The following is a 41,666-nucleotide window of genomic DNA, read 5'->3' on the forward strand; positions in this document are numbered from 1 at the left end:
ATCACGGCAAGGTGTACGTGGCCGACCTGCCTCGGCTCTCCGACGGCCAGCTGGCCCACGTGGCCAAAGAGACGCGTGAGGTGCTCGAAAGCCTCGGTCGCCGGTTGGAGGAGCTCGATGCCCAGCCGTTCCTCTCCCAGGCCGAGCAAGACACCCGCATCCGGGCCTCCACCAAGCGGGACGTGACCGAGCGCTTCATTCGCTCGATTGAGGACGAACTGCAGCTCCGGCGTAACAACCCGGCCCTGCGGGCCGCTGCCGGGGAGTCCCTGGCCCGGGCATTTCTTGAGCTGGCCCGCCACCGGCTGCCCGGCGCCACCTTCGACTCCCTGCTGCAGGAGGCGCTCGCCGCCTGTGGACCGGAAGCGGCTGCGGCCGAAGCCGAAGCCCACGGCGACCCAGGCGCCAATCCTGTGGTGCCGCTGGTGCGCCCCCAGGCGATGCCCGTGGTGCTCACCCTCGATCCAACCGCCCAAGCCGGCTAAGCGCTCTGGAAGGGGTTGGCTGGCATGCCGACCTCCAGCCCCAGGGCCAGGTCGTCGAGGCGTTCACGCTCCTCGGCAGACAGTGACCAAGTGAGCGCAGCTGCCGCATCGTCCACCTGGTCGGGGCGGCGCAGGCCGGGGATCGGCATGGCGCCGTGGGCCCGACACCAGTTGAGGGCCACGGCAGACAAGCTGGCAGCATGGCTGGCGGCGATTCGGCCCATTTCTGCCTGGAGCTCCACCAGGGCCGGGCCGAGACGGCGAAACAGGGCGCCCCGGGGGCCAATCGGCCAGCTCTGGGCCTGCAGCGGCCGGGCCAACAACCCCAAGGCCAGGGGGCTATAGGCGATCAGGCGGATGCCCAGCTCGCGGCACAGCTCGGCCACGCCGCCGGGCCGGATCGGATCAGGGGCCAGCAACGACAGCTGCACCTGCAGGCTGCTCAGCGCCACGCCCCGCTCGGCGAGCCGGCGGTGCACAGCCCGCAGCCGCAGCGGACCCATGTTGGACACCCCCAGGGCTCCCGCCTCACCCTGCTCCACCAGATCGGCCAAGCCCTCGAGCAGGGGGGCCTCCTGCCAGGGCGCATAGCGGGCGGTGCTCCAGTGGAGCTGCACCAGGTCGATGCGACCGCCAAGGCGCTGCTTCGAGGCGGCGAAACCCCGCTGGTAGCCGCGCCGCCCGAGCCGCCAGGGGAAGGGGGCCAACTTGGTGGCCAGGCACAACCTGTCCCGCTGCTGGGGAGGCAGGGCGGCGCTGAAGCGGCCCAACAAAGCCTCGCTGCGACCGTTGAAACGGCCAGTGCCGTAGGAGTCGGCGGTGTCGAACACCTGCAGACCGCAGGCCACGGCCCGCTGGAATGTGGCCTCCAGAACGGGATCCTGGCTGGGGTCGTATCCCCAGAGCAACTGGTTCCCCCAGGCCCAGGTGCCCACACCAATCCCGGGCGCCGAGCCCTCCGCTCCGCCAACATCAGCCAACGGATGCGCCATGGTGGACTGCCGTGCCTGCGGTGCTGCCCCACGATGCCTGATGTCCCCAACCCTGGCACCACCAACCCAGGCGCCACCGACAACCGGGCCCCGGCCACAAGCGATCCAGCACCCGAGCCCATTCTTTGCCAACACTGCGGGCGCACCGCCAGCAACGGCATCAGCTGCCAGGGCAGCTGCGTGGCTGACTCGGGCTACTGAGCCACCCCCTGGGCTGATGCCTCTCCTGCTGCCGATTCACCGCCTGCCGGCCCGCCTGGCCGTGGTGCTGGTCCTGAGCCTGGACGGCGCCGTGCAGGCGGAAGGGTTCGGGCGCTGGGACACCAAACTGCGCGATTGCTCCCTGCTCCAAGGGCGGATGGAGTTGCCCCTGCAGGCCCAACAGCAAACCTGCCAACGGCTGCGGCTCGAGCAAAACATGGAGGGTCTGCTGAGCGTGCGGCTGATCCAACCGTCGGCCCACCAGCGCTTCGGCAGCCAGACCCTGGTCTTCGGTGGTGTGCTGGCCGAAGGGCAGCAGACGATGCGCTGCAACACCAATGGCGAATGCCAACCCCGCTGGCCGATCCGCCTGGAGGTGGCCACCGTGGCCAGCAGCCTGGCCGATGACCAAGGGGTAGCACCGACCCTGCCGACGGCCCAACTGGCCCGGGGGAGCTGCCTGCTGGAGCGCCGCGCCCTGCAGTGTCAGGCCCGCGACCACAACGGCCACTTCTGGGAGGCCAAGGCCCGGCACTGATCCGTCGGACGGGGTGTGCGCGCATGAACACCCTGCACGACAACGACCGTTTCTAAGCAGAAATACTCAGTATCTTTATCTTGTCGTGATGAGCGACGGGAGACCTGTCCCTGGCGGAGTCGAACACGCTAGGGATTTTTTTGTGACTAATTCTTGCGCCTGCTCACGTCAGACCCGCTGTCCTGACTTGGATTCACACGGTGGAGGAGTTCGACCCTTCATCGCTTGAGGAAGCGGGCGGAAGGTTGGTTCCCGTCGCCGCCGCCCTGCTCCTCCCTCTTGCCTAGAACCTCATTCCAATCGGCACTGGGGCGGTGTTCGCCGGGTCTCCTACTTCCTGCTGCCTTCCAGATCCGTGTCGGATCCGTTCTGGTGGCCGTTCAGGTGCTTCTCGCAAGCGTTGACGGTTGTGCCGATCAGCAGGGTCGCAGCGGTGAGAGCAAGGAGCAGCAGGCGCTTCATCGGTTCTGGGGGAGTGCCCTCAGGATATGGGCGGTTGTGCTGGGGTGCCTGGAGTGTTGCAGGGCGCTCACCGATCAAGCCAGCAAAAAATGACCAGCTCTCGCGGTCAATAAAGAGGCGGCACCCAGATTCGAACTGGGCGAACTAAATTCAAAGGCAATTGCCCCAAGCAATATGCCTTGCATCAGATACTTAATTACAAGTGCCTCACACAGGTTTTAGGGCGGAGTACTGGTTTTACCATTTTCTTGCCAACGGTTCTTGCCAACAAACTCCGATAAGATTCGTGGAGCGAGTTAAAGGGCGTCTGTTGGCAAGAAAGGAGGATCCAACAGGCGGGTCGACCACGACTTCGCCACAGACGGGAAGCACAACGGTGCGCGTCCTAGATGTGCTCGGCAGCAGATCGGGGGTGCCGTCGAACCTCGTGATCGAAATACGCCAGCAGGGAAAGCAGGGAGTCAAGAAACCACGCTGGCAAGCACGATGGATCTTGCCGAAAAGTTTGTTGCCGCCACTCCGCCCTGGAGAGAAAAGACACCAGCACACCAGGAGGAGCACTGGGTTAGATGCGACGCCCGAGAACATCAGGGACGCCTGCAAGATTGCAAAAGAGTTGTACGAGGAAGAACTGCGACTAACAGCACAGAACCCAACTGGTCAAGCAACCAGAAAGAAAGTACTACTGGAGGTTTACTGGGAAAAATACATTCTGGATCTTGAAGATAAAGTCAGGAGCGGCAGGAAGCGCGTTAAGAATCCCAAGAAGTATCTGAACGACAAGAAAACACTGTGGCGGAAGAAGGACGGGACGGGAGTTGGAGATCAGGAATTTGCCAAGAAGGACATCCGTGAAATAGGCACTCGGGACGGCGATCGCTACCAAGAGATGCTGCGGGATAAAGGATTCAGTGCCAAGCACATCGCAAACCACAAAACGCTCTTAGTAGCACTTGTTGAGTTAGCGGTTTGACTACAACCTCTATGGTTGCATCTTAGGTGGTATCTATCAAGTAGTGGCATATTGTCTGGACCACTTTTTTCTCTGAGTTCCATCGCCGTTAAATGAACTGGACAGAGCACATCTACATCTGTATCTCCTAAGTGCTCCTTCATGCGATTATCAATCCGTTTCTGTTCTCTTTCGGTGCTTGCAATTATTGTCAATGTCTTATTGTCTACTTTTAATTCTTCAATATCTGTTCTATTGATCAGTTCAATATCCGATGGTCTGAATGAAATTGTTTTGCATTTAGTTCCTGCGTAATATCCAATGCATTGCCAGAAGAAATCGCTGAATGTTGGGTTTTCAACTGTCTTGTGTTGCAACCTCATTGATCTTGCACATTGAGGGCACTTCTTCTCTAGTGTGATAAGACCTGTGTGATAGAGAAGTTTGTTCTCATTCCCTCTCTCTAGTATTGACTTTGCGAAGTTGTCTGGATTTTGTTCATATTGGTTTCTGATGCACTGCCCTTGCGCCTCTTGATATTTTTCGTATTTCTGGTTTTTCTCGTTGTTTAGGTCCTGAATTATTTGTTCGTCTGTTTTGTTCCCGCTTCTCCTGAATGAATCTTCTCTTTCCTGGATTTCTTTGTCTATTTCGGAGATTTCCTCTGCTGTTACATTGACTGTTCGTTTTGCTTGCGAATATGTCCTGCTTAATTCGGGAAATATCTCCCGTAATTCGCTTTTGATTGTCTCAACCGTGTTCCTAATGATCTTAGGCGCTACCTTGATGGCGAATGCAGCGACCCCTGTGAATATGAAGTCAAAGAATTCCATGTCAGTCTTCTCCCATTTTTCGTAGTTCTATCATTACTTCTTCTTCCTCTGTGCTTCGTATTCGGATTCTTGACCATATTATCCTTCCTAGTGCTAGGCATGTAACTGCGTGCATCCTGATCATTTCCTCGCTGCTTTGATCGTATTTCTCAACCGCAACCCGAGTACTGTTGAATAGGTGAAGCATTTGGTAAATATCGGGTTCTCCAGTGCCGCCCGATGCATAAAACTTTTCTTCCTGTGCAAACCATGTTAACTGGACTAGACCTAGTTCCCTCCTGATGTAAGACCCTCTTTTTTGTTTCTGAAATCTTGCGGCGAGTACTTCGTGAATCTCTTCATCTTCAACCTCTCTAAAACTTCTGATCTCATCTCTTATCTTATTGTGCAGTCTTTGTATCGGACTCTGGTTCGCGCCCTCCCTCAAAATTAATTCGTTGAATGCTTTGTCACTCGTAATTGAAGCGATTATTTCATGTGCTTGCAAGTGCGCGGTGGCATCGCTTTTTGTCTTGTTTCCCTCTATTTCCTTGTTGCCTAGTCCTGATTGGTTTTCTTCACCTTTAATTACGGGGTTCTCTTTGTGCTCCAGTAGTCCATCTAGTTTTTCTTCTATTCTTAGTAGTTGATTGAAAAGTAAATAGTTATCTGTTGTTGGCAGGAAACCCCAGTCCCCTTCTGCCACGCCTTCGTCGCTAATATTTGAGTCTGTCTTGCCTTCTTCGTTTTCTGCTGTCAGGTTCTTGTCTGATATGTCAAACCGTTTTGCTATCTCTTTGAATATCTTCGTCAGGTTCTCATAATTCTTTCTGTTCTTTTCCCATGTCCATCTTCTTTTCACTCCATTCCATGCTCTCCCATCAATCTCTCTCGCTAGGTGCCTGTCGTTGTAGTGAATGCCGACAAGGAAATGCGTTGCGTCCTCTTCAACGATGATCGGTCCCGACAAGTCGCTCATTGCTTTCATTGTTGCTTTTAATGCTTTATGTCTGTGTAATTAAGTCTTTGCTATGAGTCCTTAACCACTGCCTGTGCTCATTATAGTTCGTATCGTGCCTGCCCACCAACTGCCAGAAGTCCTTGGAGTGATTCGGATGGATCAGGTGGCACAACTCATGGATCACCACATAATCCACGATGCTGTGCGGTGCCTTGATGATGTTCCAGTTGAAGACCACCTGACCACGCTTGTCGCACGACCCCCAGCGAGACCTGAAGTTCCGAACCGATAACCCTGTAGGCGATACCCCGATCTGCTGGGCGTAGCGGTTGGTCTTCTCCTGCAGGCGTTCCAGGGCAGAGGTCCGATACCAGGACTGGAGGTACTGCTGGATTCGTGCCTCCCGCTGCTCACCATGCTCACTCGGTCGGATGGTCGCCTTCAGGTAACCCCCTGACAGGTACACGCCCACCTGATGCCCTTCCTGAACCTTGAGGCGATAGTGCCTTCCCAGATAGGGGAATGACTCACCGCTCACCAGTTCCTTGCTGCGGTGTGGTGGAACCCGCTTCAGTTCAGCGACCTTGCCACGGATCCAGGGTCGTTTTTGCTTGAGGATCGCTGCCACCCGCTCATCCTCCAGGTGCTCAGGGATCCGAACCTGCAGGTCACTGCCGACGATGTGGAGTGCAGCGGTCCGTCTGATGGAGCGGACCACCTCCACCCGCAGACCCAGGACCTCTTCTGGGATGGCAGTCATCGGAAGTGCCTCTTGCCCAGTTCCATGAACCGCTCAGTCACTGCATCCACCAAGTCCTTGTCGCCAAAGGGTTGATCCAGGATTGACCGCTTGATCTGCCGCTTGATGCGGGCGACCTCATCCCACTTGTCAAAGAACCCGATGATCTGGGTTGCCTCCTGGAACTCGCCCACCAGTTCCTTGGTCAGGTCCAGCACCCGCTGATGGGTCTCCTCGTCCAACGCATCCACCTCAGTGGTTGAGGTGACTGCCTTCATCAGGGACCTGTAGAAGGCACCTTCGGTTTCGCTCAGACCCAGATCCTCGTTCTGCTGGGACTTCTCACGCTCCATCCCGTCACGGAACAGCAGGAGTTGCTGGACCAGTTCCTCCCACTTGTTCTGGTACTTCTGGATGATCTCCTCCAAACGGAGCGACAGGGACTGGTAGTACTCGGGGTCATCGTCCAACTTGACCTTGAGGTGTGCCTTGATGGCGTGTTCCACCTCGGATGCCTTCGCCCTGTCATTGGTCTGGGCGGCAAGCACCTGCTCAAACTCCACATCAAAGAGTTTGGTGGGGGGCACCCGTGGATCCACTCCTGTAGCACGGACATTCTCTTCAATGAGGGCACGGACTTTCTCACCACATCCCACAAGGTTGAGTTGCTCATCCCGATAGCGGTTACGGCATCCAATCACGACCTTGCCCAGTGCCTTCAGATCAGGCAGGAATGGATTTGCAGACGGATCGGGTAGGACGATCTCCACCTGCTTGGCAAAGGTCCGAAAGTCCGCCTCAAACTGCTGGCGCTTGAGTTCGTCCTGCATTGCCTCAATGCAGGAATCAATGTCCTGGAGGTCCAGACCCTTGAGATGTTGCTTGACCCTGGTGTGCGCTGATTGAAGTTTCGGGATCTCGTCCTTCAGGTTCTTGAGGGCACCTTGGACATCGGTTGAGGAGAACACCTGAAGTGCTTCTGCCAGGTAGTCGGTCAGTCCGTAGTAATCAACGATGTACCCGCAGTGCTTGTTTGCCTTGGTGCGATTCACCCGTGCGATTGCCTGCAGCAGGGTGTGGTCGGTGAGTTTGCGGTCCAGGTACATCACCTGACAGATGGGTGCATCAAACCCCGTCAAGAGCATGTCTTTGACGATCAACAGAGAAAGAGGGTGTTCGTGAATTGGTTTTTTGAAGTTTTCAATCGCCTTCTTGTGATCCGCTGGATTGGTCCATTTCGCCAGATGAGGTGGGTCGTTGTGGTCGCCTGAGATCACCACTGCTGACTCTGGTGCTCCTGGGATGGCATCCAGTTTTTGCTTGTAGAGGACTGCGACCTCTCTACTTCCTGTCACCAGAATTCCCTTGAAACCATTTGGCAGGATTGTGGTGCGGTAGTGCTGAACCAAATCCAGTCCGACCCACTCAACTCGCTGAGGTGCTTCCAGTACTGCCTTCTCGGTGCCGTACTTTTTCTTTATCGCTGTTTTTTCTTCTGGGGTCTTGTCCTGGAAGTAGCGATCAAACAGGGCATCCAGCGAATCACCCGTGACCTTGGTCGTTGCTTCTCTGCCCTCGTAGAGAATCTGACAGGTGGCACCATCAGCAACCGCTTGCTCAATCGTGTAGGTGTCTATGTACCCACCGAACTCTTGGGTGGTCTTCTCGCTGGTGATCAGGGGAGTGCCCGTGAAGGCGATCTTGGGGGCATTTGGCAGAGCGGTATTGATGGCAGAACCCAAGGTCCCGTACTGGGTGCGGTGTGCCTCATCCGCCAGCACGATGATCCGATCTGAGTCGTTGAGGCAGGTAAACCCGAAGTCACCCTCTTGCAGTTTCTGGATCGTGGCGGTGACCAGATCAGAAGCATCCCTGGCGAGTAGTTCCTTGAGGTGACTGACCGAAGAGGCATTGAGAACGGACTCCCCTTGAGCGTTGCGGAAGGTGGCAGTCAGTTGCCCGTCCAGTTGGGTGCGATCAGTCAGGAAGACCAGTTTGTAGTCCCGTAGCAGTGGGTCTCTTCGGATCTTCTGGGTGAGGAAGACCATGGTGAGTGACTTGCCTGAACCCTGGGTGTGCCAGATGACCCCGCCTTTGCTCTTGCGATCTCCAGGTGCTCTGAGGCGTTCAATGGTTTTCTGAACTGCCCTGAACTGCTGGTAACGGGCGATTTTCTTGATCGTGCGACCGCTTTCGGTTTCGTAGAGCGTGAAGTTCTGAATGATGTCCAGGAAGTTCTGCGGTTTCAGCAGTCCCTGGATCAGGAGTTGCTGTGCGTTGGCAGGGGACCCCAGTTCCTTGGCATCGGTGGGGTATGGGTCCTTCCATTCCAGGTAGTACTCAACAGGTGAGGAGATTGTCCCAACCCGTGCTCCATCCCGATGGGTGGAGATCATGACCTGGTTGTAGTGGAAGAGTTTTTCGCACCCCTCTGTGTCGCTTGGATTTCTGAGGTTGGCGTACCGACGCAGTTGGTTGATCCCCTCTGCCATCGGATCGGTCACGAAGGGCGACTTGCACTCAATGACCCCCAGCGGCAACCCATTCACGAATAGCAGGATGTCGGGAATGATGTTCTGAGATGGTCCCTGGATCTTGAACTGATCAACGCAGAGGAACTCGTTGTTCTCCAGGTTGTCAAAGTCAATCAGTTTGAGGGTCTGACCACGACGACCACTACCAAGGTCCTGATCCACGCTGAAGTACTGGGTGAGGCGTTCCCAGAACCACTGGTTTGCCTCCATCAAAGTGGAGGTCTGAATCAGGGTGACTTCACGGACTACCTTGCGAAGGTTGTCTTCGCTGATCCATGGGTTGATGCGTTGAATTGCCTGCTCAAGGTTTGGTGTGATCACCACATCCTTGAGCGATGAGCGGTGATTTGACTTCTCAGGGACGAGGGTTGTTCCATCCAGGTGAGACCACCCCAGACCCTTGAGTTGTTCAAGGGCAGGTGCCTCTACCAGTTTCCGCTCGTCGCCTTCCATGGTTAGACTCTGACCCTCTTGCGACCTGAGAGGAGATCGCCTGAAATCGCTTTTTTAATTGCACCCAATCCAGAGATCTCAGTAGCAATCGCAAAAGACAAATCCTTCGTTGATGTGATGCGCTTTACGAATTTCTCCTGGACGCTTAATTCAGGGACTGGAATTGGGAATGACTTTAGTTGGGTGCTGTTGATTGAGGCGAGGTTTGTTGTTTGCTTTGCGCATCCAAGAAAGTAATTCTTGCTATGCGATGACTTCAAGTACAGGGACAGGAACTCAGGCATGAGTCGCTCTGAGCATCTAACGGCAAACACATGGTTCTGGTGTAGGCATTCCTTGATTTCCTCGTGCCAGATCACGCCTCTACCCACCTTGTCAAGGTCGCCTCCTTCGTTTATTAGCACATCACCCTTCTGAAGCATGTATCTTTCTATCCTTCCTCTGTCTATGCTGATCATCTTTATTTCGCTTAGGTCAAGGTATCCATCTTGCACATTGGCGACTCTCATGTAGGGCATTTCAACCATGTCCCCTTCGTTGTTGGAATTCTTTGCGACTCCAGTCCTGATCTCGGCGTTCTCCTCAAGTGCTGATGGTTCTCCTTTGTCATGCAACTCTTGAGCAAATTCTTCTGTCAGTGAGAACTGAAGCGAGTCAAGTTTTTGTGCTTTGCACTTCAGTTTTGCTATGGCGCCGTCAATCCCAGAGAGTATCTCGGCGATCTTCTTCTGCTCGGGGAGTGGGGGGACTATGAAAGGGAAAGATCGGACATTGCTTCCAGATACTTCAAGGAATGTGCTCCCCGCCGCCAATTGATATAACTCTGCCCTTCTATGTCTGATCTGGTGTAGGGCAAACCAGTTGTCAAGTTCATTGCCGCATCTGAGCGACTGAAAACCCTGATTAGTACATATCTCTATTTGGGTAATTGCAGCGAATCCAATTGATGCCCTGCTGGTCATCAGGATGGTCCCTGGAGGGTGAAGTTTTGCTCCACTGCTTTGCAGTCCTAAATCGCTAATTTGTTCCTTTGAGCGATCTGCCGTTTGTCCGTCTTTGGCAACGACTTCAGACGGGGTGATCCAGTAGTGATTATTTCCCCAGAATGCGGGCACATCCCTGGTTGGTGTTCCTCCCCCTACAACTTCAGCAACCTCCCCAAGTGGCAAAACTCTCCAATCAGATGGATACTCACTCATATCCCAACTCCTTCAGGAACCCGTGCATCACTGCTTCTGCTTCCTTGACCTCAGCATCAATCTGAGCGAGTGAGACCCCGTACTTCTCCCACCATCGCTCAAACTGCTGAATCATCGCATCAGAAGCGTCTCCTAAGTGCTGACGGATCTGGGACTTCTCCTGAATGTCATCCCTGAACTTCAAATACTCACCATCCTTGGGAACCAAGACCACACTCACATCAAATCCTTCAAGGATCTCCTGGATGTACTCGCTCTGAATCTCTTTGATCGGCACTCCACCATGAAGAATCCCACGAACATCAAAGGGTTCAGGCGGTGGTGAGGTGTCTGCGTACCGACGGATGTTCAGGTTGTGATCGTTTTCCCGTATCTCCTCAATCGGCACTACCCGTGAGAACCGCTTGATTTCGTTGTAGGCGTCAAAGCATCCCACCACCTTCTCAATGTCTTCGTCTCTCAGAAGGTTTTGGTTCTTGCCCTCCTGGTAGTCCAGTTCAGCGTTGATGAAGAGCACCTTCCCACGCCGTTCCACCTTCTTGTTCTTGTTGATGATCAGAAGTGCCGCAGGGATCCCCGTGCCATAGAACAATCCTGACGGCAGACCAATGACTGCTTCCACCAGATCGTCTTCCAGGATGCCCTTACGGATTTCGCCTTCCTGACCACCACGGAACAAGACCCCGTGAGGCACCACCACACCCATGACGCCTTCTTGATTGAGTGAAGCGATCATGTGCTGAACGAATGCCAGGTCCCCTGCATCCTTAGGGGGAATGCCGAAGCGATACCTGCCGTACCCATCGTGTTCTGCTCGTTCCCGACCCCAGTTCTTCAAGGAGAAAGGTGGATTGGCGATCACACGATCAAATCGCATCAGTTCGCCATTTTCCACATGCTGTGGATCGCCAAGAGTGTCTCCCTTGCGAATGTCTGCGTTGAAGAACCCGTGCAGGAACATATTGAGTTTGCAGATCGCCCAGGTGCTCAGGTTCATCTCCTGCCCGAACAAACTGATGTTCTGTTCGTTCTCCCCGTGCTTCGCCAGATAGTTCCGTGATTGAAGCAGCATTCCGCCTGAACCACAGGTCGGATCCAGCACTCTCATTCCCGCATGAGGTTTGATGAGTGCCACCAGCAGTTGCACTACCTCACCAGGGGTATAAAACTCACCTCCTTTCTTGCCCGCAGAGTCAGCGAACATTTTGATCAGGTATTCGTAGGCAGCACCCAGAAGGTCAGGACGCTCAAAGTCCTCTGTTCTCAATCGGAACTGCGAATAGTGAGAAAGTAGGTCCCTAAGTTTTCCGTCGTTCAGTTTGTTCTTGATGTTGAAGTCAATCGCACTCAGTACCCCTTCAAGCGTCGGATTCTGCTCCTCAATCGCTTCGGTTGCCTTGTTCAGTTCAGCACCGATGTCGTGCTTGAGGTCCTTGAGGTTTTTCCAGCGACCCTTCTCAGGCACATAGAAGGTCTTGTCGTACTCGTCTTCGTCCTCTGCCAGTGCCTCTGCTTGCTCCTGGGTCTTGCCCTTATCCAGGTAGTACTGGATCACGCCTTCCTGTGCCTCATCAAAGGCATCGGACAGACGCTTCAGGAACAGCATCCCGAAGATGTAGTCCTTGAATTCCGAGGCATCCATGCTTCCCCGCAGGATGTCGGCACTCTTCCAAAGGAACGACTCCAGTTGGGAGAGGGTCAGTTTCTGCCCGATCTGGAAGGTGGGTTCTGGTGTGACCCCATTGCCTCCACTGGAACGGCGGGGTGTGGGTGTTGAGGGTGCTTCGTAGCGACTGCCTCCAGGGATTCCTTCCTCCAGTCCAATGGCACCACCACGACCACGACCCTTACGGATCATTCCCAGGGCGAGTGCTCTCTCCTTGACTGCCTCGTACTCCTCTTCGCTGATCTGCCTCTCTGCTACCCGACTCAGTGCCTCCCGTGCCGACATGTTCCCGATGGTGGTGCCGTCACCAGGAAGCACCTCCAGCAGCAGGTCGCCCAGGTCCTCGTCGTCTGCTTCGGTTGCGCCGATGGTCGCTGAGTCGGTCACTCGGTCTGGTCACTTCCGCCCATTCTCGCCTGTGGGACTGGGTCTTGCCTGTTATGCGGTTCTCGCATAGTTCTTGGCGACTGCCTCGGCGATAAGGGACTCAATGGACTCCTTGACCCCACCACCCGACCGCGACTAGTACAGGTGTATCCGCCCGCCAGTGATGCCTGCTGTCCGCCCTGTGCCACCTGCCGCTCCCGCTGAAGAGTGGGAGTTCCTTGAGTGGAATGTCCTCAAACCTTCCCGCTCCTCAAGCGTTTGTATGACCTGTCAGCACTTCCGCTACGAGGTCGGCAGGCACTGCGTCACCCTGCTGACCTGTCCGATTCACCAAGGTCTGATTCCTCAGGGGGAGCATCTGACCAAGCGGTGCTCTCAGTGGGTGGCACGATGAACAAATGAAAACCGACTCCGTTGGCAAGAACGGGGTGGAAAAGCGAATAAGTGGCATATCAAAACTTGCCAACCGACTTGCCAACCGTTTGGCGGATGACGAATCCAACAAAATTGCCACATCCACGCCTGTTTTTTAGTGCTAGGCACTAAGAAAGAGGCGCTATACACTCTTTAGAGCAAAGGCGGCACCCAGATTCGAACTGGGGGTAAAGGATTTGCAATCCTCTGCCTTACCACTTGGCCATGCCGCCGCACAGGGAGCAAACTCCCTGCAGCGGATCGTATCAGCCATGGCATGTCCTCCCGTCTGCTGGTTCTGAGCAACGGCCACGGGGAGGATCTGATCGCCCAGCGCGTGCTGCAGGCCCTGCGGCAGCGGCGGCCCGATCTGATCGTGCGGGTGCTGCCCCTGGTCGGGCTGGGGGAGGCCTTCGCCGCCGACGAAGCCGCTGGCCATCTGCAGCGGCTCGGCCCCCAGCTGCAGCTCCCCAGCGGCGGCTTCAGCAACCAGAGCCTGCGGGGCCTGGCCCGCGACCTGGCCGCCGGCCTGCCCCTGCTGAGCTGGCGGCAGCTACGCCTGGTGCGCGTCTGGGCCCGCCAGGGCGATCCGGTGCTGGCCGTCGGCGACCTGCTGCCCCTGCTGCTGGCCTGGAGCAGCGGCGGCCGTTTCGGCTTCATCGGCACCCCCAAAAGCGACTGCACCTGGGCCTCGTCAGGGCCACCCGGCTGGCGCCCCTCGCCCCTGGCGGATGCCTACCACCGCTGCAAAGGCAGCGAATGGGATCCGTGGGAATGGGCCGTGATGGGCAGCCGGCGCTGCCGGCTCGTGGCCGTGCGCGACAGGCTCACCGCCCGCGGGCTACGCCGCCATGGGGTGGCGGCCCTGGCTCCCGGAAACCCGATGATGGATGGCTTCCCCCACGCCCCTCTGCCGGCCTGGCTGCAGAGCCAACGGCGCCTCATCCTGCTGGCCGGCAGCCGCCTGCCCGAATCCCTCGCCAACGCCCGCCGGCTGCTGGGCTGCCTGGCGCTGGGGCAGCCGCCCGATCCGGCGGTGGTGCTGGTGGCCTCAGGCTCAGCCCCCAGCGCGGCAGCCTGGGCCCAGCTCCTGAAGAGTGGGGGCTTCACCCCGATGCCCCTGAGCGCGGAAGCGGCCGCCATCGGCGCCAGCGCCAGCTGGGGAAGGGGCCGCTGGCAGCTGCTGCTGGGCCAGCACAGCTTCAGCCGCTGGGCGAGCTGGGCCGAACTGGGCCTGGCCACCGCCGGCACCGCCACCGAACAACTGGCGGGGCTGGGGGTGCCGTCGCTGTCGCTGCCGGGCCCAGGTCCGCAGTTCAAGGCGGGCTTTGCCCGCCGCCAGAGCCGGCTGCTCGGCGGCGCCGTGCAGCCCTGCCAGAGCCCGGAGCATCTGGTCCGGCGGCTGCAGGAGTTGCTCGAGGATCCCCACGAACGGGCGCGGCGCGCAGCCTGGGGCCGCCGCCGCATGGGGCCAGCCGGCGGCAGCGCTCGGCTGGCTGCGTTGGTGGAGCAGCGCCTGCTGGGATGATGCGGCCATCCTCTGCCTCTGCGCTGCCATGGCCGGCATTCCTGATCGGGCCTACAACGCCGCCTGCGGCAAGTTGGCCAGCCAGTTGGGCATCAGCCTGGCGGCCGCCCGCCGCAAGGTGGATGTGAAGGCCTCCCAGCAGGGGCTCCGGGAGACGGCCGCCAAGCTGGCCCTGGCCGAGCAGATGCTGGAGGAGGCCCAGGGCAGCGGCGCCAACCACCACGAGCTGCTCACCTCCCTGCTGGAGGCGGTGGGCAACGACGAGAACTTCATGGTTGAAGACTGACGCGCCGCCCAGGCGGGGCTCAGCGATTCCCGCCTGTGGAGTGCTCGAACAGCAGGTGGAAGCGCTGGCGATCGAGATCGGCGAACACCGGAAGACAGCCGAAGCAGCGCTGAGCCAACTCCCAGCGCTCCTCGCGCTTGAGCATGGTTTCCAGCCGGTCCCGGGCCGGCAGCAGGTAGCGCACATCCCCGGCGGCATAGGCCAACTGGGCATCGGAGAGATCTTCAACCCGGCCCCAGTCGGAGCTCTGGGCCTGCTTGTCGAGCTCAACGCCCACCAACTCCTGCACCACCTCCTTGAGACCGTGGCGAGGGCTGTAGGTGCGGCCCAGGCGGCTGGCCACCTTGGTGCAGAAGATCGGGTTCACCGTGATGCCGAGGTTTTCGGCCAGGGCGGCCACATCGAAGCGGGCGAAGTGGAACACCTTCTCGATCGCCGGGTTTTCCATCAGCGCCTGGAGCCGGGGCGCCTCGCTCTGGCCCCGGGCCAGACGGATGCAGCACACGTTGTCGTGGTCGTCGCAGATCTGCACCAGGCAGAGGCGATCGCGGCCGTGGATCAGGCCCATGGCTTCGGTGTCCACCGCGAGGGCCCGCGCACCGGCAAACAGGGCGGCCCACTCCGCGTCGAGGTCAGCATCGAACACGGCGAAGCGGGCGGGGGCCGGCAGGTTGCTGGGGGCGGATGGGGCGGCCATGCGGAGGGAACAAGTGCGCCCCCATGCTGGCAAGCCACGGCCCCCCGGCTGGCGGCACAATGGGGGGGATGGCCAACCTCGGCTCCACCCTGCTGCTCACCCTGCTCCTGGCCATTGGCCTGGTGTTCTTTTTGCGGGCTGCCAGCAAAGACCGCACCACCGTGGTGGACGTGCGCTCGTCGCGGCCGCCTCTGGAGGTGCTGACCCGGCTCACCGAGTGGCTGCAGCAGCGCGGCTGGCAGACCGAATCGAGTGATCCAGAGCGGCGTCACCTGCGCTTCCGCGCCGAAGTCGCCGCCAGCCCCTGGCTGGCTGTTCTGCTGTCGGTGCTCGGGGCCGTGGGGGCCGCCTGCCTCGGGCTGGTTCTGCGGCAATTGCTGCCCCAACTGGGCTGGTGGCCGCTGCTGCTGGCGCTGCTGGGCCCGGCGGCGGGCCTGATCTACCGCAACCGGGCGATGCGGGCCGAAACCCTGGAGCTGCGCCTGATCAGCCACGACAGCGCCACCGGCAGTGCCCTGCGGCTGCGGGCCCACCGCGACGAGCTGATCGCCCTTGAGCTGGAACTGGGCCCCCAGCTGGGTCTGTTCAGCGACGGCAAGCTGCTCAGTTCCCCCATCTAGCCCTTCCACCAGCCCAGCCATGGATCGACGTCGGTGGGTTGGTGCCGTGTTGCTTGGGGCCCTCACCCTGGGCTCCGCCGCCGCCGCCCAGGCCCCGCTGCTGGCCAACCTGGATCCCCTGACTGGCCCCCGCAGCCGACTGAGCAAAGACTGGCTGGGCCAGGTCCCCTTGCCCAGCCGCACCGAAATCCTCGTGCTGGCCGGCCATGCCGACTCCCAGGGGATCGGCGGAGCCGGCACGGCAGGCGCCGCGGTCGATCTTGCCGGGGCCGCCCCGATGCAGCCCGGCATCCGCGATGAGCTCTACTGGAACCTGCTCACCGCCAAGGCGGTGGTGGCCCTGGGGCAGCAGCGCGGCCTGGCGATCCGCTTCTACGAACCACCCCTGCGCACGATCGCCAACGCCGACGATCCCCGCACCAACTGGAGCGTGGGCAAGGCCCATGCGGAGGCCGGTGGCTATGCCCTCGAAATCCACTACGACGCCTATGGCCCCGACGGGGTGGGGTCGGGCCTGATCCCACCGCTGCATCGCCCGCCCAGCCGCCTCGACGAAAGCCTGGCGATCGCCTTTGGCCCCTACCCCCTGCTTTACCGCAACGGCCTCGGGGCCCCCAGACGTGGAATTGCCATCCTGGAGATTGGCAAGCTGGAGGGCAGCCTGGAGGCGGCCCTGCGCAATCCCCGCAGACGCGATGCGGCGATCGCCGCGATTGCCGAGCGGGTGGTGAGTGCGCTGCAGCAGGGCCTTGCATCCGGCGCTGCGGAGCCTGAGGGTGTGGCGATCAGTCCACCGCCTGATGGGGGGCGCAGCGCCCCACAAGCGAGCCGTCCTTCAACCAATCCTGGGGGCGAGTGAACAGCTCGGTGAGCAGGGCCTCGCGGCTGCCAGGTTCTGGCTGGTAGCCGTATTCCCAGCGCACCAGCGGTGGTAGCGACATCAAAATCGACTCAGTGCGGCCATTGGTCTGCAAGCCGAAGATCGTGCCCCGATCGAACACCAGGTTGAACTCCACATAGCGGCCTCGGCGGTAGAGCTGGAAGTCGCGCTCGCGGGTGCCGAAGGGGGTGAACTGGCGCTTCTCGGCGATGGGCACATAGCTCGGCAGGAAGGCATTGCCGCAGGCGGAGGCCAGCTGGAACAACTGCTCCCAGCTCTGGTTCACCGCACCAACGGCCTGGCTGGCGGCCGCGGCCGGGCCACTCGGGTTCTGGCCCTTGTAGAGGACGCCGCGTGGATCCTGGTAGTCGTAGAAGATGCCGCCCACACCACGGGTTTCGCCGCGGTGCTTGAGGAAGAAGTATTCATCGCACCAGGGCTTGAACACCTCGTAATAGGCGGGGTTCACGCTGTCGCAGGCCCCCTTGAGGGTGCGGTGGAAATGCTTGGCGTCTTCCAGGAAGGGGTAGTAGGGGGTGAGGTCGGCGCCGCCACCAAACCACCACACCGGGCCCGCCTCGAAGTAGCGGTAGTTGAGGTGAACGGTGGGGATGTAGGGGTTGCGGGGGTGCAGCACCATCGAGGTGCCGGTGGCAAACCAGCGGTGGCCCTTGGCCTCGGGCCGCTGGCTCAGGATCGAGGGGGGCAGCTCGGAGCCTTCCACCTCGGAGAAATTGACGCCGCCCTGCTCAAACACGCGGCCCTGCTTGATCACCCGCGAGCGGCCGCCACCGCCCTCGGGGCGCACCCAGCTCTCCTCTTCAAAACGGCCGACGCCATCGAATTGCTCCAGGCCGGCGCAGATGGAGTCCTGCAGGCCCATCAGCAGAGCCTTGGCCCGCTGGCGCGAATCGGCCGGCGGGGCCTCCAGGGCCAGCTTGTTTTTGCCACGCGCCAGCAGGGCCTTGAGCATCGACAGTGCGCCGAAAGAGCGCCGGAAAGGTCTCACCATTTCAGGCCACCCCCCATCCACACAAGTGTTCGAGAGGGTCTGTCACGGCGAGGCCACAGCCAGGGCTTTGGCGGTGGCCCCTAGGATCGGAAGCCTTGTTCGCAACCCCGATGGCTTTTGTGGAGCAGGCCCTTGCCGCCCTCAACGCCGTCCAGGATGCGGGCAGCGGGCGCAGCCTGATGGAGCTGGGCTGGATTCAGGAGCCCCGGCTGGACGGCGATCGAGCCGTATTCCGGCTGGCCCTACCCGGCTTTGCCCAGAGCCAGCGCGACCGCATTGCCACCGAGGCTAGAGCCGCCCTGCTCGCCCTCGACGGCGTGAACGACGTGCAGATCGAACTGGCCCAACCCGCCGGCTCCGCCCCGATCGGGGCGGGCGGCCATGGCGCGGGCGGCCAGGGACAACTGCCAGAACGCCAGGCCATCCCGGGCGTCCGTCAGGTGATCGCCGTCAGCAGCGGCAAGGGGGGCGTGGGCAAGAGCACGGTGGCCGTCAACCTGGCCTGCGCCTTGGCCGCCTCCGGGCTGAAGGTCGGCCTGCTGGATGCCGACATCTACGGCCCCAACGCCCCCACCATGCTGGGGGTGGCTGACCGCACCCCCGAAGTGCGCGGCGAAGGCGCCCACCAGGTGCTCACCCCAATCGAGACCTGTGGCATCGCCATGGTGTCGATGGGGCTGCTGATCCAGGAGAACCAACCGGTGATCTGGCGGGGGCCGATGCTCAACGGCATCATCCGCCAGTTCCTCTATCAAGTGGATTGGGGCGAGCGGGATGTGCTGATCGTGGATCTGCCGCCCGGCACCGGTGACGCCCAGCTCACCATCGCCCAGGCCGTGCCGATGGCCGGGGCGATCATCGTCACCACCCCGCAGCAGGTGTCCCTCGCCGATGCCCGCCGCGGCCTGGCGATGTTCCTGCAAATGGGGGTGACCGTGCTGGGCGTGGTCGAAAACATGAGCGTCTTCATTCCGCCGGATGCTCCCGACAAGCGCTATGCCCTGTTTGGCAGCGGCGGCGGCGCCCGCCTGGCAGATGAAGCCGGCGTCCCCCTGCTGGCCGAATTACCCCTGGAGATGCCGGTTCGGGAAGGCGGCGATAGCGGCCGTCCCGTGGTGCTGAGCCATCCCGAGTCGGCCAGCGCCCAAACCTTCCTGGCCCTGGCTCAGCGCATCGGAGCCGCCCACCTGGTGCCAGCCTGAATCCGATGCTGGGCCAGTGGGGACGGCGAAAAAATCGATTCTTCGCCGGCCGCGGCCGGAAGAAGAGCCCTCTGACCGACGTCGACCTCATCCTCTGGGGGATCCCCTTGGCCATGGTGGCGCTGGCAGGGATCCTGATCGCCAGCACCCAGCGCCAGGCGGATTACGCCGATTGGTACCAGCACTGGGTGACGGCTGCAGTGGGCATGGTGGTAGCCCTGCTGCTGGCGCGACTGCCCCTGGAGAAAGTGGTGCAGTGGCAATGGCCGATCTTCGGAATCACCGTCTCCAGCCTGATTGCCGTGCGCTTCATCGGCACCACCGCCCTAGGAGCCCAGCGCTGGATCAGCATCGCCGGCTTCAATGTGCAACCCTCCGAATTCGCCAAGCTGGCTGCGATTCTGCTGCTGGCCAGTGTGCTGTCCCGCCACCCCGTGGAGCGACCGGTCGACCTGATCAGGCCCACTGCCGTGATCGCTCTGCCCTGGCTGCTGGTCTTCATCCAGCCCGACCTGGGCACATCCCTTGTCTTTGGGGCGCTGCTGCTGGTGATGCTGTTTTGGGCGGGGATGCCCTGGGCCTGGCTGGCCCTGCTGCTGGCGCCCCTGATCACCGCCATCTTGGCCGGCACGCAACCCTGGATTCTGCTGGCCTGGCTGCCCCTGGTGTCCTGGCTGGCCTGGAGCAGCCTGCCCTGGAAGCGGCTGGGCCTGGTGCTGGTTTTGGCTCTGCAAGGGCTGACCGCTGTTGTGACCCCCTGGCTCTGGATGAACGGGCTGAAGGACTACCAGCGCGACCGCCTGGTGCTGTTTCTCGATCCCACCAAGGACCCCCTGGGCGGTGGCTATCACCTGTTGCAGAGCACGGTGGGCATCGGTTCGGGCCAGATCTGGGGCACCGGATTGATGCGCGGCTCTCTGACCAAACTGCGCTTCATTCCTGAGCAGCACACCGATTTCATCTTCAGCGCACTGGGAGAAGAGCTGGGCTTCATCGGCTCGCTGCTGGTGGTGGTTGGCTTTGTTCTGCTGATGTGGCGGCTGCTGCAGATCGCCGGCCAGGCCCGCAGCGACGTCGAGTCGCTTGTGGTTGTGGGCATTGCCACGATGTTGATGTTTCAGGTGGTGGTGAACATCAACATGACCATCGGCCTTGGCCCTGTAACCGGCATCCCGTTGCCCTGGCTCAGCTACGGACGCTCCGCCATGCTCGTCAACTTCATCTCCCTTGGCCTGTGTGCCTCCGTGGCACGCCGGGGCCGCATCTCCCAGGGGCGCTGGTGAGCCTGGCCGACCTGCGACGCTGCCTGGCCGAGGGCGTGCCGGCCGGTGTCGGCAGCGAAGACACCGTGCGGCGCCAGTGGTGGGCAGCCCTGGCCACCCTGCAGGAGGACTTCCTGCTGCAGGGCCAGCCCCTCGACGGACTGTGGCTGGCCGCCCCCCTGCCCGCGCTCTACGAACCGGCCCTGTTGCAGCAGCTCCAGGGCTGGGTGTGGGCCCCGCGCGAGCTCGACGACTTGCTACCCGGCTCTGCCCCGCTGCTACCCGGAGCGGGTAGGGCCGCCAGCACGGGTGGGTTCCAGCGGCTGGTGCTGGAGGACGACGACGGCACCGATCCGCTGCTGCTGGTGATCACCCCCCAGCTGCAGGTGGCGCTCTGCCTGGATGGCCCGCCCGAAGGCCGGCGCCTGATCGTGCGCTTCGACCCGGCAGCTCTTTCGGAAGCTCTGCGGCTGATCCACGAACGGCTGCTGGCCCGCGACCCGGAAGCCTCGTCGTCGCTGCGCAGCGCCCTGCAACGGCTGGGCCCCCTGCGCAGCGACGACCAGCTGGGTCTGCGCTTCTGGCCGCGGATGGGCGAACGGCTGGCCGCGATGGCCCCCAGCCTCACCCTGCAACCCCTGGTGCACGGCGGCACAGCGCGGGATCGCCCCGGCGGCGACACCCCCCGGGCCATCAGCAGCGAACTGGCCCTGCTCGAGGCCCTCACCCATGAAGTGCGCACGCCGCTGGCCACGATTCGCACCCTGATCCGCTCTTTGCTGCGGCGCGGTGATCTCTCGCCTGTGGTGCGCCAGCGCCTGGAGCAGATCGACGGCGAATGCAGCGAGCAGATTGACCGGTTTGGGTTGATCTTTCTGGCGGCTGAACTGCAGCGGCAACCAGGCGGCGAGGCCACCCTCGAGAATCACGCCCTCGCCCGCACCGACCTCAGCCAGGTGCTGCGCCAGCACCAGGAGCTGTGGCAACGGCAGCTAGCCCGCCGGGGCCTGGAGCTGGAGCTGGAGATCGCCGCAGGCCTATCGCCGGTGCTGAGTGATCCGGCCCGCCTGGAAACCACGCTGGGCGGCCTGATCGACCGGTTCAGCCGCGGCCTGCCCAGCGGCAGCCGCGTGACCGTGAGCCTGCTGCCAGCGGGGTCACGGCTGAAGCTGCAACTCAGCAGCGAGGGCCACCGCCTCGAGGACACCGCCTCCGCAGAGGACAGTGAACAGCGGGAGTTGGTGGGGCCGGTGCTGAGCTGGAATCCAGCCACCGGCAGCCTGCAGCTCAGCCGCCAAGCCACCCAGCGGCTGTTCCATCGCCTCGGCGGCCGCCTGACGGAACGCAGCGGCAGCGGCCTCACCGTGTTCTTTCCCGTGTGCTGAAGATCCGACGGGAGGAGCCGTTTGTTGACGGGTGTGAAGAGTGGAGCAGAAGCCCCGATCCGGTCAAAAACACGGTGCTAGTTTCCGGCTGAAACGTTCGAAAGCCATGGCAGCGACGGTGCTCAGCGGTCAACTCCCGAAGTACATCGGCAGCACCGGCGGCCTGCTGAACTCTGCTGAAACTGAGGAGAAATACGCCATCACCTGGAGCAGCCCGAAGGAACAGGTGTTCGAGCTGCCCACCGGTGGCGCCGCCCACATGAATGAGGGCGAAAACCTGATGTATTTCGCCCGCAAGGAGCAGTGCCTGGCGCTCGGCACCCAACTGCGCACCAAGTTCAAGCCCCGGATCGAGGACTACAAGATTTACCGGATTTTCCCCGGCGGCGACACCGAGTTCCTGCACCCCAAAGACGGCGTCTTCCCTGAGAAGGTCAACGAAGGCCGCGCCATGGTGGGTCATAACCCCCGCCGGATCGGTGCCAACCCCAATCCCGCCAACCTCAAGTTCACGGGCAAGAACACCTTCGACGCCTGAGCAGCGTCGATCAACCCCCATAAAGGCGGGGCCAGGCGCCCCGTTTTTTTTGCCTGCCCGCCCGATGCCCAGCCCCGATCGCGATGGCCTTGCCCAGCAGGCGTTCCTCGAGGCGGTGGCGGCTGGCAACAGCTTCATTCCCCTCTGGAAGTGCTGGCCCGCCGACCTGGAAACACCGCTCACCACCTGGCTGAAGGTGGGCGCCCGCCACGACCACGGCGCACTGCTGGAGTCGGTGGAGGGCGGTGAGCGGATCGGCCGCTGGAGCTTCGTCGTCAGCGACCCCCTCTGGACCCTCACCAGCCGCGGGGAGCGCTCGGAGCGCCGCTGGCGCGACGGCCGCTGCGAGCCGTTGCAGGGCAACCCCTTTTCCTTGCTGCGCCAGTGCCTGGAGCCCCTGACCAGCGCCCCGATCCCCGGCCTGCCGCCGGTGGGGCAATTGTTTGGCTTCTGGGGCTATGAGCTGATCCGCTGGATCGAGCCGAGCGTGCCGGTGCACCAGGCCCCGGAGGGTGCTCCACCGGATGGCTGCTGGATGCTGGCCGACAGCTTGCTGGTGTTCGACCAGGTCAAGCGCCAGATCACCGCCGTGGCCTATGCCGACCTGAGCAGCGGCCAGGATCCCCAGGCCGCCTACGCCGCCGCCGCCGCCCGCATCGCCGCCCTGGAGGAGCGCATGCATGGGCCCCTGCCGGACTCCGTCACCCCCCTGCGCTGGCACGATGCCAGCGCCCGTGAAATCGCCAGCGCTCTCACCACCGGCAGCAACGTGGGCCAGGCAGCCTTCGAAGCCGCCGTGCGCCGTGGGGCAGAGCACATCGAAGCGGGCGATGTGTTCCAGCTGGTGCTGAGCCAGCGGCTGGAAACCCGGATCGAGCGCGATCCCTTCGAGCTCTACCGCAGCCTGCGGATGGTGAATCCATCGCCCTACATGGCGTTCTTCAACTTCGGCGGCTGGTATCTGATCGGCTCGAGCCCGGAGGTGATGGTGAAGGCCGAACCCACCGCGAATGGGTCTGTGAAAGCCTCCCTGCGGCCAATCGCCGGCACCCGCCCCCGTGGCGCCGATGAGGCCGAAGATCTAGCCCTGGAGGCCGACCTGCTGGCCGATCCCAAGGAACGGGCCGAGCACGTGATGCTGGTGGATCTGGGCCGCAACGACCTGGGCCGGGTCTGCCAGCCCGGCACCGTCCAGGTGAGCGATCTGATGGTGATCGAGCGCTATTCCCACGTGATGCACATCGTCAGCCAGGTGGAGGGGCTCCTGGCGCAGGGGCAAACGGTGTGGGATCTGCTGATGGCCTCCTTCCCGGCCGGAACCGTCAGCGGCGCCCCCAAGATCCGCGCCATGCAGCTGATCCATGCTCTGGAGCCGGATGCCCGCGGCCCCTATTCAGGGGTGTATGGCGGCGTCGACCTGGCCGGCGCCCTCAACACCGCCATCACCATCCGCACCATGGTGGTTCTGCCCCATCCCGAGGGGGGCTGGCGCGTGCAAGTGCAAGCCGGCGCCGGCGTGGTGGCCGATTCCAAGCCCGAAGCCGAATACCAGGAAACCCTCAACAAGGCCCGGGGCATGCTGAAGGCCCTGGCCTGTCTGCTGCCGGCCCAGCCATGAGCTCGCCTCTTTTGCTGAAGGGTTTTGAAGTGGAGCTGTACACCGGCCGGGCCGACGGCACGGTGGTGGGCTGCTCGGCCGAGGCGGCGGCGGCCCTGGAGGGCTTCGTGACCGAGCCGGACCACCGCAACCTCGAATACATCACCCCCCCGGATGCCAGCTACACCCGCCAGCTGCAGCTGCTGCTCGAGCCGCGCCAACGGCTGCGCCACTGGCTGGCCAGCCGCCAGCTCACCCTGCTGCCTGGCAGCACCCTGAGCCTGGGCGACAGCCACCGCTTCGAGCGCTCCGACCCCAACAACCTTTACCACGGCTACATCGAAACCACCTACGGCACCAAGGTGGTGACCGCCAGCGTGCACATCAACCTGGGGCTGAGCAGCGCCCCCGAACAGATGGACAGCCTGTTTGCCGGGCTGCGGCTGATGCGCTGCGAGGCGGCCCTGCTGCTGGCCCTCAGTGCCAGCTCACCGTTTCTCGATGGGGCCGCCACCGGCGCTCACTCCCAGCGCTGGCTGCAGTTTCCGCTGACGCCCGCGGATGTGCCGCTGTTTGTGGACCACCAGCACTACATCCGCTGGATGGGGCAGCAACTGGAGCTGGGCACGATGCAGAACGTGCGCCACCTCTGGACGTCGGTGCGGCCCAATGGCGACAACCGGCCCCACGACCTCAACCGGCTGGAGATCCGCATCTGCGATCTGGTGACCGATCCGCTGGTGCTGCTGGCGATCACGGCCTACGCCGAACTGCGCTTGCAGCAGTTGTTGCGCGACCCGAAGCGCAACGACCCACTGCAAACAAGCCGGCTGAGCCCCGCCAAACTGGCCAAGCTGGCGGATGCCAACGACCGCGCCGCAGCCCGTTCCAGCCTGGAGGCCACGCTGCATCACTGGCGCGACGGGGCGCCGGTGACCGCCCGCCACTGGCTGCGCGAACACCTGGCGGAGCTGACGCCCCTGGCCGATGAGCTTGGCCTGAGCGCCGTGCTGGCCCCCCTGCAGAACGTGCTCGACAACGGCAATCAAGCCATGCGCTGGCTGGCGGGTCTGGAGGCCGGCCTCTCCATCGAGGAGCTCCTCAGCCGGGAGATCCAGGCAATGGCCGACCAGGAAACAGCCCTGCAGGAGGCGACTGGACTGCTGGACGCAACTGGCACAGTCGGAGGGCCGAGTCCTTTGGGATGATCATGGATCTTCTTGCTGCCGATCCGGCTCCCATGCGGCAGTCCACGCCCACCCCGCCCGCCTCGCAACGGGTCACCCGCCTGCTGGGCGAGCGACTGGAGCTGGTCGAAGACCTGTGGGAAACCGTGCTGCGCAGCGAATGCCCCCCCGGGCAGGCGGAGCGGCTGCTGCGCCTGAAACACCTCAGCGACCCCAGTGAAGGGGAAGACAGCACCGGCGGCGATGCCAGCAGCGCGATCGTGCAGCTGATCCGGGAGATGGATCTGGCCGAAGCGATCGCTGCGGCCCGGGCGTTCTCCCTCTATTTCCAACTGGTCAACATTCTCGAGCAGCACATCGAGGAGGACAGCTACCTCGACAGCCTCAAAAACCAGGACAGCTGCCCCAGCGACCCCTTCCTGCCGGCCCTGGCGAACCAGACCGACCCCGCCACCTTCCGCCAGCTGTTCGAGCGGCTGCGCAGCCTGAATGTGCCTCCAGCCCAGCTGGAAAACCTGCTGCGCACCCTTGATCTGCGGCTGGTGTTCACGGCCCATCCCACCGAGATCGTGCGCCACACGGTGCGGCACAAACAGCGGCGGGTGGCCACCCTCATCCAGAAGCTGGAGCAGGGCAGCGGCCTCAACAGCCTGGAGCGCCAGAGCCTGCGGCTGCAGCTGGAGGAGGAGATCCGGCTGTGGTGGCGCACCGACGAACTGCACCAGTTCAAACCCACGGTGCTCGATGAGGTCGACTACGCCCTGCACTACTTCCAGCAGGTGCTCTTCGATGCCATGCCGCAGCTGCGCGACCGGATTCGCGCCGCCCTGAAGGTCAGCTACCCGGACGTGGAGCCGCCGCGGGATGCGTTCTGCACCTTCGGTTCCTGGGTCGGTTCCGACCGGGACGGCAACCCCTCGGTCACCCCCGACATCACCTGGCGGACCGCCTGCTATCAGCGACAGCTGATGCTGGAGCGCTACATCAAGGCGGTGACGGAGCTGCGCGACCAGCTCAGCATCTCGATGCAGTGGAGCCAGGTGAGCCCGGCCCTGCTCGAATCGCTGGAGATGGACCGGCTGCGCTTCCCCGAGATCTACGAGGAACGGGCGGCCCGCTACCGACTCGAGCCCTACCGGCTCAAGCTCAGTTACACCCTGGAGCGGCTGCGGCTGACCCACCAGCGCAACCAGCAGCTGGCCGATGCGGGCTGGGAATCACCCTGTGACGGCAGTGCCCCGCCGCCGCCGATGGGGGGCAGCTTGACGCCCCCAGCCTCCCAGGAGCTTCACTACAGCACAGTCGATGAGTTTCGCAACGACCTAGAGCTGATCCAGGACAGCCTCGAAGGCACCGGCCTCAGCTGCGAGTTGCTGCAGCACCTGATCAGCCAGGCCCAGATCTTCGCCTTCTGCCTGGCCAGCCTCGACATCCGCCAGGAGAGCACCCGCCACAGCGACGCCCTCGACGAACTCAGCCGCTACCTGCAGCTGCCCGTGCCCTACGGGGAGATGGACGAGCAGCAGCGGGTGGAGTGGCTGCTGACGGAGCTGCAGACCCGCCGGCCCCTGCTGCCGCCCGCAGCCCAGTGGAGCGCTGCCGCGGCGGAAACCTTTGCCGTGTTCCGCATGCTGCAGCGGCTGCAGCAGGAATTCGGCTCCCGCATCTGCCGCACCTATGTGATCTCGATGAGTCACACGGTGTCCGACCTGCTGGAGGTGCTGCTGCTGGCCAAGGAGGCCGGCCTGGTCGACCCGATGGCCCAGAAAGCCGGCTTGCTGGTGGTGCCGCTGTTTGAAACGGTCGAAGATCTCCAGGGGGCCCCGGCGGTGATGGGCACCCTGTTCCGCCATCCCTTCTACCGGGCTTTGCTGGCCAGCGATGGCGGCCAGCCCCTGCAGGAAGTGATGCTGGGCTACTCCGACAGCAACAAGGATTCCGGCTTCCTCTCCAGCAACTGGGAGATCCACAAAGCCCAGATCGCCCTGCAGCGGCTGGCGATCGAGCACGGGATCGCCCTGCGCATCTTCCACGGCCGCGGCGGCTCGGTGGGCCGGGGCGGCGGTCCTGCCTACCAGGCGATCCTGGCCCAGCCCAGTGGCACCCTCAGCGGCCGGATCAAGATCACCGAGCAGGGAGAGGTGCTCGCCTCGAAATACTCCCTACCGGAGCTGGCGCTCTACAACCTGGAGACGGTTACCACCGCCGTGCTGCAGAACAGCCTGGTGAGCACCCCCGTCGACGACACCCCCAGCTGGAATGACCTGATGGGCCGGCTGGCGGCCCGTTCCCGCGACCACTACCGGGCCCTGGTGCATGACAATCCCGACCTGGTGGCCTTCTTCCAGCAGGTGACGCCGATCGAAGAGATCAGCAAACTGCAGATCTCCAGCCGCCCGGCCCGCCGCAAAGGTGGCGCCAAAGACCTCTCAAGCCTGCGGGCCATTCCCTGGGTGTTCGGCTGGACCCAGAGCCGCTTCCTGCTGCCCAGTTGGTTTGGGGTGGGGGCCGCCCTGCAGGAGGAGCTGCACCAGGACCCCGGCCAGATGGAGCTGCTGCGGTTGCTGTATCAGCGCTGGCCGTTCTTCCGCATGCTGGTCTCCAAGGTCGAGATGACCCTCTCCAAGGTTGATCTGGATCTAGCCCACCACTACGTCCAGGTGCTGGGCCGCAGCGAACACCGCGAAGCCTTTGAGCACATCTTCCAGGTGATTGCAGCCGAATTCGTGCTCACCAGGGATCTGGTGCTGGCGATCACCGGCCACAGCCGGCTCCTGGATGGCGATCCGGCGCTGCAGCTGTCGGTGGATCTGCGCAACCGCACGATCATTCCCCTGGGCTTCCTGCAGGTGGCCCTGCTGCGGCGGCTACGCGACCAAAACCGCCAACCACCGATGAGCGAAGCGGCCGCCGCCGCAAGCGACGATGGCCGCACCTACAGCCGCAGCGAACTGCTGAGGGGGGCCCTGCTCACCATCAACGGCATCGCGGCGGGCATGCGCAACACCGGCTAAACCCAGCTCTGGACTCCCTCTTGATCCCCTTCCGCAGCCAGCCCCCAGCCCCACGTCTGCGGGAGGGCTATCGCCTGCTGGCCGAAGGGGCGCCCAGCCCTGAATCCCTCAACCGACTCCTGGTGGCTAGTGGCGATCAGCCGCGCCCGGCCGAGCGCTGGCAGCGGGTGCTGGAGTGCAGCCTCTGGCACCTGGCCGTAGCCGCCCCCGATGGGCAGCTGGTGGGCTTCGTGCGGGCCACCAGTGATCTGGCCCTCAACGCCAACCTCTGGGACCTCTGTGCCGATCCAGCCGATCCTGGCCAGAGCGAGATCCTGGCGGTGCTGGTGCATGGCGCCCTGGGACGGCTGCGCCGGGAGCTGGCGGGGTGCAGCATTTCCCTCTCGGCACCACCGGAAGCCCTCACGGCACTGGAGCGCTATGGCTTTGCCGTGGATCCCGGAAGGATCCGGGCGATGGGCCTCATCTTGAAGGCCTGATTGCAAACGAGCATGGAGGGACTCGAACCCCCGACCCTCAGAACCGGAATCTGATGCTCTATCCAACTGAGCTACATGCCCAAGGCCGAACCTCGGTGGGCTTACCTTAACCGCTCACCGCGTCTGACCCATCCGGCTGCACCGCCTGGAGCTGCTGCGTTTTCGCAATATCAGTCGACTGGAGCTGGCCCTGGAAGCTCCCCGGCTGCTGGTGATTGGTGCCAACGGCGAGGGCAAATCCAATCTGCTCGAGGCTGTGGAGTTGCTGGGTTGCCTGCGCTCCCACCGCACCGGCAGCGACCGCGACCTGATCCAGCACGGGGAGTCGAGCAGCCAGGTGCGAGCCGCCACCGGCAACGGTGATCTGCTGCAGCTCCACCTGCGCCGCAGCGGCGGGCGCACCGCCCAGCGCAATGGCAAGGTGCTGGAGCGTCAGCTCGACCTGCTGGGCTCCCTGCGCTGCGTGGGCTTCAGTGCCCTCGACCTGGAGCTGGTGCGCGGTGAACCGGCCGGTCGCCGCCAGTGGCTGGACCGGGTGGTGCTGCAACTGGAGCCTGTCTATGGCGATCTGCTGAGCCGCTATGGCCGGCTGCTGCGCCAACGCAGCCAGCTGCTGCGGCGCAGCCTGGGCGGCGGCACGCTGCAGGCCCTGCTCGACACCTTCGATCTGCAGATGGCCGTGATCGGCACCCGCCTGCACCGGCGCCGCTTCAGGGCCATTCAGCGCCTGGAGCCCCTGGCCGCCGCCTGGCAGCAACGGCTGAGCGGCGGTCGCGAACAGCTGCAGCTGCACTACCAGAGCGGCACCGCACTCAGCGGCGAGGACGAGGAAGAGCCCTGGCGCCAGGCCCTGCTCGAGCAATTGCAGCAGCAGCGCAGCGAGGAGCTGCGTCTGGGCCAGTGCACGGTGGGCCCCCACCGCGACGAACTGGGGCTGAGCCTGGCGGACCAGCCGGCGCGCCGCTACGGCTCGGCAGGCCAGCAGCGCACCCTGGTGCTGGCCCTCAAGCTGGCCGAACTGGAACTGGTGGGCACGGTGCTGGGGGAGCCCCCCCTGCTGCTGCTCGACGATGTGCTGGCCGAACTCGATCCGGTGCGGCAACAACTGCTGCTGGAGGCCGTGGGCGAGGGCCACCAGTGTCTGGTGAGCGCCACCCACCTGGGGGCCTTTAGCGGCGGCTGGCAGGCCCAGAGTCAGGTGGTGCAGATGCGCGCCGGGTTGCTCGAAGGGGGCGGAGAGATTGCAGCAGAGCCCTAGGCACTTTCACCGGTCCCACCACGTATGGTGGTCGACTTGTCCGGTCGGATTCGATGACCCAGACCCTGCCCTGCCTCCACCCGAACCCGGGATGGACCGAGGCCTCCGCAGCGACCAACCCAGCTGCCCCCCTCCCCCACCAGGTTTCCGATACGGTCGGGAAGCACTGCATTCTCGAGCTCTACGGCTGCGATAGCGCCCGGCTCGACGACGAAGCTTTCCTCAGGGACACCATCACCGCAGCAGCGAAGCGTGCCGGTGCCACCCTGCTCAACCTGATCACCCACCGTTTCGAACCCCAGGGCGTGACGGGGCTGGCCCTGCTGGCCGAGTCGCACATCTCGATCCACACCTGGCCCGAATCGGGCTATGCCGCGGTTGATGTGTTCACCTGCGGCGACCACACCATGCCCGAGAAGGCCTGCGCTGTGCTCGCCGAAGAGCTCGCCGCCAACGACCACAAGCTCACCAGCTTCCTTCGCGAAACGCCTACGGCCATCGCCGGCAGCCTGCGTGATCCGCTGCGGGATCAGGCCTTCACCGCTGCGGTGACGCTCTGAACCTGGACTGAGCCCCCGGGCTGAGGTCGCGGTTCAGCTTGCCGCTCACCAGCCCTTCGAGGTCGAGGCCCACGGCGCTGAAGCCCAAGGCCCGAAAGGCCGCCACCAGCGCCTGCCGCGGGGTGGCCTCGACCCAGAAACTCAGGGCTTCTGCCAGCTGATCGGCAGGCAGCTCAATACGGGCGGTCTGCCCCTGGGAGCGCACCCGCACCTGGGGCCAGCCGGCGGCTAGCAGCCAGGCTTCGGCTGCCGCCACCCGCTGCAACCGCTCCGCCGTGATCGGCTCGCCGTAGGGAAACCGCGACGCCAGACAGGGCTGAGCCGGCTTGTCCCACCAGGGCAGCCCCAGAGCCCGGGAGAGCTGGCGCACCCCTGCCTTATCGAGGCCCACTTCGGCCAGGGGGGAGCGCACGCCGAACTCCCGGGCGGCCTGGATGCCGGGCCGGTGGTCACCGAGGTCGTCGGCATTGACGCCATCGACCACGGTCGCGCCATCGGCCGCCGCCGCAATCGGCGCCAACAGGCGGTGCAACTCCCGCTTGCAGGCGTAGCAGCGCTGCTCGGGATTGCTGGCATAGGCGGGATCCTCCAGCTCCGCCGTGGCGATCTCGCGGTGGCGGATCCGCAACCAGCGGGCCTGCTCCTGAGCCTCGGCCCGCAGATGGGGGGCCAGGGCGGGCGACACCCCGGTGATGGCCAGAGCCGCCTCGCCCCGCTGCTCCACGGCTAGGGCCGCCACCAAGGCACTGTCGACGCCACCGGAATAGGCCACCACCACCTGATCGAGGGCCGCCAGCTGCTGACGCAGGGCGGTCAGAGCTGCGTCCAGCGGCGGCGCCAGCGGTTCAAGCAGGGAGAAGTGCATCAAGCCCGGAATCCAGCCCCGATCCTGGCAACCCCAACCCAACGGCGCCGGTAACATCGCCCCATGAGCAGCACCCAGACGCCGCAGCGGGGTACGGGCCGGGGCATCGGCATCCGCACGGCGGCCGGCAGCGATGAGCGGGCCCATGGCCAGCTGCACGTGTACGACGGCGACGGCAAAGGCAAGAGCCAGGCCGCCCTGGGGGTGGTGCTGCGCACGATTGGCCTAGGCATCTGCGAGCAGAAACGCACCCGGGTGTTGCTGCTGCGCTTCCTCAAAGGGCCCGGCCGGGCCTACGACGAAGATGCCGCCATCGAGGCCCTGCAGCAGGGTTTCCCCCATCTGATCGACCAGGTGCGCACCGGCCGCGGGGACTTCTTCAGCGCCGAGGAGGTGACCAAATTCGACCGGCAGGAGGCCCAGCGCGGCTGGGACATCGCCAAGGGCGCCATCGCCAGCGACCTCTACTCCGTGGTGGTGCTCGATGAGCTCAACCCGGTGCTGGACCTGGGGCTGCTGGACATCGACGATGTGGCCCGCACCCTGGCGGCCAAACCCGGGGGTATGGAAGTGATCTGCACCGGCCGTGGCGCCCCCCGCCCGCTGGTGCAGCTGGCCGACTTGCACTCCGAGATGCGGGCCCACCAGGGGCCCGGTGGCCTCGATGGCGTGGAGATCTACACCGGTGAGGGCAAGGGCAAATCCACCAGTGCCCTGGGCAAGGGGCTACAGGCCATCGGCCGGGGCATCTCCCAGGACAAAAGCCACCGGGTGCTGATCCTGCAGTGGCTCAAAGGCGGCGCCGGTTACACCGAAGATGCCGCCATCGCCGCCCTGCGCGAGAGCTATCCCCACCTGGTAGATCACCTGCGCTCGGGGCGCGACGCGATTGTGTGGCGCGGCCAGCAGCAGCCGATCGACTACATCGAAGCGGAGCGCGCCTGGGAGATCGCCCGGGCCGCGATCTCAAGCGGCCTCTACAAAACCGTGATCCTCGATGAGATCAACCCCACGGTGGATCTGGAGCTGCTGCCGGTGGAGCCGATCGTGCAGACCCTGCTGCGCAAGCCCGCCGAAACCGAAGTGATTCTCACCGGGCGCTGCAAAAACCGACCCGCCTACTTCGACCTGGCCTCTGTGCACTCCGAGATGGTGTGCCACAAGCACTACGCCGAGCGCGGCGTCGACCTCAAGCGCGGGGTGGATTACTGAAGGCGAGGCTTAATAGCGCGGCAGGCTCGGGTCCACCTCCTGGCTCCAGGCGTCGATGCCGCCGGACACATTGACGCCCTCAATGCCGTGGCGCCCCAGGGCGATGAGCGCTTTGGCGCTACGGCCGCCCAGCTTGCAGTGCACGTAAATCTTCTTGCCGGCCGCCAGGTTGCGGATCTGATCGATCGCCACGCCGCTTTCGATCTGGTCCAGCGGCACCAGCACTGATCCAGGAATCACGGCGATGTCGGCCTCGGGCGGATTGCGCACATCCACCAACAGGATGTCCTCCACCTGGCCATCGATGATGGTTTTGAGCTCGGCCACGGTAATGCTGGGAACCGAGCCCGCTTCTTCCTGGCCGGGGGCGCTGCCGCCCACGCCGCAGAACTCCTGATAATCAATGAGCTTGTCGATCACCGGCCGCTCGGGGTTGGGCCGCAGCTTCAGCTCCCGAAACTTCATGCCCAGAGCATCGAACAACAGCAGGCGGCCGCTGAGGGTGGTGCCGATGCCGGTGATGATCTTCACCGCTTCGGTGGCCTGGATCACGCCGATGATCCCGGGCAGCACGCCCACCACGCCGCCCTCGGCGCAGGAGGGCACCATGCCAGGCGGCGGCGGCTCCGGGAACAGGTCGCGGTAGTTGGGGCTTTCGGCATCCAGGTTGAACACCGTGGCCTGGCCCTCGAAGCGGAAGATCGAGCCGTACACATTGGGCTTGCCCAGCAGCACGCAGGCATCGTTCACCAGGTAGCGGGTGGGGAAGTTGTCCGTGCCATCGCAGACGATGTCGTACGGGCGGATGATCTCCAGGGCGTTGTCGCTGGTGAGGGCCGTTTCGTAGAGATCCACCTGGCAATGGGGGTTGATCTCGAGGATGCGGGCCTTGGCCGATTCGATCTTGGGCTTGCCCACCCAGCTGGTGCCGTGAATCACCTGGCGCTGCAGGTTGGAGTGATCCACCACGTCGAAATCGACGATGCCGATCCGGCCCACACCGGCCGCAGCTAGATACAGCAAAAGCGGCGAGCCGAGGCCACCCGTGCCCACGCACAGCACCGAAGAGGCCTTGAGCCGCTTCTGCCCTTCCATGCCCACCTCGGGCAGGATCAGGTGCCTGGCAAAACGGGCCACCTCATCGGGGCTGAGCTGAACGCCGCTGGTGTCGGGAGGAAGCATGGCCTCTTGGATCAGCTCTCCATTCTCCATGGCAAGCGCTGGGGCTGGGCGGGAGGCTCCGGCAACCACCAGGCCACCAGCTCCTGGTCCTGGTCCTGGTCCTGGTCCTGGTCCTGGTCCTGGTCGCGCCCCAGGATCAGCATGAGCGCCGGCTGCAGCGTGAGGTAGCGGTCGGTGCTGGAAGGCACCGCAGGACTGCAGGGATGGCTGTGGGCCGCCCCCAGCACCTCCAGCCCCCGCGGTCGCCCCCACTTCTGCGCCAACAGCTGCTCGCGGGGATCGATCGCGAAGCGACGGCAGCGCTCGCCAGGCACCGGCCAGACGTTGCAGCAGGGCCAGATCCAGTCCAGCTCCCAGCCATCATCCAGCCGCTTGCCGAGCAGCAGGGCACATCCCTCCTGGGGTGCAGCGGACACCAGGATCTGGCGCAGAACGGTGAGCAGGCCCAGACCCGAGCTGAGCTGCGCTGGCGCTTGGGAGGTCACACCGATACCTTATGGAGCATTCCACACATCAGCCCCTCCACCTGGTCCATGAGCGATATGACCCCCGATGCGACTGAGCAGGGCACGGCCACTGGGACTGCCACTGACGTGGAGACAGGAGCACCCTCCAGCTCCACCGAGGTGAGCTTCAGCGAGCGCTATAGCGAAATCCTGACGAAGGTGAACAGCACCCTCGACCAGGTGGACTGGAATCAGATGGGCCGGATCGGCAAGGCCACCGGCGTGATCCTGGCTGTGATCGTGGCCCAGATCCTGATCAAAGGCGTGCTCGACACCATCAACCTGCTGCCCGTGGTGCCCGGCCTGCTCGAACTGCTCGGCTTGGTGGTGGTGGGCCAATGGAGCTGGCACAACCTCACCACCAGCGAAAAGCGCAATGCTGTGGTGGCCAAGGTTCAGAACCTCCGCAAGGAGTATCTGGGCTAATCCAGCAGAGCATCGATGCAAGCCTGGGCGCGGTGGCCGTAGCCGCCGCCAAACAGGTTGGCGTGGTTCAGCAGGTGGTACAGGTTGTAGAGGGAGATTCGCCCCCCGGCACAGGGCTCCAGCGGCCAGCCATCGGCATAGCCGTTGAAAAAGGCGGGCGGGAAGCCCCCGAACAGCTGCGCCATCGCCAGGTCCACCTCCCGATCCCCCCAGTAGCAGGCCGGATCAAAGATCGCCCCGCGCCCATCGGCCAGCAGGGCCGCATTGCCGCCCCACAGATCACCGTGCACCAGCACCGGCCTACAGCCATGGCTGTTCAACCCATGCGGCACCCGTTCCAGCAGCGCCTGGGCTCCGCGTAGGGGCTGCCCGCGGCGAGCCGCCCAGGCCAGCTGGGGCGCCAGACGGCATTCGGCAAAAAACAGCCCCCAATCGCTCCGCCAACCATTGGGCTGGGGGGCTGAACCCAGGAAGTTGTCGGCCGGCCAGCCATAGCCCAGGGCAGGGGCGCAGCTGGCGCTGGAGCGATGCAATCCGGCCAACCCCTGGCCGAGCGCGAACCAGGCCTTCTCTTGAGCCGCGGCGCCAACCGGTCCGCCGAGCTCCAGCCAGCCCAACACCAATACGGCCTGCTCACCCTCCACGCCCCAGGCCAGGGGCTCGGGGATCACCAGGCCCGTTGAGGCATGCCGAGCCAGCTGCTGCAGCCCCTCGGCTTCCGCCTCCAGCAGGGGCAGACAGGCGGCCGTGTTGGTTTTGGCAAACACAGTGCCACCGCCCGCGAGCTCGAGGCGCCAGGCGCTGTGGATGCAGCCACCGCCCACCGGCGTGCGGCCCACCACAACCTGCCCCAGCTGGCGGTGCAGCCACAGGTTGAGGGGATCTGGGGGCTCAGCCGCCACAACGCGCTGCGGATCAGGCACCTGCCAGCATGCCGCCATGGAGGAACACAGCGATGTGGTGGTGGTGGGGGCCGGCATCGCCGGCCTCACCGCCGCGGCCCTGCTGGCCAAGGCCGGAATGCGGGTGCAGCTGCTGGAGGCCCACCACCAGAGCGGCGGCTGCGCCGGCACCTTCCGCCGCGGGCCCTACACCTTTGATGTGGGTGCCACCCAGGTGGCGGGGCTCGAGCCCGGGGGCATCCACGCACGGATCTTCCAGCACCTCGGCGTTCCCCTGCCCCAGGCCAGCCCGCTCGATCCCGGCTGTGTGGTGGATCTGGGCGATGGCCATCCGCCGGTGCAGCTCTGGCGCGACCCCGCGCGCTGGCAGGCCGAACGGCAGGCGCAGTTTCCCGGCAGCGAGCGGTTCTGGCAGCTGACTGCGGCCCTGCACCGCGCCAACTGGGGCTTCGCCACCCAGGATCCGGTGCTGCCCCCCCGCAACGCCTGGGATCTGGGCCAGCTGCTGGGGGCCCTGCGCCCGGCCAACCTGGCCAGTGGGCTGCTGGTGGGCTCCACCATCGCCGACCTGTTGCACCTCTGCGGCGCAGCGGGCGATACCCGCCTGCGACGCTTCCTCGACCTGCAACTCAAGCTCTATTCCCAGGAACCCGCCAACCGCACCGCCGCCCTCTATGGCGCCACCGTGCTGGCCATGGCCCAGGAGCCCCTGGGGCTGTTTCACCTGGAGGGGTCGATGCAAACCCTCAGTGCCGGTTTGGAGCAGGGCCTGCATCAGGCCGGCGGCCAGCTGCGCACCCGCCACCGCGTCACAGGCCTGGAGCGCGATGCCGCTGCCCCGCCGGAGCGGCGCTGGCAGGTGAAAGGCCTTGGACCGGCAGATCGCCCCTTCCAGTTGCATTGCAGCGACGTGGTGCTGGCCCTGCCACCCCAAACCCTGCCTGCCCTGCTCGGTCCGCAGCTGCCCGCGGGCTACCGCCAGCGGCTGAGCCAGCTGGGCGAACCCTCGGGGGCCCTGGTGCTCTATGGGGCCGTGGCCCGCCGCGACCTGCCCCCCCAATGCCCTCCCCACCTGCAGGGTGCCTGGGACGAGCCGGGATCACTGTTCGTGTCGGTGAGCCGCGAGGGCGATGGCCGAGCCCCTGCCGGCAAAGCCACGGTGATTGCCAGTGTGTTCACGGAGGCCCTGCCCTGGTTTGGGCTCAGCCCAGAGGCCTATGCCGCGCGCAAGGCCAGTGCTCAAGCGGGCATGGAGCGGGGCCTGCGGGCGTTGCTGCAGCTGCCCGAGCAGCCCTGGCTGCACTGCGAAACCGCCACGCCCCGTGGCTTTGAGCGCTGGACCGGCCGCCCCTTCGGCTACGTGGGCGGGCTCGGGCAACACCCCAGCCGCTTCGGGCCCTTTGGCCTAGCCAGCCGCACGCCCCTGCCGGGCCTCTGGCTCTGCGGCGACGCGATCTATCCCGGCGAAGGCACCGCCGGTGTGAGTCACTCAGCCTTGATGGCCTGCCGCCAGTTGCTGGCCGCCCGCCAGCAGCCGCTCGTGCTGGCCTAGGGCAAGCGGGCACCAGGCCTAAAGAAACTCCGGCCGCAGGCTCTGGCAGCGCTGCAGGGTCTGCTGCAACCCCTGCCAATCCGACTCCCGCACGCAGGCCTCCAGCTGATCCAGGGCGCTGCGGTAGTGGCCGAGCGCCGCCAGCAGGGCCACCTGGTTGCAGCGGGCAATCAGGGTGCCGAGCTCCGGATTCCCTCCACCCACCCGGGTGGTGTCGGCAAAGCCACTGGAGGCCAGCTGCCGCACCAGGCCAGCCAGCTCGCCGTCTCCCGAAGGATCGGCGCCCGAGCGATCCGCGGTCTGCAGCAGAGCTGCACTCACCAGCACGGGTAGGTGGGAAATCAGCGCCACCGCCCGGTCGTGCTCAACGGCAGCGCAGCTGAGCCACTGGGCGCCCACGGCCCGGGCCAGACCCTGCACCAGCTGCAGGGCCTCCGGGTCGGTGGCGGCATCCGGCGTGGCCACCCAGGGGCGATCCCGAAACAGCCCCAACTGCCCAGCCTCCACCCCCGCCTGGGCGGTGCCAGCCATGGGATGGCTGGCCACAAAGCGCGGCACCAACCGCGACCAACAGGCCAGCACGGGCGCCTTCACCGAGCCCACATCGGTGATCACGGCCTGCGCTGGCAGGGCCGCCAGCAGCTCGGCAGGTGGCTCCAGAAGCCGGTCGAGGGGCAGGGCGAGCACCACCAGCCCGCAGTCAGCCAGCACAGCGGGATCGGTGCTGACCTGCGTGGCCAACCCGCGCTGCCGGGCCCGATCGGCCGTGGCCTCGCGATGCACCAGGGCGCGCACGTCGACCCCCAGCTGCTGCAGATCCAAGCCCAGGGAGCCACCGATCAACCCCAGGCCCACCACGCCCACCGGGCGTTGGCGCCACAGGGCAGGTGCGGCGGTTGTGGTTGCCGCCGGGTGCGGCAGGGAAACAGAGGTCATTGCGGCAGAGCCATCCAGCCAGCTTCCTACGCTTTGCGTCTGTTGGCCGCCTGGGAATGCTCGAAGCCCGCGCCCACCAGCAACTCAAAGCCCTGCTGCAGCACGAGGGCGGCGAACCCTGGCCCCACCATCTGAGCCTCAGCCGCCTGGTGGCCCGCAGCCTGCGCCGCAGCGACCACACCCTGGTGCGGCTGGCTCCGGGCAGCGATCCCAGCTGGTGGATCAGCCTGCTGGTGCCGCTGGCGCTGAGCGAGGAACCGCTGGCCTTGGTGGTGAGTGAAGCCCAGCGGCAGCGACTGCTCCAGGTTGAGTTGCCCCGCCTGGGACGGGCCGACCCAAGCCTGGCCCTGCCGTGCTTCGAAGGTGACCGGCCGCCGGCCGGAGCCCGCGTGTGGCTGCTCAACCACCACCAACTGGTGGCGGCCTGGCAGCAGGGACTGCTGGGGACGCGGCAACTGGTGATTCCCGAGGCTGAACAGCTCGACACCCTGCTGCGCCAGGCCCTGGAGGTGGTGGTAACGCCGCAGCACTGGGACCAGTTGCGGCGGGCCCAGCCGGCGGCGGAAGCCAGCCTCCTGACCCTGCACGAGCGACTCAACCGCCAGGTGCTCAGCCATCCTCGCCGCCCCAACCAGCTGGTGGCCCTCGCGCCGGAAGACGAGGCACCCCTGCGCCACCTGCTGCAGCTGCTAAGCCCCCTGCCCGAACCATGGCCCGCCTGGCTGAACGCCCAGGGCAACGGCTGGACCAGCTGGGCCCAGGTGAATCCCGAGCTGCTGCAGTGGCAGCTGCACCGCCAACCACTCGAGCCGCTGCGGGTGCTGCAGGGCCTGCTGGAGCAGCGCGGCGCCGTGTTGCTGGGCCAGCTGGCCAGCGCCCGGGCCGCCGCCGGGCAGCCAGAGCCGGGCGTTGCCCTCGGACTGCAGCCAGTGGTGAGCGTGAGCCTGGGGGATCCGCCGCTAGCCGATCCCCTGCCCCTCTATGCCCCGCTGCGGCAACCCCTGCCCAACAGCCCCCACTACGGCCTACATCTGCTGGACCAGAGCCGCCGGCTGGTGCTGGGGCAGGCCGGCCTCACCGTGGTGCTGATCGATGACGACGCCCTACGCCGGGGGCTCACCAGTGGTTTGGCGGCGGAATTCGGCTCGCGCGTGGTGCACGAAAGCACTGCGCCCGACGGCAACGGCGTGATCTGCGCCCGCTGGAGCTGGTGGCTGGAGCAGCAGCAGCGACTGCCCCTACCCAGCCAGATTGTGGTGGCCCTGCTGCCCCTGGCCAGCCTCGAGGATCCCCTCACCGCCGCCCGGGTGCTGGCCCTGCGCCAGGACGGTCGCGACTGGTTCCGGGAGTGCCTGCTGCCCGATGGCCTCAACCGACTGCAACTGGGCCTAGCCGGCCTGCGGCGCCATGGGGGAGGGCGACTGGCCGTGCTGGATGGACGCCTACGGGGGCGCAGCTGGGGGCGGCAGGTGCTGATCGCCCTCGAACCTTGGGTCAGCCTCAGCCGCCTTCTGCCTCATTAGCCTGAGCTTCTCGTCGCAGCACACAAGCAGCCAAGGGAATGGGGGAAGCCAAGCGCCGCAGCATCCAGGGCTTGCCGCCCAAAGCGATCAAGCCCGACCGCACCAAGCAGGTTGACACCTCGCCACGCATCGCCAGCTGGCTGCCGCTGACCCGCAACCAGGCCGATCGCTTCGTGACTCTCACCACCAAGGGCGCCTGGGTGGGCATCGCCGCGCTGGTGCTCTTTTGGGTGACGGTGCGCTTCATCGGCCCCGCCGCGGGCTGGTGGACCCTTGCGGATGGCTGAACGGCCGGCTGGCCCACCTCGAAATCTTAAAGAAAACATTAGAATTTGAAGCAGTTTGGGATTCCGCCGTGTTCCCGCGTCTCGCCGAGCAATACCGATCCGTGGTGCACGACCTGGTGATGAGCCTGCAGGCTCTGGCCAAAAGCCTTCAGAACCGGGGCATCGCCGCCACCTGTTACATCTGCGGCGATGGCCGTGATGGCCACGGCGCCTCCTTCGTGGCCAACTTGGACGCCAACCACATGGTGCGTTTTCTGGTGTCCGACTTCGGCATCAGCTGGGTGGAATCCCTCGACGGCCACGAACTGGTGAAGCTGGAGGGCGCCGAAGCCATCCAGGAACTGCAGCGGGTCGCCCAAGTGCTCCAGAACCCCGAAGCTGCCGGCGGATCCCGTGCCGCCAACCTGACCTCCAAGCCCAGGGGCGCCTTCTCGCGCCCCTGAGCCGAGAGACTGTCAGCTCGCCACCGGCAACTCAGCCAGGGCCGCTGCCGACTCCCCCAGAGCAGAAGACTCCGCCAGAGCAGCCGGAGTGGCAGCAGCCTTGGCAGCTGCAGCCAGGGGCTTCATCGAATTGGCCGTCACTTCCGAGCCCTCCTTGAGCTTCTGGCGGGTGAGCTGTTCGATCAACTCAGCCTGCTCGGGGTTCTGCTCCAGCCAGGTGATCGTGTTGTCACGCCCCTGACCAATGTTGTCGCCCTCGTAGCTGTACCAAGCACCCTTGCGGGCCACCACACCGGTTTCCTCGGCGAGATCGAGCAAGCAACCGAGGGTGCTGATGCCCCGGCCAAACAGAATGTCGAACTCGGCGATCCGGAAGGGAGGCGCCACCTTGTTTTTGGCCACCTTGACCTTGGCGCGGATGCCGTATTCCTCGGTGCCGCGCTTGAGGGTCTGGATGCGGCGGATATCGAGCCGCACCGAGGCGTAGAACTTCAGGGCGTTGCCGCCCGTGGTGGTTTCCGGGTTGCCGTAGGTGACGCCGATCTTCTGGCGCAGCTGGTTGAGGAAGATCACGGTGCAGCCGGATTTGCCGATGTTGCCGGTGATCTTGCGCATCGCCTGGCTCATCAAGCGGGCCTGGCTGCCCACCGCCAGATCCCCCATTTCCCCCTCGATCTCAGCGCGGGGCGTCAGGGCCGCCACCGAGTCGACCACCACGATGTCGACCGCGGCCGAGCGCACCAGCTGATCGACGATCTCCAGGGCCATCTCCCCCGTGTCGGGCTGGGAAACCAGCAGGTTTTCGATGTCGACCCCCAGGGCGGCGGCGTACACCGGATCCAGGGCATGCTCCGCATCGACAAAGGCCGCCACGCCACCGCGCTTCTGCACCTCGGCGATGGCATGCAGGGTGAGGGTGGTTTTACCGGAGCTCTCCGGGCCATAGACCTCCACCACCCGGCCCTTGGGATAGCCGCCACCGAGGGCGAGGTCGAGGGTGAGGGCACCGGTACCGATGGTTTCCACCCGCATGCGGGAGGCGTCACCAAGGCGCATGATCGAGCCCTTGCCGAAATTGCGCTCGATCTGGTTCAGCACCAACCCCAGGGCCTTGTCCCGCTCGGCGGCGGCGCTGGCGGACGTGCGGGAGGAGGAAGGGGAAGGGGACACGGAAGAGCTGGTGGTGGAATCGGCGGGCATGGCAGCAATCAGAAGCGATGGGACAGGCCGCAAGGGCGGGAACCGGAACGGGGAGCGGGCCGGAGAGCGGGTCGAAACCCGGTCGGCCCCGCAGGAACAGCCCCGGGAAACCCCGAAGGCAGCCATCCTGCGACCTCTAAGCAGCAAGTGCCACCAAAGAGGACCGGCGTACCAATTGCTTGTAGTACGAGCGTACTCTAGCCCACTAGGAGCCTGTCGCACATAACCCCACCGCCTGCTTCTCCACAGACGCTCTCCAATCTGCCCAGATTCCAGTGACAGCAATGGATCTGGGCTGGAGAATGGGACATGAGCAAGCCCAAAACCTTTCG

General features: G+C 64.2%; 40 protein-coding genes and 2 tRNA genes (1 of these 42 only partly in view). 24 read left to right on the forward strand and 18 right to left on the reverse strand.

The features are described 5' to 3' along the window. On the forward strand, positions 1-485 hold the 3' portion of the coding sequence (locus KBY65_RS10160) for a hypothetical protein (RefSeq protein WP_255001538.1). Its footprint begins 136 nt before the window's first position; 485 of the gene's 621 nt are visible here — the last part of the coding sequence; the start codon falls outside the window, past its left edge; the stop codon is at positions 483-485. Here KBY65_RS10160 and KBY65_RS10165 read toward each other — a convergent pair. After that, positions 482-1,465: an aldo/keto reductase gene (locus KBY65_RS10165; protein ID WP_255001512.1), complete on the reverse strand. Its 984-nt coding sequence runs from the start codon at positions 1,463-1,465 to the stop codon at positions 482-484. The genes KBY65_RS10160 and KBY65_RS10165 overlap by 4 nt on opposite strands. 45 nt (positions 1,466-1,510) lie before the next feature. On the opposite strand from KBY65_RS10165, the gene KBY65_RS10170 reads away from it, so the two are divergent. Further along, a complete protein-coding gene (locus KBY65_RS10170) occupies positions 1,511-1,678 on the forward strand; it encodes a hypothetical protein (protein WP_158217045.1) in 168 nt (55 codons plus the stop codon). Between the two features lie 16 nt (positions 1,679-1,694). Next, the gene (locus KBY65_RS10175; RefSeq protein WP_255001513.1) at positions 1,695-2,216 is read left to right on the forward strand and encodes a hypothetical protein; all 522 of its coding nucleotides are present in this window, start codon (positions 1,695-1,697) and stop codon (positions 2,214-2,216) included. Positions 2,217-2,546: 330 nt separating this feature from the next. Here KBY65_RS10175 and KBY65_RS10180 read toward each other — a convergent pair whose 3' ends face one another. Next, entirely contained in the window at positions 2,547-2,678 is a 132-nt protein-coding gene (locus KBY65_RS10180; RefSeq protein ID WP_254987910.1) for a hypothetical protein, read from the reverse strand. Positions 2,679-3,054: 376 nt separating this feature from the next. Here KBY65_RS10180 and KBY65_RS10185 point away from each other — a divergent pair, with 376 nt between their 5' ends. Beyond that, positions 3,055-3,651 (forward strand): hypothetical protein, encoded by a 597-nt coding sequence (locus KBY65_RS10185; RefSeq protein WP_255001514.1) that lies wholly within the window; start codon positions 3,055-3,057, stop codon positions 3,649-3,651. Here the strand turns inward: KBY65_RS10185 and KBY65_RS10190 are convergent. From KBY65_RS10190 to KBY65_RS10225, 7 genes are all read right to left on the reverse strand, one after another. Then, on the reverse strand, positions 3,558-4,463 hold the full coding sequence (locus KBY65_RS10190) for a hypothetical protein (protein WP_255001515.1): 906 nt from the start codon (positions 4,461-4,463) through the stop codon (positions 3,558-3,560). The two genes, KBY65_RS10185 and KBY65_RS10190, sit on opposite strands and share 94 nt — an antisense overlap. Before the next feature lies 1 nt (position 4,464). Then, positions 4,465-5,421, reverse strand: coding sequence for a hypothetical protein (locus KBY65_RS10195; RefSeq protein WP_255001516.1), 957 nt, complete (start codon positions 5,419-5,421; stop codon positions 4,465-4,467). Positions 5,422-5,446: 25 nt separating this feature from the next. After that, positions 5,447-6,163: a M48 family metallopeptidase gene (locus KBY65_RS10200; protein ID WP_255001517.1), complete on the reverse strand. Its 717-nt coding sequence runs from the start codon at positions 6,161-6,163 to the stop codon at positions 5,447-5,449. Further along, positions 6,160-9,129 carry a type I restriction endonuclease subunit R gene (locus KBY65_RS10205; protein WP_255001518.1) on the reverse strand — a complete coding sequence of 990 codons (2,970 nt, stop codon included), beginning with the start codon at positions 9,127-9,129 and terminating at the stop codon, positions 6,160-6,162. Before KBY65_RS10205 ends, KBY65_RS10200 begins: the two co-directional genes overlap by 4 nt. Positions 9,130-9,131: 2 nt before the next feature. Continuing rightward, positions 9,132-10,328, reverse strand: coding sequence for a restriction endonuclease subunit S (locus KBY65_RS10210; protein WP_255001519.1), 1,197 nt, complete (start codon positions 10,326-10,328; stop codon positions 9,132-9,134). Then, positions 10,321-12,381: a type I restriction-modification system subunit M gene (locus tag KBY65_RS10215; RefSeq protein ID WP_255001520.1), complete on the reverse strand. Its 2,061-nt coding sequence runs from the start codon at positions 12,379-12,381 to the stop codon at positions 10,321-10,323. The genes KBY65_RS10210 and KBY65_RS10215 overlap by 8 nt, the downstream gene beginning before the upstream one ends. Before the next feature lie 576 nt (positions 12,382-12,957). Further along, positions 12,958-13,028: transfer RNA gene (locus KBY65_RS10225), tRNA-Cys, on the reverse strand. A 44-nt stretch (positions 13,029-13,072) separates the two neighbouring features. On the opposite strand from KBY65_RS10225, the gene KBY65_RS10230 reads away from it, so the two are divergent. Both KBY65_RS10230 and KBY65_RS10235 read left to right on the forward strand, forming a co-directional pair. Continuing rightward, the gene (locus KBY65_RS10230; protein WP_255001522.1) at positions 13,073-14,323 is read left to right on the forward strand and encodes a lipid-A-disaccharide synthase-related protein; all 1,251 of its coding nucleotides are present in this window, start codon (positions 13,073-13,075) and stop codon (positions 14,321-14,323) included. 28 nt (positions 14,324-14,351) lie between these two features. Continuing rightward, positions 14,352-14,609 (forward strand): hypothetical protein, encoded by a 258-nt coding sequence (locus tag KBY65_RS10235; protein WP_255001523.1) that lies wholly within the window; start codon positions 14,352-14,354, stop codon positions 14,607-14,609. Between the two features lie 19 nt (positions 14,610-14,628). On the opposite strand, the gene KBY65_RS10240 is transcribed toward KBY65_RS10235, so the two are convergent. Continuing rightward, positions 14,629-15,306: a ribonuclease D gene (locus KBY65_RS10240; RefSeq protein WP_254987913.1), complete on the reverse strand. Its 678-nt coding sequence runs from the start codon at positions 15,304-15,306 to the stop codon at positions 14,629-14,631. 68 nt (positions 15,307-15,374) lie between these two features. On the opposite strand from KBY65_RS10240, the gene KBY65_RS10245 reads away from it, so the two are divergent. Together KBY65_RS10245 and KBY65_RS10250 are read left to right on the forward strand one after the other, a co-directional pair. Next, positions 15,375-15,926 carry a cofactor assembly of complex C subunit B gene (locus tag KBY65_RS10245; RefSeq protein ID WP_094560017.1) on the forward strand — a complete coding sequence of 184 codons (552 nt, stop codon included), beginning with the start codon at positions 15,375-15,377 and terminating at the stop codon, positions 15,924-15,926. A 19-nt stretch (positions 15,927-15,945) separates the two neighbouring features. After that, positions 15,946-16,785, forward strand: coding sequence for a dehydrogenase (locus KBY65_RS10250; protein WP_255001524.1), 840 nt, complete (start codon positions 15,946-15,948; stop codon positions 16,783-16,785). Here the strand turns inward: KBY65_RS10250 and hemF are convergent. Further along, a complete protein-coding gene (gene hemF, locus KBY65_RS10255; RefSeq protein ID WP_255001525.1) occupies positions 16,712-17,779 on the reverse strand; it encodes an oxygen-dependent coproporphyrinogen oxidase in 1,068 nt (355 codons plus the stop codon). The two genes, KBY65_RS10250 and hemF, sit on opposite strands and share 74 nt — an antisense overlap. A 149-nt stretch (positions 17,780-17,928) precedes the next feature. Between hemF and KBY65_RS10260 the strand changes: the two genes are divergently transcribed. The 8 genes from KBY65_RS10260 to KBY65_RS10295 all read left to right on the forward strand — a co-directional run bounded on the left by KBY65_RS10260 (position 17,929) and on the right by KBY65_RS10295 (position 28,482). Then, positions 17,929-19,020: an Mrp/NBP35 family ATP-binding protein gene (locus KBY65_RS10260; protein ID WP_255001527.1), complete on the forward strand. Its 1,092-nt coding sequence runs from the start codon at positions 17,929-17,931 to the stop codon at positions 19,018-19,020. 5 nt (positions 19,021-19,025) lie between these two features. Continuing rightward, on the forward strand, positions 19,026-20,303 hold the full coding sequence (gene rodA, locus KBY65_RS10265) for a rod shape-determining protein RodA (RefSeq protein WP_255001528.1): 1,278 nt from the start codon (positions 19,026-19,028) through the stop codon (positions 20,301-20,303). After that, on the forward strand, positions 20,297-21,667 hold the full coding sequence (locus tag KBY65_RS10270; RefSeq protein WP_255001539.1) for a sensor histidine kinase: 1,371 nt from the start codon (positions 20,297-20,299) through the stop codon (positions 21,665-21,667). The genes rodA and KBY65_RS10270 overlap by 7 nt, the downstream gene beginning before the upstream one ends. 106 nt (positions 21,668-21,773) lie before the next feature. Then, positions 21,774-22,205, forward strand: coding sequence for a photosystem I reaction center subunit II PsaD (locus KBY65_RS10275; RefSeq protein WP_094560023.1), 432 nt, complete (start codon positions 21,774-21,776; stop codon positions 22,203-22,205). Between the two features lie 64 nt (positions 22,206-22,269). Further along, entirely contained in the window at positions 22,270-23,823 is a 1,554-nt protein-coding gene (locus KBY65_RS10280; RefSeq protein ID WP_255001529.1) for an anthranilate synthase component I family protein, read from the forward strand. Beyond that, a complete protein-coding gene (gene gshA, locus KBY65_RS10285) occupies positions 23,820-25,010 on the forward strand; it encodes a glutamate--cysteine ligase (RefSeq protein WP_255001530.1) in 1,191 nt (396 codons plus the stop codon). Before KBY65_RS10280 ends, gshA begins: the two co-directional genes overlap by 4 nt. A gap of 32 nt (positions 25,011-25,042) precedes the next feature. Continuing rightward, entirely contained in the window at positions 25,043-28,003 is a 2,961-nt protein-coding gene (gene ppc, locus KBY65_RS10290) for a phosphoenolpyruvate carboxylase (protein WP_255001531.1), read from the forward strand. Between the two features lie 20 nt (positions 28,004-28,023). Further along, the gene (locus KBY65_RS10295; RefSeq protein ID WP_255001532.1) at positions 28,024-28,482 is read left to right on the forward strand and encodes an N-acetyltransferase; all 459 of its coding nucleotides are present in this window, start codon (positions 28,024-28,026) and stop codon (positions 28,480-28,482) included. A gap of 7 nt (positions 28,483-28,489) precedes the next feature. Here KBY65_RS10295 and KBY65_RS10300 read toward each other — a convergent pair. Further along, positions 28,490-28,563 (reverse strand) — tRNA-Arg (locus KBY65_RS10300). Positions 28,564-28,612: 49 nt separating this feature from the next. Here KBY65_RS10300 and recF point away from each other — a divergent pair. Next, a complete protein-coding gene (recF, locus tag KBY65_RS10305) occupies positions 28,613-29,740 on the forward strand; it encodes a DNA replication/repair protein RecF (protein ID WP_409996641.1) in 1,128 nt (375 codons plus the stop codon). A 53-nt stretch (positions 29,741-29,793) separates the two neighbouring features. Continuing rightward, complete coding sequence (gene speD / locus KBY65_RS10310; RefSeq protein WP_094560029.1) at positions 29,794-30,300, forward strand: adenosylmethionine decarboxylase; 507 nt, start codon at positions 29,794-29,796, stop codon at positions 30,298-30,300. On the opposite strand, the gene larE is transcribed toward speD, so the two are convergent. After that, positions 30,278-31,165 (reverse strand): ATP-dependent sacrificial sulfur transferase LarE, encoded by an 888-nt coding sequence (gene larE / locus KBY65_RS10315; RefSeq protein WP_094560030.1) that lies wholly within the window; start codon positions 31,163-31,165, stop codon positions 30,278-30,280. The genes speD and larE overlap by 23 nt on opposite strands. A 63-nt stretch (positions 31,166-31,228) precedes the next feature. On the opposite strand from larE, the gene KBY65_RS10320 reads away from it, so the two are divergent. Next, a complete protein-coding gene (locus KBY65_RS10320) occupies positions 31,229-32,377 on the forward strand; it encodes a cob(I)yrinic acid a,c-diamide adenosyltransferase (RefSeq protein ID WP_094560031.1) in 1,149 nt (382 codons plus the stop codon). A gap of 9 nt (positions 32,378-32,386) precedes the next feature. Here the strand turns inward: KBY65_RS10320 and moeB are convergent, their stop codons facing one another. Both moeB and KBY65_RS10330 read right to left on the reverse strand, forming a co-directional pair. Next, positions 32,387-33,559: a molybdopterin-synthase adenylyltransferase MoeB gene (moeB, locus tag KBY65_RS10325; protein ID WP_094560111.1), complete on the reverse strand. Its 1,173-nt coding sequence runs from the start codon at positions 33,557-33,559 to the stop codon at positions 32,387-32,389. Positions 33,560-33,570: 11 nt separating this feature from the next. After that, positions 33,571-34,044, reverse strand: a complete 474-nt coding sequence (locus KBY65_RS10330; protein ID WP_255001533.1) for a M67 family metallopeptidase — start codon at positions 34,042-34,044, stop codon at positions 33,571-33,573. 48 nt (positions 34,045-34,092) lie between these two features. Between KBY65_RS10330 and KBY65_RS10335 the strand changes: the two genes are divergently transcribed. Then, entirely contained in the window at positions 34,093-34,491 is a 399-nt protein-coding gene (locus KBY65_RS10335; protein ID WP_369802029.1) for a CAAD domain-containing protein, read from the forward strand. On the opposite strand, the gene KBY65_RS10340 is transcribed toward KBY65_RS10335, so the two are convergent. After that, a complete protein-coding gene (locus KBY65_RS10340) occupies positions 34,488-35,393 on the reverse strand; it encodes a fructosamine kinase family protein (protein WP_233128542.1) in 906 nt (301 codons plus the stop codon). The genes KBY65_RS10335 and KBY65_RS10340 overlap by 4 nt on opposite strands. 37 nt (positions 35,394-35,430) lie before the next feature. Here KBY65_RS10340 and crtD point away from each other — a divergent pair, with 37 nt between their 5' ends. After that, positions 35,431-36,945 (forward strand): C-3',4' desaturase CrtD, encoded by a 1,515-nt coding sequence (gene crtD, locus KBY65_RS10345; protein WP_255001534.1) that lies wholly within the window; start codon positions 35,431-35,433, stop codon positions 36,943-36,945. Between the two features lie 18 nt (positions 36,946-36,963). On the opposite strand, the gene KBY65_RS10350 is transcribed toward crtD, so the two are convergent. Further along, a complete protein-coding gene (locus KBY65_RS10350; protein WP_094560035.1) occupies positions 36,964-37,881 on the reverse strand; it encodes a prephenate/arogenate dehydrogenase in 918 nt (305 codons plus the stop codon). A gap of 56 nt (positions 37,882-37,937) precedes the next feature. On the opposite strand from KBY65_RS10350, the gene KBY65_RS10355 reads away from it, so the two are divergent. The 3 genes from KBY65_RS10355 to KBY65_RS10365 all read left to right on the forward strand — a co-directional run bounded on the left by KBY65_RS10355 (position 37,938) and on the right by KBY65_RS10365 (position 40,134). Continuing rightward, the gene (locus KBY65_RS10355) at positions 37,938-39,404 is read left to right on the forward strand and encodes a helicase (protein ID WP_254987930.1); all 1,467 of its coding nucleotides are present in this window, start codon (positions 37,938-37,940) and stop codon (positions 39,402-39,404) included. 38 nt (positions 39,405-39,442) lie between these two features. Then, a complete protein-coding gene (locus KBY65_RS10360) occupies positions 39,443-39,691 on the forward strand; it encodes a DUF2839 domain-containing protein (protein ID WP_094560037.1) in 249 nt (82 codons plus the stop codon). A 68-nt stretch (positions 39,692-39,759) separates the two neighbouring features. Further along, positions 39,760-40,134 carry a DUF1815 family protein gene (locus KBY65_RS10365; protein ID WP_094560038.1) on the forward strand — a complete coding sequence of 125 codons (375 nt, stop codon included), beginning with the start codon at positions 39,760-39,762 and terminating at the stop codon, positions 40,132-40,134. A gap of 12 nt (positions 40,135-40,146) precedes the next feature. On the opposite strand, the gene recA is transcribed toward KBY65_RS10365, so the two are convergent. Beyond that, the gene (gene recA / locus KBY65_RS10370; RefSeq protein ID WP_094560039.1) at positions 40,147-41,334 is read right to left on the reverse strand and encodes a recombinase RecA; all 1,188 of its coding nucleotides are present in this window, start codon (positions 41,332-41,334) and stop codon (positions 40,147-40,149) included. Between the last annotated feature and the right edge of the window lie 332 nt (positions 41,335-41,666).

Source organism: Cyanobium sp. Alchichica 3B3-8F6, assembly GCF_024346435.1.
Taxonomy (GTDB): domain Bacteria; phylum Cyanobacteriota; class Cyanobacteriia; order PCC-6307; family Cyanobiaceae; genus Cyanobium_A.

Excerpts from the sequence above, each read along its gene's own strand:
- KBY65_RS10170 (WP_158217045.1), top strand. The coding sequence starts at position 1,511 with ATGCCTGATGTCCCCAACCCTGGCACCACCAACCCAGGCGCCACCGAC.
- KBY65_RS10175 (WP_255001513.1), top strand. The coding sequence starts at position 1,695 with ATGCCTCTCCTGCTGCCGATTCACCGCCTGCCGGCCCGCCTGGCCGTG.
- KBY65_RS10180 (WP_254987910.1), bottom strand. The coding sequence starts at position 2,678 with ATGAAGCGCCTGCTGCTCCTTGCTCTCACCGCTGCGACCCTGCTGATC.
- KBY65_RS10190 (WP_255001515.1), bottom strand. The coding sequence starts at position 4,463 with ATGGAATTCTTTGACTTCATATTCACAGGGGTCGCTGCATTCGCCATC.
- KBY65_RS10195 (WP_255001516.1), bottom strand. The coding sequence starts at position 5,421 with ATGAGCGACTTGTCGGGACCGATCATCGTTGAAGAGGACGCAACGCAT.
- KBY65_RS10200 (WP_255001517.1), bottom strand. The coding sequence starts at position 6,163 with ATGACTGCCATCCCAGAAGAGGTCCTGGGTCTGCGGGTGGAGGTGGTC.
- KBY65_RS10205 (WP_255001518.1), bottom strand. The coding sequence starts at position 9,129 with ATGGAAGGCGACGAGCGGAAACTGGTAGAGGCACCTGCCCTTGAACAA.
- KBY65_RS10210 (WP_255001519.1), bottom strand. The coding sequence starts at position 10,328 with ATGAGTGAGTATCCATCTGATTGGAGAGTTTTGCCACTTGGGGAGGTT.
- KBY65_RS10230 (WP_255001522.1), top strand. The coding sequence starts at position 13,073 with ATGTCCTCCCGTCTGCTGGTTCTGAGCAACGGCCACGGGGAGGATCTG.
- KBY65_RS10235 (WP_255001523.1), top strand. The coding sequence starts at position 14,352 with ATGGCCGGCATTCCTGATCGGGCCTACAACGCCGCCTGCGGCAAGTTG.
- KBY65_RS10240 (WP_254987913.1), bottom strand. The coding sequence starts at position 15,306 with ATGGCCGCCCCATCCGCCCCCAGCAACCTGCCGGCCCCCGCCCGCTTC.
- KBY65_RS10245 (WP_094560017.1), top strand. The coding sequence starts at position 15,375 with ATGGCCAACCTCGGCTCCACCCTGCTGCTCACCCTGCTCCTGGCCATT.
- KBY65_RS10250 (WP_255001524.1), top strand. The coding sequence starts at position 15,946 with ATGGATCGACGTCGGTGGGTTGGTGCCGTGTTGCTTGGGGCCCTCACC.
- hemF (WP_255001525.1), bottom strand. The coding sequence starts at position 17,779 with ATGCTCAAGGCCCTGCTGGCGCGTGGCAAAAACAAGCTGGCCCTGGAG.
- KBY65_RS10260 (WP_255001527.1), top strand. The coding sequence starts at position 17,929 with ATGGCTTTTGTGGAGCAGGCCCTTGCCGCCCTCAACGCCGTCCAGGAT.
- rodA (WP_255001528.1), top strand. The coding sequence starts at position 19,026 with ATGCTGGGCCAGTGGGGACGGCGAAAAAATCGATTCTTCGCCGGCCGC.
- KBY65_RS10275 (WP_094560023.1), top strand. The coding sequence starts at position 21,774 with ATGGCAGCGACGGTGCTCAGCGGTCAACTCCCGAAGTACATCGGCAGC.
- KBY65_RS10280 (WP_255001529.1), top strand. The coding sequence starts at position 22,270 with ATGCCCAGCCCCGATCGCGATGGCCTTGCCCAGCAGGCGTTCCTCGAG.
- gshA (WP_255001530.1), top strand. The coding sequence starts at position 23,820 with ATGAGCTCGCCTCTTTTGCTGAAGGGTTTTGAAGTGGAGCTGTACACC.
- ppc (WP_255001531.1), top strand. The coding sequence starts at position 25,043 with ATGCGGCAGTCCACGCCCACCCCGCCCGCCTCGCAACGGGTCACCCGC.
- speD (WP_094560029.1), top strand. The coding sequence starts at position 29,794 with ATGACCCAGACCCTGCCCTGCCTCCACCCGAACCCGGGATGGACCGAG.
- larE (WP_094560030.1), bottom strand. The coding sequence starts at position 31,165 with ATGCACTTCTCCCTGCTTGAACCGCTGGCGCCGCCGCTGGACGCAGCT.
- KBY65_RS10320 (WP_094560031.1), top strand. The coding sequence starts at position 31,229 with ATGAGCAGCACCCAGACGCCGCAGCGGGGTACGGGCCGGGGCATCGGC.
- moeB (WP_094560111.1), bottom strand. The coding sequence starts at position 33,559 with ATGCTTCCTCCCGACACCAGCGGCGTTCAGCTCAGCCCCGATGAGGTG.
- KBY65_RS10335 (WP_369802029.1), top strand. The coding sequence starts at position 34,093 with ATGAGCGATATGACCCCCGATGCGACTGAGCAGGGCACGGCCACTGGG.
- crtD (WP_255001534.1), top strand. The coding sequence starts at position 35,431 with ATGGAGGAACACAGCGATGTGGTGGTGGTGGGGGCCGGCATCGCCGGC.
- KBY65_RS10350 (WP_094560035.1), bottom strand. The coding sequence starts at position 37,881 with ATGACCTCTGTTTCCCTGCCGCACCCGGCGGCAACCACAACCGCCGCA.
- KBY65_RS10355 (WP_254987930.1), top strand. The coding sequence starts at position 37,938 with ATGCTCGAAGCCCGCGCCCACCAGCAACTCAAAGCCCTGCTGCAGCAC.
- KBY65_RS10360 (WP_094560037.1), top strand. The coding sequence starts at position 39,443 with ATGGGGGAAGCCAAGCGCCGCAGCATCCAGGGCTTGCCGCCCAAAGCG.
- recA (WP_094560039.1), bottom strand. The coding sequence starts at position 41,334 with ATGCCCGCCGATTCCACCACCAGCTCTTCCGTGTCCCCTTCCCCTTCC.